Annotated in this window: 40 protein-coding genes and 1 CRISPR repeat array; of the genes, 9 read left to right on the forward strand and 31 right to left on the reverse strand. The window is 30.5% G+C overall.

Annotated elements, in window-relative coordinates:
- Positions 1–47: 47 nt before the first annotated feature.
- Positions 48–1960: direct repeats of the CRISPR family, unit length 30 nt; unit sequence GTTTCAATTCCTTATAGGTAGTCTAGATAT.
- A 193-nt stretch (positions 1961–2153) separates the two neighbouring features.
- From cas2 to cas6, 8 genes are read right to left on the reverse strand one after another with little or no spacing between them, the layout of a single operon-like run.
- On the reverse strand, positions 2154–2417 hold the full coding sequence (gene cas2, locus K8M07_RS11095) for a CRISPR-associated endonuclease Cas2 (protein WP_223378875.1): 264 nt from the start codon (positions 2415–2417) through the stop codon (positions 2154–2156).
- 15 nt (positions 2418–2432) lie between these two features.
- Entirely contained in the window at positions 2433–3425 is a 993-nt protein-coding gene (gene cas1b / locus K8M07_RS11100) for a type I-B CRISPR-associated endonuclease Cas1b (protein WP_223378877.1), read from the reverse strand.
- 12 nt (positions 3426–3437) lie between these two features.
- Positions 3438–3938, reverse strand: coding sequence for a CRISPR-associated protein Cas4 (gene cas4, locus K8M07_RS11105; RefSeq protein WP_223378879.1), 501 nt, complete (start codon positions 3936–3938; stop codon positions 3438–3440).
- Between the two features lie 32 nt (positions 3939–3970).
- Positions 3971–6229 (reverse strand): CRISPR-associated helicase Cas3', encoded by a 2259-nt coding sequence (gene cas3 / locus K8M07_RS11110; RefSeq protein ID WP_223378881.1) that lies wholly within the window; start codon positions 6227–6229, stop codon positions 3971–3973.
- Positions 6216–6920 carry a type I-B CRISPR-associated protein Cas5b gene (cas5b, locus tag K8M07_RS11115; RefSeq protein ID WP_223378883.1) on the reverse strand — a complete coding sequence of 235 codons (705 nt, stop codon included), beginning with the start codon at positions 6918–6920 and terminating at the stop codon, positions 6216–6218. Before cas5b ends, cas3 begins: the two co-directional genes overlap by 14 nt.
- 10 nt (positions 6921–6930) lie before the next feature.
- Positions 6931–7827 (reverse strand): type I-B CRISPR-associated protein Cas7/Csh2, encoded by an 897-nt coding sequence (gene cas7b, locus K8M07_RS11120; RefSeq protein ID WP_223378885.1) that lies wholly within the window; start codon positions 7825–7827, stop codon positions 6931–6933.
- Positions 7820–9598, reverse strand: a complete 1779-nt coding sequence (locus K8M07_RS11125; RefSeq protein WP_223378887.1) for a TIGR02556 family CRISPR-associated protein — start codon at positions 9596–9598, stop codon at positions 7820–7822. Before K8M07_RS11125 ends, cas7b begins: the two co-directional genes overlap by 8 nt.
- A 17-nt stretch (positions 9599–9615) precedes the next feature.
- A complete protein-coding gene (gene cas6, locus K8M07_RS11130) occupies positions 9616–10353 on the reverse strand; it encodes a CRISPR-associated endoribonuclease Cas6 (protein ID WP_223378889.1) in 738 nt (245 codons plus the stop codon).
- A gap of 191 nt (positions 10354–10544) precedes the next feature.
- Between cas6 and K8M07_RS11135 the strand changes: the two genes are divergently transcribed.
- Positions 10545–11780: an aminopeptidase gene (locus K8M07_RS11135; RefSeq protein WP_223378891.1), complete on the forward strand. Its 1236-nt coding sequence runs from the start codon at positions 10545–10547 to the stop codon at positions 11778–11780.
- A gap of 172 nt (positions 11781–11952) precedes the next feature.
- Here the strand turns inward: K8M07_RS11135 and K8M07_RS11140 are convergent, their stop codons facing one another.
- The 3 genes from K8M07_RS11140 to K8M07_RS11150 form a co-directional block, all read right to left on the reverse strand.
- A complete protein-coding gene (locus tag K8M07_RS11140) occupies positions 11953–13308 on the reverse strand; it encodes a peptide MFS transporter (RefSeq protein ID WP_223378893.1) in 1356 nt (451 codons plus the stop codon).
- Between the two features lie 244 nt (positions 13309–13552).
- Positions 13553–14044, reverse strand: coding sequence for an ECF transporter S component (locus K8M07_RS11145; RefSeq protein ID WP_223378895.1), 492 nt, complete (start codon positions 14042–14044; stop codon positions 13553–13555).
- Positions 14045–14223: 179 nt separating this feature from the next.
- Entirely contained in the window at positions 14224–14637 is a 414-nt protein-coding gene (locus tag K8M07_RS11150) for a bacteriohemerythrin (RefSeq protein ID WP_223378897.1), read from the reverse strand.
- Positions 14638–14827: 190 nt separating this feature from the next.
- On the opposite strand from K8M07_RS11150, the gene K8M07_RS11155 reads away from it, so the two are divergent.
- Positions 14828–15502: a hydrolase gene (locus K8M07_RS11155; RefSeq protein WP_223378899.1), complete on the forward strand. Its 675-nt coding sequence runs from the start codon at positions 14828–14830 to the stop codon at positions 15500–15502.
- 21 nt (positions 15503–15523) lie between these two features.
- Here the strand turns inward: K8M07_RS11155 and K8M07_RS11160 are convergent, their stop codons facing one another.
- The 4 genes from K8M07_RS11160 to K8M07_RS11175 all read right to left on the reverse strand — a co-directional run bounded on the left by K8M07_RS11160 (position 15524) and on the right by K8M07_RS11175 (position 20027).
- Entirely contained in the window at positions 15524–16909 is a 1386-nt protein-coding gene (locus K8M07_RS11160) for an alanine/glycine:cation symporter family protein (RefSeq protein WP_223378901.1), read from the reverse strand.
- Between the two features lie 88 nt (positions 16910–16997).
- Positions 16998–17840, reverse strand: coding sequence for a DNA-binding domain-containing protein (locus K8M07_RS11165; protein ID WP_223378903.1), 843 nt, complete (start codon positions 17838–17840; stop codon positions 16998–17000).
- Complete coding sequence (locus K8M07_RS11170; RefSeq protein WP_223378905.1) at positions 17841–19106, reverse strand: sensor histidine kinase; 1266 nt, start codon at positions 19104–19106, stop codon at positions 17841–17843.
- A 21-nt stretch (positions 19107–19127) separates the two neighbouring features.
- Complete coding sequence (locus K8M07_RS11175) at positions 19128–20027, reverse strand: DMT family transporter (protein ID WP_223378907.1); 900 nt, start codon at positions 20025–20027, stop codon at positions 19128–19130.
- A gap of 116 nt (positions 20028–20143) precedes the next feature.
- On the opposite strand from K8M07_RS11175, the gene K8M07_RS11180 reads away from it, so the two are divergent.
- From K8M07_RS11180 to K8M07_RS11190, 3 genes are all read left to right on the forward strand, one after another.
- Positions 20144–21457 (forward strand): aminotransferase class V-fold PLP-dependent enzyme, encoded by a 1314-nt coding sequence (locus K8M07_RS11180; RefSeq protein WP_223378909.1) that lies wholly within the window; start codon positions 20144–20146, stop codon positions 21455–21457.
- 24 nt (positions 21458–21481) lie between these two features.
- Positions 21482–21961: a DsrE/DsrF/DrsH-like family protein gene (locus tag K8M07_RS11185; RefSeq protein ID WP_223378910.1), complete on the forward strand. Its 480-nt coding sequence runs from the start codon at positions 21482–21484 to the stop codon at positions 21959–21961.
- A gap of 99 nt (positions 21962–22060) precedes the next feature.
- Positions 22061–23386 carry a D-serine ammonia-lyase gene (locus tag K8M07_RS11190; protein ID WP_223378913.1) on the forward strand — a complete coding sequence of 442 codons (1326 nt, stop codon included), beginning with the start codon at positions 22061–22063 and terminating at the stop codon, positions 23384–23386.
- On the opposite strand, the gene K8M07_RS11195 is transcribed toward K8M07_RS11190, so the two are convergent.
- Genes K8M07_RS11195 through K8M07_RS11205 form a run of 3 tightly spaced genes read right to left on the reverse strand, consistent with a single transcriptional unit; the run spans position 23383 to position 25325 of the window.
- The gene (locus tag K8M07_RS11195; protein WP_223378915.1) at positions 23383–24042 is read right to left on the reverse strand and encodes an ABC-2 transporter permease; all 660 of its coding nucleotides are present in this window, start codon (positions 24040–24042) and stop codon (positions 23383–23385) included. The genes K8M07_RS11190 and K8M07_RS11195 overlap by 4 nt on opposite strands.
- 10 nt (positions 24043–24052) lie before the next feature.
- A complete protein-coding gene (locus K8M07_RS11200; RefSeq protein ID WP_223378917.1) occupies positions 24053–24685 on the reverse strand; it encodes an ABC-2 transporter permease in 633 nt (210 codons plus the stop codon).
- Between the two features lie 4 nt (positions 24686–24689).
- A complete protein-coding gene (locus K8M07_RS11205; RefSeq protein ID WP_223378948.1) occupies positions 24690–25325 on the reverse strand; it encodes an ATP-binding cassette domain-containing protein in 636 nt (211 codons plus the stop codon).
- Between the two features lie 94 nt (positions 25326–25419).
- Between K8M07_RS11205 and K8M07_RS11210 the strand changes: the two genes are divergently transcribed.
- Together K8M07_RS11210 and K8M07_RS11215 are read left to right on the forward strand one after the other, a co-directional pair.
- Positions 25420–25974: a biotin transporter BioY gene (locus tag K8M07_RS11210; protein WP_223378919.1), complete on the forward strand. Its 555-nt coding sequence runs from the start codon at positions 25420–25422 to the stop codon at positions 25972–25974.
- 15 nt (positions 25975–25989) lie between these two features.
- Positions 25990–26655, forward strand: coding sequence for an NAD(P)H-hydrate epimerase (locus K8M07_RS11215; protein ID WP_223378921.1), 666 nt, complete (start codon positions 25990–25992; stop codon positions 26653–26655).
- Positions 26656–26746: 91 nt separating this feature from the next.
- Here K8M07_RS11215 and K8M07_RS11220 read toward each other — a convergent pair whose 3' ends face one another.
- A complete protein-coding gene (locus K8M07_RS11220) occupies positions 26747–27544 on the reverse strand; it encodes a biotin--[acetyl-CoA-carboxylase] ligase (protein ID WP_223378923.1) in 798 nt (265 codons plus the stop codon).
- Positions 27545–27813: 269 nt separating this feature from the next.
- Here K8M07_RS11220 and K8M07_RS11225 point away from each other — a divergent pair, with 269 nt between their 5' ends.
- Positions 27814–29526, forward strand: coding sequence for a DUF2207 family protein (locus tag K8M07_RS11225; RefSeq protein WP_223378950.1), 1713 nt, complete (start codon positions 27814–27816; stop codon positions 29524–29526).
- A gap of 60 nt (positions 29527–29586) precedes the next feature.
- On the opposite strand, the gene fni is transcribed toward K8M07_RS11225, so the two are convergent.
- The 10 genes from fni to K8M07_RS11275 all read right to left on the reverse strand — a co-directional run bounded on the left by fni (position 29587) and on the right by K8M07_RS11275 (position 41139).
- Positions 29587–30612, reverse strand: a complete 1026-nt coding sequence (gene fni, locus K8M07_RS11230; protein WP_223378925.1) for a type 2 isopentenyl-diphosphate Delta-isomerase — start codon at positions 30610–30612, stop codon at positions 29587–29589.
- A gap of 13 nt (positions 30613–30625) precedes the next feature.
- Positions 30626–31597, reverse strand: a complete 972-nt coding sequence (locus K8M07_RS11235) for an LCP family protein (RefSeq protein ID WP_223378926.1) — start codon at positions 31595–31597, stop codon at positions 30626–30628.
- A 126-nt stretch (positions 31598–31723) separates the two neighbouring features.
- Positions 31724–32902, reverse strand: coding sequence for a cation:proton antiporter (locus K8M07_RS11240; RefSeq protein ID WP_223378928.1), 1179 nt, complete (start codon positions 32900–32902; stop codon positions 31724–31726).
- A gap of 19 nt (positions 32903–32921) precedes the next feature.
- Positions 32922–33260, reverse strand: a complete 339-nt coding sequence (locus K8M07_RS11245) for a hypothetical protein (RefSeq protein WP_223378930.1) — start codon at positions 33258–33260, stop codon at positions 32922–32924.
- A gap of 52 nt (positions 33261–33312) precedes the next feature.
- Positions 33313–33921, reverse strand: coding sequence for a DNA-3-methyladenine glycosylase (locus K8M07_RS11250; RefSeq protein WP_223378932.1), 609 nt, complete (start codon positions 33919–33921; stop codon positions 33313–33315).
- 170 nt (positions 33922–34091) lie between these two features.
- Positions 34092–35063, reverse strand: coding sequence for a hypothetical protein (locus K8M07_RS11255; RefSeq protein WP_223378934.1), 972 nt, complete (start codon positions 35061–35063; stop codon positions 34092–34094).
- 183 nt (positions 35064–35246) lie between these two features.
- Positions 35247–39509 (reverse strand): acyl-CoA dehydratase activase-related protein, encoded by a 4263-nt coding sequence (locus K8M07_RS11260; protein WP_223378952.1) that lies wholly within the window; start codon positions 39507–39509, stop codon positions 35247–35249.
- A gap of 370 nt (positions 39510–39879) precedes the next feature.
- Complete coding sequence (locus K8M07_RS11265) at positions 39880–40410, reverse strand: permease (RefSeq protein WP_223378936.1); 531 nt, start codon at positions 40408–40410, stop codon at positions 39880–39882.
- Positions 40411–40511: 101 nt separating this feature from the next.
- Positions 40512–40751, reverse strand: coding sequence for a hypothetical protein (locus K8M07_RS11270; protein ID WP_223378938.1), 240 nt, complete (start codon positions 40749–40751; stop codon positions 40512–40514).
- A gap of 22 nt (positions 40752–40773) precedes the next feature.
- Positions 40774–41139, reverse strand: a complete 366-nt coding sequence (locus tag K8M07_RS11275; RefSeq protein WP_223378940.1) for a PadR family transcriptional regulator — start codon at positions 41137–41139, stop codon at positions 40774–40776.
- 209 nt (positions 41140–41348) lie between these two features.
- Between K8M07_RS11275 and K8M07_RS11280 the strand changes: the two genes are divergently transcribed.
- Positions 41349–42083, forward strand: coding sequence for a 4Fe-4S binding protein (locus tag K8M07_RS11280; protein ID WP_223378942.1), 735 nt, complete (start codon positions 41349–41351; stop codon positions 42081–42083).
- 34 nt (positions 42084–42117) lie between these two features.
- Here K8M07_RS11280 and K8M07_RS11285 read toward each other — a convergent pair whose 3' ends face one another.
- On the reverse strand, positions 42118–42849 hold the full coding sequence (locus K8M07_RS11285) for a LysM peptidoglycan-binding domain-containing protein (RefSeq protein WP_223378944.1): 732 nt from the start codon (positions 42847–42849) through the stop codon (positions 42118–42120).
- Between the two features lie 94 nt (positions 42850–42943).
- Positions 42944–43218 (reverse strand): LysM peptidoglycan-binding domain-containing protein (locus tag K8M07_RS11290; RefSeq protein ID WP_223378946.1); only part of this gene is annotated, 275 nt, incomplete at its 5' end.

The following is a 43218-nucleotide window of genomic DNA, read 5'->3' on the forward strand; positions in this document are numbered from 1 at the left end:
GTCTAGATATATGTCGGCATGACAGCCTTAGAGGAATTAGGAGACGAGTTTCAATTCCTTATAGGTAGTCTAGATATATGTCGGCATGACAGCCTTAGAGGAATTAGGAGACGAGTTTCAATTCCTTATAGGTAGTCTAGATATCTAGAAGCTGATACGACTGTGTCTACAGTTTATACGATGTTTCAATTCCTTATAGGTAGTCTAGATATTTATAGTTACTCTGCAGTTTCCAGTTTGCCTATGCATAGTTTCAATTCCTTATAGGTAGTCTAGATATTACTAGAATTACAATCAATATCATAGCCTTTTTACAGTTTCAATTCCTTATAGGTAGTCTAGATATTCTGTATAGATAGTGCCTTCTCCATTGGCCCTTATGCGAGTTTCAATTCCTTATAGGTAGTCTAGATATACTTTGACGAAGCAATAGAAAGTGTAGACAATTACAGGTTTCAATTCCTTATAGGTAGTCTAGATATTAAAATCTTGAACATTTTTCTTTATATCCTCTGGACGGTTTCAATTCCTTATAGGTAGTCTAGATATTAAAACCATTCTTTATAACCATCATCTTTTATCCAGCGTTTCAATTCCTTATAGGTAGTCTAGATATCAAATCCTTGCATTTTAGATGGTTGTGAAGGTTGGAGTTTCAATTCCTTATAGGTAGTCTAGATATTTTGTATGACACAAACGACTATGCAACAGACGAAAAAAGTTTCAATTCCTTATAGGTAGTCTAGATATAAAAATATTAGCAACTTTATCTTTTGGTTCTTGTATAGTTTCAATTCCTTATAGGTAGTCTAGATATCAAAGAAGCAGCGAGTGTAACGGAAGGCTTATTTCAAGTTTCAATTCCTTATAGGTAGTCTAGATATACTAAACAAACTGGTACAATGCCTAATAGAGGAGCAAGTTTCAATTCCTTATAGGTAGTCTAGATATAGAAGCGTAATCCCGCCTATCTCAATTTAGAAGAAGCGTTTCAATTCCTTATAGGTAGTCTAGATATTAGATATTAATAATCAAAGATCAATTGAAATGGAATAGTTTCAATTCCTTATAGGTAGTCTAGATATTCTATCATTCTTGCTAATTGTATATCAGCCATATCAATGTTTCAATTCCTTATAGGTAGTCTAGATATTTTTTTTAGAACCTTGAAATTACAACGTTTGGTTGCGTTTCAATTCCTTATAGGTAGTCTAGATATACGATTTTATAAAAGACGATTTAATTAAAGAATTCCCGTTTCAATTCCTTATAGGTAGTCTAGATATAAATATTCTTCTAGGAACCATTCCTTACATTCTTCTTCGTTTCAATTCCTTATAGGTAGTCTAGATATTGGCAATAGATTTTATGTAGTGTGGCTAGATCCTCATCAGTTTCAATTCCTTATAGGTAGTCTAGATATTAGGGCAGGTGATTAAGGTGTTATTCTATAAAATATAGTTTCAATTCCTTATAGGTAGTCTAGATATTTTAATATCGACGCTCGTGTCCAAGCGGATTTTGTAGTGTTTCAATTCCTTATAGGTAGTCTAGATATTAGAAGCATCTAGTTGTAGGCTTAATATTCTGCTTCGTTTCAATTCCTTATAGGTAGTCTAGATATCACCAGCAGGACTAAAGATAAAGCCTACACTAGATTTGTTTCAATTCCTTATAGGTAGTCTAGATATGATGTCCACAAGGAACACATATCGACGTATGTATCGAGTTTCAATTCCTTATAGGTAGTCTAGATATTTGTGATGTTGACGTGGCTGATACTCTTGAAGCTTCACGTTTCAATTCCTTATAGGTAGTCTAGATATTATGTATCGATAAAGACGGCATATGGACTACAGGAAGTTTCAATTCCTTATAGGTAGTCTAGATATGGTTGTTAATTTGTTTAACCTCGATAGTGCCATCTTGAGTTTCAATTCCTTATAGGTAGTCTAGATATCCATTCAATACCTTGATATTACTACACTTCTTATATTCTGTCAAATTTTAAAATCATCTTCAAATAGTACTAAATATTAATATATTTCTACCAAACCCTGTTAATAACAGTATTTTTATAAAAAATAAATTGTCGTCGATCTCCAGTAGTTTTTACACTACTGAAGGTCGACGACAAATTTTCTTACTAATATCTATAGAAAATTATCTTCTCCACCTTTTTTAATACCCATTATTTCAACTGAGGAATACCTCGTTGTTCTAAATTGATATATTATAACTGAATCTTCTTCTAAATTAATTATACTGTTTAATTCAATTTTTAGTTTCTCCAAATTAGCAAGAGATATTTCACCTTCAAAAACAGAATTTTGTATCCAATATAAATATCTTCTACAAGTTTTTAAAACTTTCGCAACTCTTTTTTCTCCAATATCATACACGAGTATTACAAACAAAATATTTCACACCCTTTACCATCTTGAAATATATGGATCATATTCAGTTTCTCCAATAAAATGTTTCTGTAGTTTATAAAGTTCCATCCTTATTAATCTATTGTATGAAACATTTCTTCCAAGATCTCTATGCTTAATAGTCGCCTTCAGCTTTTTATCAAATTCATCAATAAAAACTTTCCTCCCACTTTCTTTTAATAATACTCCACCCATATCATCTTCAAAATGTTTAGTACTTATCATTTTTTTACTTACTATTTTAAATATAATTCTATCAATTATTATTGGTTTAAAAATCTCTGATACATCTAAATTCAACGTAAACCTCCTAAAATTAGTAGCATGAAGATATCCAATTCTAGGATCTAAATGTGTTTTATATATTTCTGATAAGATTAAAACATATATCAAAGAATTACCAAAACTTATAAGAGAATTAAGATGATTTTTTGGTGGTCTTCTAGACCTTTTTTCAAAAACAAAATCTTTATCATTTATTATTTCATCAAAACATTTATAATAAATATCCCTAATGTTTCCCTCTATGCCCATTAATTCATCTATATTTTGACATTTATCTATGTTATAACTAAGAATGGAAATTTGATTTTGTATATCATCTAAATCTTTTCCTCTATTTTTATAATATCTAACTACATTGATAATGTTTTTAGCACTTCCTTGAACAAATTTTCTCGCTAATAATAACCTCTTGCTTTCGTCTAAATAATGCTCAGCTTGTCTCAATATCATATAGCCAGAATTATAATGTTCTCTTGGATAATAACTTCCTACGTAATATCCATAATAATTAAAAAAATGTATAAGTATTTCTTTTTGAGATACATATTCAAGAAATTTTTTACTTACACTTACTTCTCCAAAAACATATATTTCTTTTATGTCCTCTATAGGCAAATATTTCTTCCCCTGAGAAGTTTCAAAATAAAAAGTATTGTCCTTTCTTTTCAATTCTCCATCATTAAAGATATAAATATTTTTCTTCATAACCTCACTCCCTTAAGACCAACAAAATTCTCTATAACCACATTTTGTGCAAAAACTTATTTTTTTTGGTTCTTGCGGACATTCAGCATAGCATATCCTTAATATCTCACTTTCTATCTTCTCTAATTTCCTTATTAATTCATCATTCAAATTTATTTCAATTCTTTTTCTTTCTTTTGGAAACATAAGCACCCCTGTTCCTTCTAAACCATGTCTCTTTAATTCTAATAAATAATATGATAATTGCATTTTAGCACTTTCTGCATATTTAGAAGTCTTCTTAACCTCTCCAACCATTAAATAACCATCTTTTTTGTTTAATACATCTACTTTCACATTTCCTATTGTTATTTCTTTTTTTTCTCTAGAATACGATTTTTCATGTATAAACTTTCCTACTTCTATATTTGAATCATCTTGATCTGGAACTATGTTATGTGACATTAACCAAACTTCCCTCTTGCAAACAAAATAATACCAAACAAGGGTTCCGTTTACATCTAAGTCCTCCATATATTTCACTCCCAAAATATTGTTTATGCCTATTAAAAAAACATTGTTTCATCATTATCTGGTATAAAACCATATTCAGTAGAATAATAATATTCAAGATTTTCTTTTGGAATTCTTCCATAAAATTTATCTCTCATAAAGGGGAATTTTTTTACATTTATATTGATTACATATAATAAAAATTGCTCCTTTATCTCAAGAAATTTATTCATTCGTTCAAATCTATCATCAATATTGAACAACCCTTCATACCTTTCCCATATCCGAACTGCTTTTTCATCTTTTTCAATGAAAACTGGCATAATATAAAGTTCATTGTTGTCAATTAATTTGAATTCATTGTTAATATCATTAAATTTGAATTCTAAAATATCTTCAAATATTTCATCTGAACATGTATCACTTTTGTCTTTATCTATTTCTTCAAAATAATCATTAGAATACTTGAAATAATCCTTCTCTGGTATCATCTCGTGACCTTTAAGTATCTTCTCTGTTTTGCTTATTAAAAATCTACCATAAACAATATTTGCAAATATATATTTTTCTCTTTTTAATTTATATATATATACCTCACCTAATTCTTTTCTATTGTTTCTATTACATCTCCCAGCACATTGAACTATACTATCCCAAGGCCCTATATCCCTTATAACCACATCATTATCAATATCAACTCCTGCTTCAACAACTTGAGTAGACACCAATATATACCTATCAAGTGTTTTTATTTTTTCTATTCTTTCTTTTCTATCTTCAGGAATTATAGATGCAGACAAAAATAAAATTTGTTTATTACTCTTTTCTTTTATTGTCTTATAAACTTCTTGAGCTGATTTTACTGTATTCAACACTATCATTGTTTTATCAGATTTATTAATTATAGGACAAATTTCTTCGACAAATTCATTTATTCCTATTTCATTAAGATTTATGTTCAATCTTGTCCTATCAAAAATATCAAAGTACTCCTTGGTATTTTCAATTAACTCTTTTCTATCTTTAAATATAAGTGGTTGAGTAGCCGTCATTAATATAAAATATATATTTAATGCCTTTGATAAAACATAAAAGCTTTCTCTGATTATCTTCCAATATTTATGTGGAATGTTCTGCACTTCATCAAGTATAATAATGGAATTAGCAAATTTGTTGAATTTCAAAAGTTCGCTATTCTTATTTGAAAAAATACATTGCAACACCTTCACAAATGTTGTAACTATAATCTTTGAATCCCATGTTTCAATTAAAAACTTGCTTTTTTCTATTTCAAAATAATTTTCTTCATTTTTATATTCAACTTTGGCCAAATAGTGATGCTTCAAGACTTCTGAAGTTTTATCTCCAAAAATATCCTTAAATATTTGATAAGTCTGATCTATTATACTAGTAAACGGAAAAGAATAAATTAAATTATAATATATACCTTCTTCCTTATATAATTTATCTCTCAATTTTAATGCAAAATTTAAGCTATTTAATGTTTTTCCCATACCTGTAGGTAAAGTTAAAGTATAAATCTTATCATCAAGATTTTCTATTTTATTCTCTATTCCTATTCTTGCTTCATTTCTTTTGTCATTTATAATACTTTTATGTTTAGGAAGATTATCCATATAAATATTGAATTTATTTATGCCTATACTTTTGTCTTTATCTATTCCATTGTCCATAATAAGAGAAAATTTATCACTATATATAAGTATTGAATATAAATATTTTATTTTAAAATACTCTTCCATATTTTTATTTAATTCATCTTCATAATAAAATACAGCTTCCATATCCTGAAATAAATTTATAAATACTTTTTTTATTTCTGTACAATTTATATTTGGTAATTTAAATCTATCAAGTATTACATTTACCTCTTGAAAATCTATAGATTTAAGTTGCTTATCTAAAACATCAATTGTATTTAGTACTTCAATTTGGTTCAATGATACTTCATCAAAAAAGTTATACAGGTTCCCATGATGCCTTTTTACTATTATAAACGCTTTTAAAGCTTTATCCATACCATATTTGTTTGCCAAAATACAATATGTCATAATCGCTGATAAAAAGCCATGATTTTTTATAAAACCATGGCTTTTTTCTTTTGTTATATATTGTTGAAAATATAGAGTAGATTTTCCTAAATCATGGCCAACCAATATGGAACTTAAAATTTCTTTATCCTCCAAAAATAATTTGTTCTGTTCAAATATCTCCATACCCCACTTATAAACTTTTTGTAGATGTTCAATCAAATAAATTTTAGGATGCGATAACAATTTATAGGAATACAATCTTCTCCCCACTTTCCAATTCATAGTATACAGAAATATCACATTTTATAGGCTTACCTGTTCTTTCATATAATACTGTAACAAATTCTGCTACTTCTCTTTTTGAATCCATTTCATTATAAACTGTATCCTTCAAATATTGTCTATTCCCCTGAATTTTTATCATAACGTCTTCATCAAAAGGAATAAATGTATCTATATCAACAATTTTACTGTTATTATTTATTCTCGTTACTTTAAATTCACCAACAAATCTATAATTTGCTAAAAACTCCGATAATCCTAAACAAATACTATATACATTTTTCTTTTCAAATAACATTTTTTTTAGCTTATCATATATAGATTTATCTTTATAAGTGACATATACTCTGAATTTACAATCTTTTAATACTTCAAGATTTACTTGAGTTCTATTCTTTATCTTGCTCATATCTATTGCTACCTTTGTATCTATATAATTGATTGGTATCCTAGTCTTCTTAATTGGATTAATAATCTTTACTGCTACTTTACATACCCTATCTTGAAAATATTTTAAATAATCATTTTTATCAAAACCTAAAATTGCTCCTAATAACCCATATATTGCTGTCTTTGGAGGAAAAGAATATGTTAAAGGTGAAGATGTGGTGAAATATTTTTTAAAATGTCCATAATCTCCCCATATATCAAAAACTAGTATTTTCATATCTCATCACCTAAATTAATATTTCTTCTGTTTTTATTTCAATTTCCCCTAATTTATCTATTATGTTAGTCTTCATATTCAATCTTCTATCCAGTTTAATCTCCAAATTATCTATTTTCTCTTTATTTATCTCTAAAATTTCTATTAATTCATCTACATTTAAAATAAAATCCTCAACATCTCTAATCTGTTCATCTTCTTTTTCTGATTCTATCTTAATAGATTTCAATAAATCTCCAATATGATAAAATTCTTCTTTGTAATTTACTTTGATTAATAATCTAGGAACTTGTCCCACTTTTGACCTTGAAATTAAATTTTGGGTTCCATTCCACATGGCATCAATAAGAAGATTTATATCATCTTCTGTAAGCTTAGTTTGTTCTGCAGCTTTTTCATTGATTATTCCATAAAACCCTATCAATGAATACGGTAGTATAAACTCTTCCCTAAAAGTCTTATTATCCTTATTTTCTCCAGATGCAAATGCTCCTGTTCCTTTTATTCTCTTTACTTCTACTTTATGCAAACTTCTACCCATATTGAACTGAACTGGTCCTGTAAAAGTTGCAGAATCTTTAGCTAATGGAATGGTAGCTCCAAATAATCTAACATCTATACATTCTTTCAATATGTTTTCTATTATCTCATTTTTCTTTTTCCCAAAATCTTTTGCACGTGTTTTTCCATCTTGAACTTTCCCTTTATCATCTCTAATTTCCCTTACAAAAATTTCTTTGCTTTTATATTCCTTTAGATAGTCCCTTATAGTCCTTTTAAGCCTTACATCTGTCACTATATTTATACCAGTTTCCTCATCAATCCTTGGTTTGTTTTGATCTATGGGGTCTCCATTAGGATTGTTGTCCTTAATATCATATAAAAATATCAATTCACTTCTATTCATTTACTTTTTCCTCCTTTTCAGTTTTCAATATAATATGTCTTTCTAAATTCATTCCTATTGCAAAATAAAAAGGTATATCAAGTTCAGAAATACTCCAATTTTCTCCTACTTCTATTAAATATCTAGAAGCTAAACCTTGTATATCCCTATAATAATCTCCATCATATTCTATAAACTTATTTTGTATTTCTGGCAACAATCTTCTTATATCTTTTTTGTTTAGCTTTAATCCTCTCAATCTACTAATAAATGGTTTTCTTTTCTCTTTAATATATTGTAGATTTAATAATTTCTGAGATAAAAATCCAATTAAAAATACTGCTTTTTTATCTGGAGTAGTGAAAAAATCCATATTCTCTTCAAATATACTATCAAACATTTCTTCCTTAGAATCATAGTCTTTTATATCCCATTTTAGCTTTTCCATTAAATCTATTTTCCCCCTTTCTTTAAATAAAACTCTTAATGTTCTTAAGTACATCAAAAACCCATAGGACTTTATAGTTTCAAAATAATAGTATTTCCCTTCATCTTCGTTGAACTTTTCAATAATATGATTACAAATATGTTGAATTAAAAATTTATAATCTATTTCTTTATTAGAAAGAATAATATCTACAGTTTCTAAAAAATATCTATTATACGTCTTCCTTGGAAATAACCTATTTAAATATGAAAAATCAACTTTAATTTTCTCGCTTTTTTCGTTAGTTTTTAATACTAAATTTACCTTTTCCATATCAGCATATATTTTCTTAAATCTAGAAGGTAAAATTTCTTGTACATCAAGTTTTATATTCAAAGCTGCATTATTAACTTCATAAAATAACATATCAAAAGTTGCATAATCCTCAATCTTTGAAAGTCTTTTGATAATCATTTCTTCGACATTTTGATATTTGCTGTCAATATTATCTACATTTATATTTGACAATGTCTTTAATATTTTCTCCAATTTCTTTCTATAAAGTAGTTTAGGAATCAAATAGAAATCTCTTCCTTGAAATTTAAAACTCAACTTTTCATCAAGATATCTCTTACCTAATTCAAGTTCGACTGCACATTCTTGACATACTGGGAAATTCCTCCATGAATCTAATTTATTAAATCCTCCAGATACATATCCGCGTTTATCTACAGTATAGAACTTGAAAATATTCGCATTTCCAAATACCTCATCTTTCATTTCTTTACATATAGAACAATGTTTATTTTTGCCTTTAGATATCTTTTTATCTATCAAATAATAATTTCTAATAGCTCCTTTTTTAACTTTGTCTTTAAATATTTCTAGATCCCCAACATATTTGTCATCATAAACTACGGTTAATATATAACCCTTCTTGCTATTCTCTATATTGGCATTAATATCATTTAGTATATATTCAGAATTAATTATAAGACAATTATATATTTTCTTAATATCATCTACTCCTTCATACTCTTCAAATCTAATAATTGTTTCTTTAAAACATTTTAGTATTTTTTTATTAAAAGTTTTTTTAGAAGTTGTTATTTTAGAAGTAGGAGTATAATCTGCCCCATTACTAGAACCTTTTTTATAAAGATATCTTGATACAAATTCTTTCTTGAATTCAGTCACATTTATGCCTGTGTACTTAAAATCTTTATCTACAGTAATTTCTAAAACTGTACTGTATACACCTGTCTTATTAGGATTTTCAACAAAAATATCTAACATATCACCTCCATTTTTCATAATAGTTTCTTTTTTCATTTTACCAAGTTCACAAACTGCACTTAATTCCATACATTCACCCCCCAACTTTATATAACTTCGACACAGCCAAATCCTTGACTGTTCTTGCTGCCTAATCCTGTTCCTATTCCCATTTGTAGCAAAGGAACTGGACCCTTCATGATAAATTTTCCTGAATATCCTTTTATAACGAAATCTTTATATTTCACTACAGAAAGTTTTGTTTTACTTATAGGCTCTATTTCAACGTCTTCTTCAGGAGCATCTTTCAAATAATAAGCCTTGTATTTATTCTTTAAATTACTACTTACTATTTCCGAAAATTTCCCTTCCTGAGGATTAAAATAATAAGTGAACTTCTTCCCATCTTTTCTATATAATGTGCTATATGTCACTATTGGAGATAAAGTCTTGATCTTTATTTGATTGTTTTCAATGTTTTCTTGTTTAACTGCTAATTCCTTTACTCTTAAGGTATTGTTCCCTAATTTGATTGTTTGACTTGATAATAAATTGTTTCCTATGGAATTACTAAATTCATTATAATAAGAAGATATTGTAAGTTTAATAGGCCCATAAAATATAATTTTTCCTTCTTCTTTATCTAAATAAAACTTGCCCATCAGTCTAGAAAATGTAAACATTTTATATGTTCTGTTCTCTTTTTGGAATCCTTCCTCGTGCAGAAAAGTGGATATTTCTTCTTCTAATTGATTATATAGCATAGCTTGAATAATATGGTTATATTGAATTGATAGTATGGTTTCATTTCCTTTTACCGGTTCTAAAATCAAAGTTTCCTTCATTATTTTACACCTCTTAACCTATCATTTGTTTTTTCCTATACTACTTCTACATATTTCTTTAAATCCCTCTTTTTTTCTAATATTTTCTCAATATTTTAAATTTCTCTTCTAGTTGGCAGAATATTATTTACATTCCTTTCCATATAATATAAACTATTCTTAAGTACATAATAAACATGCGAGGTGATATTTTGGATAAATTCAACGATACTTTAGACAAATATGCTAATCTTTGTGTCAAGGTAGGTATCAACATACAGAAGGGTCAACCTTTAGTTGTTAATGCTCCTGTTGAAGGGGCTGATTTTGTAAGACTTGTGGCAAAACATGCTTATGCTGCAGGCGCGAAGGAAGTTCATGTTAATTGGAATGATGGAGATTTAACCAAGATGAAATACGAAAATGCTCCTATGGAGGTTTTTGAGAACTTTCCAAAATGGTATGCAGATGGGCTAGAGGAATATGCTGAAGATGGAGCAGGTTTTCTTTCTATTTCAGCTCAGGACCCACAATTGTTAAAGGATGCGGATCCTAAGAAGATTGCTGCAAACAACAAGGCTTCTTCAATGGCTTTAAAAGAATTCAGGAGATACACCATGAATGATTTAAATGCATGGTGTATTATGTCTATTCCTACCAAGGATTGGGCAAAAAGAGTATTCCCAGATGTTTCAGAAGATGAAGCAATGAAGAAGCTATGGGATGCCATATTTAAGGCTACACGTATGTATGAAAATAATCCAGTTAAGGCTTGGAAAGATCATCTAACCAATTTAGAAGAAAAAGTAAACTACCTAAATGAAAAAAATTTTAAAAAGTTGTATTATAAGTCGTCAAATGGTACTGATTTAGAAATAGAATTACCAGAAGGACATATCTGGGCTGGTGGTGGAGGCAAAAATGAGAAAGATGTATATTTTGTTGCCAACATGCCAACAGAGGAAGTCTTTACTATGCCTCATAAGACTGGAGTTAATGGAGTTGTCTATAGTACAAAACCATTGAATTACGGTGGCAATCTAATTGATAACTTTAAATTAACTTTTAAAGATGGAAAAGTTGTAGATTTTGAAGCAAAAAAAGGTTACGAAGTATTAAAAGATCTATTAGCCTTAGATGAAGGTGCAAAAAGATTAGGAGAAGTCGCATTGGTTCCTTATGATTCTCCAATTTCCAAAGCTAATATAGTATTCTATAACACATTGTTTGACGAAAATGCATCATGTCACTTTGCTCTTGGTAAGGCTTATCCTACCAATATAAAAGGTGGCGCAGATATGAATGAAGAACAATTGGATAAAGCAGGAGTCAATGATTCTCTGACTCATGTGGATTTCATGGTAGGATCCAAGGATTTAAACATAATTGGAAAAACCAAAGATGGCAAAAAAGTTCAAATATTTAAAGATGGCAACTGGGCATTTTAATCAAAATAGAAACAACTTTAACTAACTAATAAAAAACCCTTTTCATTGTTTTGAACTAAGAAACAACAAAAGGGTTTTTTTATTATATGAGATTTTATATACAAATACATAATTATTTTTTATACAATACTAATATCTCTTATTATTTATGTGTGATTTTCTCTAGTTCAGTTTAAGCAATAACTTCTTCAGCTATGCCATTTTTCTCTTCGTCTTCTATGACTAAGCTGTTTAACTTTCTATCTAATGACCAAAGAATAACACTTGCTGCAATAGAAATAGCTGCGATTACAAAATATACACTTGCGAAATCAAACTTTAATGTGAATTCATATACCCATCCATAAGATTTTCCTGCAAAGAAAACAACAAGTACCCAAACACTCATCATTGTTGATAATAATCTAGGAGGAGCAAATTTACTGATAAACGAATTTCCAAGTGGTGAGAATACCATTTCACCAAGAGATAAAACAACACCAAATGCAAAGATCCAAACAAGTGATGCAAGGTTTTCACCTCTTATGATATCCGCCATTGCAAAAATTACGTAAGATACTCCTAATAGCGACATACCTAAAGCAGTTTTCTTAAACATACTTAAGTCTCCCTGAGGTCTACTAGCTAGTTTTGTCCACAATTTACCAAGGATTGGTCCTAATGTGATACATGATAATGCATTTAATGAATCGAACCAAGCTGTTGGAACTTCAAAGTTGCCTATTGTCCAATCAGCAAATCCATTTACTCCACCCCAGTAATAGTATACAGGCATATATGCCAAATACCAAAATACCCAGAAAATTATGGAAAAGAAAGATACTAATATAATAGCAGCAACTCTTTTCTTTTCTATAGTTGTTAAAGGTTTCTTTTCCTCTTGTTTACTCTCTGCTATTTCTTTCTTTTCATCAATTTTGAATGGCTTCTTACCTGCTTCGCCTAAGAATCTCCATCCGAAAATAAACCAAATAGCATCAATGAACATCATAATTGCGCAAATTAAGAAACAAAAAGCATATCCTTGAGTTCCTACAAGTAAACCAATAATTGTTGTACCGATGAAAGAACCAATGTTGACGAAAGAATACTGAATTGAGAATGAACTATCTAATTCTCTTGGATCATCAAAAAGTCTACCTGTAATAGCGTTTGTCTGACATTTAAATAAACCTGTTCCAATAGAAACTAATATAATCATTAAATTAACCATAGTAGCACTTGTAGCCTGCCATCCTACTAGATAACCAGCTCCCATAAAAACCATTCCGATTGGGACAAGATATCTAGCACCTACAATACGATCAGAAATATATCCCCCAATTAATGGTGCAAGATAAGTAAACGCAACTAAGTTTGCAGACATCTTTGCTCCATCTGCAGCTGAAAGGCCAAGTCCTCCATTCACTACACTATCAACTACAAATACTGCAAGTAACCATTTTGCTGAGTAAAATGCAAATCTTTCCAATGTAAAAGCAAGTGAGCATACATAAAACCCAAATGGTCTTCTTCCTGTGTTTTCCATTTTCATTCCTCCTTTGAAAAATTTAGATACGCAAGTGTGTATTTTGTGTATTTTAAAAACCATATACATTCATATTAGTTAATAAAGAATGCAATGGTTTCAAATACCGCAAGTAATAGTTATTAATATAATTCCTTCTCCAGCTTATTTGTTAAAAAAATAACTTATCATCTTCCTACACTCGTTCCAGCCTTAATATAATAGCACAAAATTATCATTTATACAAGATAAAATAGAAAAGTTTTTAATTGAAATCTTTTGTTCTTTTAAGTGCTGCATACAGTATTACAGAAGAAACTGCTCCCAATAAACCTTGAGCTATATTGCCCGGTATAGATGCTATTGCTCCTTGACCATACATAAACATTTCTGGTATAAAATACCCAAAGGCCATAAATATTCCACCTATTGTTGTAGCTATTATTGGCTTTTGTTTCCCTATTTTTGTTTCCAATATACTCCCCGCTATAAATCCTTCTAATCCTTTAACTACAAGTGTAATAGGTACATAATGAGTATACCCTAATAATAAATCTGCCATCGCAGAACCAACTCCACCTACTATTAATCCGCCTTTTCTACCCATAATAAGGGCAGCTATAAATACAACCATATCACCTAAGTTTAAATACCCATTAGTCCCAATTGTTGGTATATGAATTACCATGGTCATTACCGTTGTTAATGCTATAAGTACTGCATATCTTATCAATGTTGTTAAGTTTGAATTCTTCATTTAAAATGCCTCCTTTATTAATCAATATATGTATGGATACAATTATAAGTTCTATATTAATTGTATCCATTTATAGAGTAACACTTCCATGACGCTTTTTCAATATTTATTATTTTTTTTTAAAAAAATAATCCAGGCTAAAATCTCTAAGAGACCTTAATCTGGATTATTTTTTCCATTTAAAATATTCCCTTTTTATTTAAGAATTCTTTATAATCCATATCCACTTTCAATATATGGTTCTCTATCCAATTTGCGATAAATACGATTAAATCCATCCCAACTTTTTGCTGCTTCTCATCTGCACTTTCTTCATCTATAGATTCAACCTTAGATATAAATGAATCATGATGTCTTTTATGTTGATCAAATTTAGGATATCCATTTTCTCTTATAAGCTTTTCCTCATATTCAAAATGATATACTGCGTAATCTCTCATCTTATGTAAAGCTAAAATCAATTCATCATATCTATCTATGCCATCTTTTATGGATACAATATCATAAAGGGAATTACCAATTCTAAATAATTCTTTATGTTGTTCATCAATGCTTTTGACATTTACACTAAAATCTTCTTTCCATTTGAACATATCCAATCTCCTCTTTATTTAGTTATTTTATCCTCTATTTAATATTATTTTATACTATAGTTATACTATTTGAAAGGATAAATAAATTATATTGATATTAAATAATAGTTTATTTATAATTATTATAGGGTAGATATATGTAAAAATTTTAATCTTTAGTCCAATATTCTAAATGTTAGGAGGGGTTGTAATGGAAGAAAGGTATGTTCCTGAAATAAAATCACAATTACGATCTAGAATAATAGAAGTTCCGAAAGTTATATACAAAGCGACTGGAATAAAAATATTAGGTACCAGAATTAAATCCCTGTTATTTTCAACTGATGTAGCAATTATTAAAAATACAAACGCTAATTCCATTATTGCTGTATATCCCTTTACTCCTCAATTATCAATTACCCAAGCTATATTAGAGGTAGCTCCTATCCCTGTATTTGCAGGAGTAGGCGGAGGACTAACCACGGGAACAAGGTCTGTAAATATTGCACTCCAAGCTGAATTAATGGGCGCCTATGGTGTAGTAGTAAATGCTCCGACCTCTAATGATGTAATTAATGAAATATATAATACAATCGATATACCTATAATTGCCACAGTAGCAACTGATAAAGATGATTATAAAGGGAAATTAGATGCAGGTGCTAGGATTTTGAATATATCTGGAGGTTCCAAGACTGCAGATATAGTAAAAAAAATTAGACATGAATACGGAAAAGAACTGCCTATAATCGCTACTGGCGGTCCAACGGATGAAAGCATCCTTAAAACCATTGAGTCGGGAGCTAATGCTATTACTTATACGCCACCTTGTACTGCTGATATATTTGCCAATGTTATGGATAAATATAGGGAAAAAAAGGATTAAAAAAGCCCATTACGGGCTTTTTTAATCTTCATATACATGTTTTCCGCGTTTCAACTTCCTTTCCTCTATATATTTTGTTTGAAAAAATTCTTTAGTAAGTTTAATAACAACTCCACCTAATCCTAATAATCCTATTAAGTTTGGTATCGCCATTAAACCATTTAATGTATCTGCTAAAGCCCATAAAAATTCAAGCCCACCAATTGCTCCAACAAATACGAATGGTATAAAGATAATTCTATAGATTTTTATAGATTTAGGTCCAGCTATATATTCAATACATCTTTCACCGTAATATTCCCAACCAAGAATAGTTGAAAATGCAAATAATGTTAACCCTATAGTAACTATATATCTACCACCAGAAACTGCTGAATCAAACGCTGAAGTAGTAAGTTCTGCTCCCGACACACCGGTGTTCCATAAACCAGACATTACAATTGTAAGAGCAGTCAATGTACAAATGCATATTGTATCCACGAAAACTTCAAATACTCCCCATAGACCTTGACGAACTGGGTGGTCTGTAGTTGCTGCAGCATGAGCTATAGGTGCACTACCTAGACCAGCTTCATTTGTAAATACTCCACGAGCAACTCCATATCTTATAGCCATTGTTACTGTAGCTCCAGTAAATCCTCCTGCTGCTGCTGTACCTGTAAAGGCATTTTCGAAGATTAGCTTAAATGCAGCAGGTATTGCAGTAGCATTTGAAAGTATTATATATAAAGCACCAAGAATATAAAAAGCTGCCATAAAAGGTACCATTTTTTCAGTTATAGCTCCTATTCTTTTAATTCCTCCTATAGTAACCAACCCTGCTAATATTGCTAATACTATTCCAGTAATTATTGGATTTATATTAAAAGTCGTATTTAATGATTCCGCTACTGAATTTGATTGAACCATATTTCCTATACCAAAAGCTGCTAATGCTCCAAATATTGCAAAAATTGTCGCTAACCAATTCCAGCCTAAACCATTCTTAATATAATACATTGGACCTCCATTAAAACGTCCATCTTCCGTCTTTTCTCTGTATTTGATTGATAGTACAACTTCTGAAAATTTAGTGGTCATTCCAAATAGTGCCGCTATCCACATCCAAAATACTGCTCCAGGTCCTCCTGTCGCAATGGCAGTTGCAACACCTGCTATATTACCAGTACCTACTGTAGCTGCAAGAGCAGTAGATACAGCCTGAAAAGCACTTATCTCTCCTTCTCCATCATTATCTTTGGAAAACATTTTCATCAATGTGCTATTTAATATATAGCCTAGTTTTCGGATTGAAAAGAAACCTGTTCTTACTGTAAAATAAACCCCTACGCCTACAAGTAAAATCAGCATAGGTGGTCCCCATACAAAATCATTAACAATAGAATTAATTTCCATTAAAAAGTCCATATTATACCTCCCTTTTATTTATCGTTTACAAGTATATAATATAGACTTCAATAAACTACAAAAACCTAACTCAATTTTCTGAATTATTTTAATCGTTAATGTTTTCACAATAATATATCAACCCTGCTAAAAATCCTTTGCTGTTTACAGATCCTCCTTTTTTTTCTTTACCGCGTATAAATTCCATTTCCTTCCGTACTTGCTCAAAGTTAAATAGAGTATTGGAATACTTAGTAAAAACATCATTCATATAGTCTTCAAGCCCTAAATTTGCAATATTAGACATAGCTATACTAATAGCCCTCCTAATCCTTTGTTCCATTGATTTAGGACTATCTGTAAAGTTCTCGCATAATTCTCGAATAGTAACATTGTTTAAATTTATGTTATTTCTTATAGCATATTTAGCTAGATCTATAATATTTTCGCTCCCTCTTTCACCTATAATTCCCAGTTCCGTCAATACATTGTTGATACACTTTTCACAAGTATTTTCGAATCTTATTGTTTCCTTTTCCGAGTAATTATTGAATATTTTCTGCATCTTTGAGATACTTCTGTTTATTTCAATGCGATCTATTACCTTCTTAATTATTGTTTCGACTTCTATTGCATTTATTGGTTTATATATATAATATTCAACACCATATTTATAAGCTTTTTCTACCATTTTCTTTGAAGATACTTGAGATATCATTATAAACTCGATAGTAGGTAATTGTTTCTTTAATTCCTTTATAACCTTCAACCCATCCATTTCTGGCATCAACAAATCAATTAGAACTATATCTGGAATATTAGCTTTAATTTTCTCCATTCCCCTTTTCCCATCAAGTGCTTCTCCTACCACTGTCCCTAACATCTTATCTTCAATTATCTTCTTCAGTATACGTACCACATTTAGATCATCGTCTACAATAAAAAATCTCATTTAATCATCACTTTCCAATTCTTTAACTGGTATACATATCGTAAAAGTACTTCCAAATCCCAATTGTGATTCAACTTCTATTCCTCCTTTTAGGCTTTCTTCAAGAATATTTTTTACAATGCTAAGTCCTAATCCTCTATTTATCTGTCCTATGCTATAATCAATTTTAGTGGAATATCCATGAGAAAATATATGGGGTAAATCTTTCTTACTGATTCCGCACCCATCATCTGAAATAATAAATATATGCTGATGAGTTTTTACAAAATGAGATATGTTAATATTCCCGTCAGATTCGATTGAATCTATTGCATTCATTATGATATTTCTTAATATTGATATAATATAATAGTGTTTTTTCGTATAAAAATTTTCGCCAATATCAAATTTTATAGAAATATTTTTATTTTGATTTTTTATTTCTCTTTGTAAGCTTTTATTTAATATGGTTATCATCTCGTCAAGGTACATACCTACATGATCCAGTCTATCCTCCATTATCTCTTCTATACCTGCTACAACTAATCCATACTCTTTTTTTATCTCATGAATATCTTTAGCAATCTCTAATGCTTGTTTAGCCCAAGCATCCCTATTTTTGTATTCTTCAATATCGTTAAAGAGTTTATAAGCATTAGACATTACTATTTCAATATAGCTCATGTTTTTCTCCATTAAATATGTTTCTGATTTCAACTGTGAAATCAATTGTAAAAGGTTTCTATATCTTTTATCGTGCTCTTCTCTTACTATCAACAACTTATTATATCTATAAGCAAAAATTATCAGCCACACCAATCCAGCTCTTATAATCGCTACTAAAGCAAAGGTATTGATTATATCGAAGCCTGTTGCAAATAAATCATTTCCTACTCTAATATACATTTCCACTATATTTGATAATAAATCCCCTATAAAGCAGATGAAAATCATACTATTTTGAGTAATTGGCTCAAAATTTTTCTTTACTATATATAGTATAAACCCATAAATCATATAAAAACCGTATTCTGGTAAGGAATATAAAAAAGTCTCTACCAATATTCCCTGAAAAGCTTGGGATAATATTCCCCTAATCAATACCAAGGAAATTCCAGAAGTTATCCCAAATGTTATAGGATTAAACTCATCATTCATAAATACTAATATAGGAAATACAACTGCGGCAAAAGAAAACTTAAAGTTTTCTACATAAAAATCAATATATAAAATAGAAAATAACCCTACTATTAAAGAAGCAATTAAAAGCTCCTTTTGTTTTTTCATCTAATCACCTAATTTCACGATTTAAACCACATTATCAGTATCCTCACTGATATCTTTTCTTAAGAATTTCCATTTCGTCTCAGTAGTTAAAACTGCTATTAATATTGAAATACATCCTACTAAAAATCTAATTGTAAGTACTTCTTTTAAAAATATTATTGAAAACAATCCCCCAAATACTGACTCAAAGCTTAGTATTATTGCAGCATGAGTGGATGTAGTGTATTTCTGAGCTACATTTTGAATTAAAAATGCTGTTAAAGTACTAAATACTGCAAGGTATAACACAGAAAATAAAGATTGGTTGTTTAGTCCTGCACCTCCAGGCTCAAATAATAGTGCAAACATAGTCGAAAGAATTCCTGCAACTAAAATTTGAATAACTGAAAGTATTATTGGATCGTGTTCATTTGAAAAATATCCAATGGAGGCAATGTGAAGTGCAAAAAAAATGGCACAAATGAAAGTCAAAAATTCACCATATCCAAAATCTAAATTATCGTCCAAGCTCAAGATTCCAACACCTATAATACATAAAAAAACAGCAACTATTTCATACATATCTGGTTTTTTTTTGCTAATTGCCCAATATATAAATGGTACCATAACTACGTTTGTAGCAGTAATGAAGGCTTGTTTCCCTGCAGTTGTGTAATTTAATCCTACAGTTTGTGTTGCAAATGCAATAAATAAAAAAGTACCTATTATTGCTCCTGCCTTCCAATCTTCTCTTGTTGATTTTTTCAATTTTTTAAAAAATACTATTCCCATCAATATAAAGGCAATCATAAATCTATAAGTCATAAGAAAATAAGGAGTTATATGGTCTAATGAATTCTTTGTAACTACAAATCCACTTCCCCATATCATTGCAACTAATAATAATGATACATCAGCATATAAACTTCCCTTAACCTTCATATGGCCACCTCAATTCTAAATATATTTTATCAATTTTCAAATATTAACGCAATAAACTGTAACCTTTTTACAATTGGAGAATACAATAATATTACGACTACAACTAGGGTGATAGTATGTATAAAAAATTAATTCATGGTGTAAACACTTTAGTCCCCATAGAAAATAATACCAAAGTCCCATATATTAATTTTGACAATGCCGCCACTACTCCACCTTTATCTTCTGTAATCAATGGGATCAACAATTTTGCTCCTTTCTATTCTTCTATACATAGAGGTACAGGCTATAAATCCATTATATCTTCTTTATTCTATGACCAATCTAGAGATAAAGTATTAAATTTTGTAAAGGCTAATCCAGATTTTCATACAGTAATCTTTGTGAAAAATACTACTGAAGCTATTAACAAGCTTTCATATAGACTTAAAGATCAAATAAAGGATGGGATTGTTCTATCAACCTATATGGAACACCATTCTAATGACTTGCCCTGGAGATATAAATACAACGTAGACTATGTTGATGTGGATGAAAATGGCAGGCTATCTCTAGATCATCTAGAGTATCTTTTCAAAAAATATAAGGGAAAAGTAAAATTATTAGCTATAACTGGTGCTTCTAATGTAACAGGTTATATCAATCCAATACATAAGATCGCCAAAATGGCTCATAAACATGGTAGTAAAATATTAGTCGATGGTGCCCAATTAGTTCCACACCATCCAGTCGATATGAAAACATTAGAAGACCCTGCCCATATTGACTTCCTTGCGTTTTCGTCTCATAAGATGTATGCACCTTTTGGAATAGGAATATTAATAGCTCCTAAAGATATATTTAAAAATGGCTTCTCCGAACATATAGGTGGAGGTACAGTAGATTTAGTAACCCACAAGGAAGTTATTTGGGCTCCCCCTCCCGAAAAAGAAGAGGCAGGGACTCCTAATCTTTTTGGAGTAGTGGCTTTAATTGAAAGCATTAAAACTTTAAAAAAATTAGATATGGGAAAAATTGCAGATTACGAAAGAAGTTTAACTAAATACACTCTCGAAAAACTGAAGACTGTTCCTAATATAATAATTTATGATGATGAAGATGTGAAGAACAAGGTATCTATTATATCCTTTAATATTGATGGACTATATCATGGAACTGTTGCAACTGCTCTTTCACTAGAAGGAGGTATTGGTGTAAGAAACGGTTGCTTCTGTGCACAGCCATACATTCAAAAATTGCTTAATGTACCAAGTGAACATATAGAAGAATATAAGAAAGATAAAAACATACCACGACCAGGTACTGTTAGATTAAGCTATGGAATGTATAATGATTATAAGGAAATAAATATACTAATTGAATTACTAAAGCAAATTAGTAACAATATTGATTATTACCATAGTAAGTATAAAAATCCTCCTTCCTACTAAGAATAGTAAGAAGGAGGATTACTTATGAATAATAAAAAGATGAATATACTTATATTTAGTGGAGAATATGATAAGGCATTGGCTGCTTTAATACTAGCCAATTCTGCAAAAGAAATAAATATTGATGTAACTATATTTTTCGCATTTTGGGGACTTCTTCTAATTAGAAATCCAAACAAGATGTCCGAAGAGGATAAAAGTACATACGAAAAGATGTTTGCAAATATGACGCCAAAAAGTATAGAAGAATTGCCATTATCCAAAATGAATTTTGCAGGTATGGGTAAAAAGATGTTAACAGAAATGATGGAGGAAAATGATACTCCTACGTTAACTGATTTTCTAAACGGAGTTATCAATAAAGGCATAACTATGCAAGCCTGTAAACTATCCTGTGAAGTAATGGGATTTAAAAAAGAAGAGCTGATTGATGAAGTAACTATAGTTACAGCAGAAGAATATTTAAAAGATGCAATTGATTCTGACATACAGTTGTTCATTTAATAGAGTCAAAAGAAATTTTGACTCTATTTCTTTATCTTTAATTATATACTAGTATAATATATACTAATATTATATAAGGTCATGTGAGGAGGTATATATGTGGACAAGTGTTCTATATTAAATAAAAATTTACCTCTTTTAGATGAAATAAAAGCTTTGAAAGAGGTATTTTGGTTAAACAATAATTACCATCGTTTTGATGATGTAGCAGAAAGCCTACCTTTATCGCACGAAGATGTATTAGATGCAGAGGAAAGGTTAAAAAGATTTGCTCCTTTTATAAAAAGAATTTTCCCCGAAACTAAGGATGGAATTATAGAATCATCTATATCATCTGTTGAAAATATGAAAATAAGAATGGAAAAAGATTTTAATAAAAAAATCTATGGAAGACTAATACTCAAAAGAGATGATTCTCTTCCAATTGCAGGTTCAATCAAGGCTAGAGGTGGCATATATGAGGTTCTAAAGCATGCAGAAACTTTGGCTATGGATAATGGGAAATTATCCATTAATGATGATTACTCTGTTTTAGCAGAAGATAAATTTAAAGATTTCTTCTCACAATATACAATTCAGGTAGGTAGCACAGGGAATCTAGGGTTAAGTATAGGTATTATGAGTGCTAAGATAGGTTTCAATGTCAAAGTACATATGTCAAAGGATGCTAAACAGTGGAAAAAAGATCTTCTAAGGAGCAAAGGCGTTGAAGTAGTGGAATACTCTTCTGATTATTCTAAGGCTGTTGAAGAAGGAAGGAAACTCTCAATGGATAATCCCACAAGTTATTTTATTGATGATGAAAACTCTAAAGATCTATTTCTTGGGTATTCTGTTGCTGGCAGCAGGGTCAAGAAACAATTAAATGATATGAATATAGTAATAGATGAAAATCATCCTCTGTTTGTATATCTTCCATGTGGCGTTGGAGGAGGCCCAGGTGGAGTAGCTTATGGATTGAAACTTGTATTCAAGGACAATGTCCACTGTTTCTTTGCAGAACCCACCCATTCACCAGCTATGCTATTAGGGTTAATGACTGGATTACACGACAAGATATCTGTAGGAGATATTGGTCTAGATAACAAAACTGAAGCTGACGGATTAGCCGTAGGACGCCCTTCTTCATTTGTAGGTTTTATGATGGATAAACTATTAAGCGGAGAGTTTACTATAGATGATAATAGATTATATAAATTCTTAGTAAACCTTGTAGGCGAGGAAGATATATACCTAGAACCTTCAGCATTAGCAGGATTCTTAGGCCCAATCCTTATATCCAACGAAAAAGGAGAAGAATACTTAAAGAAACAAAATCTATTGGATAAGAAAGATAACATAACCCATATGTGCTGGGCAACAGGCGGAAGCCTAGTTCCTGAAGATATAATGGAGGAATACTACAGAAAAGGGAGATACTTTTAGAACTTCCTTTTCATATATATCCTTTCAGAAACTCGCATTGATAAATAGTATATTATTACTGATATCGGTAAAAAGTACATGTTTATTGTATTGATATCCATACTCATTATTTTTTCCAGATATCCTGTACCTTCTAAAACTTTCATAAGCTTACTTACAATTCCTGGTCCCGTCATTACCAATACCCATATTATAGCATTAAAGCTTCTTATTCCTTCCCCCATCCTAAAATAAATAGGATAATATATGGAATAAAATAATAATACTATGTTGGTTACAAATATAATGCTCCATATATCTGCACTTTTACCACCTTCTATAATTCCTAATAGAGATATGATATTTGTCCATAGGACTATAACACCACATCCTACTATTATGAATATTATAAGAGCTATATATTTACCTCTAACAATATTTTTTCTATCGATTGGCAAGCTATTGAGTATTATTTCAGTCTTATACTTGTCATCATATCCATTGGTATAAATCACTGAAACAAATATCAATATATTCATACCTAGTATATAAAACAAACTAGCAGCTAGATAATTAGAAACTGAAAGCCCCATACCAGCAATAAATAATGCATAGATTACTATGAAAATATTCATTTTTTGAGCTAGCTTTATATCTTTTAATATTAAATTAATCATAATATCACTCCTATAAATCCCTATTCTTATATAGTCTTATGGATAATAATAGAGAAAGTATATACATTACTACAGCGACCAGCGGGATATTAATATATTTCAAAAATCCTATCTGATTTAGAAGCGCCTTCTCACCTACTGAGGATATATTAGCTACTGTGATGAAAAAGGATATAAATATAATCATCTGAACTATCTGTGCTATCTTAGGTTCAAATCTGAAATATGCTGGAAAAACTATAGATGTAAATATCATTATTATAGGGATAGCTTGAAGAATCATTTCCAAATTGAAATAATCCACAGTTGCTAAATTTAAAACATTAATTATCCACAAATAGACCCCAACATACACAATAGATATAGCAAAGTAAATAAATGTAGTTATATATTTATATAAAACCACTTCTAATCTACTAATAGGCAAGGAATTCATAATATATTTATACTTTCCGGTAATATCATAAGCAAAAGGCGTTATTGACATTAAATAGGTATATGCTACCAGTATTACAAAGTACATGAATCCATCATTATAGGAATCTACGATAAATAACAGCAGAGGTATATAAAATAACAATAAAAATATCTCCTCCCTACTTGACAACATTAGAGTCAGATCTCTTTTCAATATTCCTAACACTTTTCTACCTCCTCACACTATAAACCATTATGTCTTCTAAAGTAGCTCTTTCTATCAGTATTTCGTTCCCGAACATTTTCCTTATCTTTCCCATATTATCAGTTAGCCCTTCAAATCCAACTTTAGTCTCCCTTAATCCTATGAACTCCTTTCTTGTATTTGTATCTAAAAGGTCTAATCCACCTTTTACTATTCCGTAACTTTGAAGAATTTCATCCTTAGATTCTGAAAATACTATCTTGCCTCTATCTATAAAGGTAATATAGTCAGCAATCTTTTCCAAATCTGTTGTTATATGAGTTGAAAAGAATATACTCTTATTATCATCTTGGATTACACTGTATAGAATATCCAATATCTCTCTTCTAAAGACCGGATCCAATCCTGAAGTTGGCTCATCCATTATTATAAGGTCTGCATGATGGGATAGTGCAACTGCTAATGAAAACTTCATCTTCATGCCTTTGGATAAGGTCTTTATCTTGGCTTTAGAGTTTAAATCAAATTCCTTAATATAGTAGTTAAACTGATTATCATCCCATTTAGAATAAAAAGATGCTACAATATTCTTCATCTGTTTGATAGTTAAATGTTCGTAATAGTGATTCTCATCATATACAAAACCTATCCTATTTTTTATTTCCTTCTATTTTGTCAATACTTTTATTATTTTATTTGACAATTGTTGTTTTGCTAATTATAATTCAATTATTAAAACCATCGAGGTGAGACTTATGAAAATATCTACTAGGGAAATGATACTAGTATCTTTGTTTACAGCATTAACTGCAATTGGAGCGTTCCTAAGTATACCAATTGGTGATGTCCCCATTACACTTCAAAGTATGTTTAGCTTATTAGCAGGCATTTTACTTGGTCCTAAACTAGGAAGTCTGTCTCAAATTTTATATGTGCTTTTAGGACTTTTTGGAGTTAGGATTTTTGCGAATTTTACTGGAGGCCCTCAATCTATTTTTAAACCAAGCTTTGGATTTTTAATTGGATTGATCTTTGCTTCATATATAGTAGGCAAGATTGTTCATAAGAACAAATCTGATAATATTAAAAGTATATTTTCTGCCAGCTTACTGGGAACTTTTATCATATATTTATTTGGAATTCCCTATATGTATTTGATGTTGAACTCTGTATTGGGAAAAGGACTTGATTTTTTTACGGTTTTGAAAACTGCATGTCTAATCTTCATCCCAGGCGATCTGTTTAAAGCTATATTATCATCCTTTGTTGCATCCAAGCTTGTTAAAAGAATATGGTATAATAGCAATTAAAGGAGGGGATTTTTTATGATTTGTGTTACTGGCAAGCAAATGAAAGCAGTTGATAATTACTGTATAAAAAAGCTAGGAATTCCTGGAATAGTTCTTATGGAAAATGCAGCTCTAAAAGTACTGAAGAATATAGATTTGGATAAATTCAACTCGTTTACAATTGTATGTGGAGTTGGAAACAATGGAGGAGACGGACTAGCTATTGGAAGACATCTGATTGCAAATGATAAGAATGTAGAAATATTTCTTTTAGGAAATATCAATAAAGGAAGCAATGACTTTAATACAAACTACAATATACTTAAAAACATGGGATTAGAAATAAAAGACATTGATACGAAAAAGGACATAAATATACTTATAAGTTCATTAAAGAATTCGAATATGACTATTGACTCTATATTCGGAACAGGCCTTACAAGAAGTGTAGAAGGGCTATATAAAGATGTGATTTCAGCTATAAATAGTAACAGCAAATACGTACTATCCATAGATATACCTTCCGGCATGGATTCTGACACTGGAAATATTCTTGGGATTTCCGTGACAGCTAATATGACAGTAACTATGCAGCTTATGAAGAAAGGATTGGTTAATAATTCTGATTACACTGGAAAAGTAATTGTAGAACCAATTGGAATGCCTAAAATTGCAATTGAAAATGTAATAGGTCAAATATAAACTGGATGTAGTTTAATGACGTATTCGTTCCGATCGATGACAATGCCATCGATCGGAACGAATGAATCTCCTAGATACTTTATCTCTTATTCTATACATATCCTTTAATTCCCCGAATCGATATTTCCCCCGAAAATACTTTCTCAATTTTGTCATCTTCGTATCTAATAACTAACTTACCTTCATTATCTATATCTAGAACTTTCCCTGTCTTTTCTTCATTGCCCTTAATAATACGAACTTCCCTATTTATTAAAATCGATTGTTCCCTTGATATCTTAATAGTTTCTGATAAATCATCCTTTTCCTCAAATGGAATATATAAATTTTCAAAATAGTTTAGTATGGAAGCCAGTAGCTTACTTCTATCTATCTCTGTTCCTGTTGTAATCTTTAAAGATGTAGCCTTATCTTTTAACTCATCATTAAAATCATCTTCATCTAAATTTACATTCATGCCTATTCCCATGATTACATAGCTGATCATATCCCTTTTATAGTTCATTTCAGTAAGTATGCCACAGACCTTTTTGCCACCTATTATAATATCATTTGGCCATTTTATATAGGATTTAATCCCCATATTCTTAAGAGCCTTGCTTATAGCAGCAGCTCCAATTAGAGTCATCTTAGGTACTTTATCAGGATTCATATTTGGCTTTAATATGATACTGACCCATATTCCTTTGCCTTTTGGAGAAGCCCAATTTCTACCAATCCTGCCTTTACCTTGAGTTTGTTCTTCAGCTATTACTATTGTTCCCTCTTCTTTTGAATATGCAATCTCCTTTGCCTTTATATTAGTAGACGGAATACTATGGAAATATTCTATATTTTTACCTATGAAATTAGTTTTTAGATATTCCTCTATATCGATTTTATCTGTCATTGAATCACATCCTTATGGTTTTTTATACGGTAAAAAAGACCATCCTTACATATATTTTATTATATATTTTATTATATATTTTCATTAGTATAAATAATAGAGTATAATATTAGTATAATATAAATTGAAATGATACTGGGATTGTTTTCTACACAAATTAATGGTGCATTGCACATTAAAACTCGGAGGTGAATATTATTAATAAATTATTAAAGTCTACAACAACTTTTTTACTTATAATATCGGTTTTTCTAATCTTCCCCATTATTGTGAATGCAGAAGAGGATTTATCTATTTCAAGATGGATAATTAACTCGGAAGTTATGGAAAACGGCGACTTGAAAATTGTTGAGGATATTTCATTCAACTTCAACAATGATTTTAACGGAGTTTTTAGAGATGTTGTGTTGAATGATACTAATGGAATAGATGGTATTCAGGTATCAGAGCTTGTTCAGGGCAATGAGGTGAATTATACTAGAGTTGACGATGCTAAAAAAGGGGCCAAAAATGTATATATGCTAATCGACGATGAAAAAAACGTCAATATCCAAATATTCTCCCCTTCTGAAGATGAGCAAAAGACATTCCGCATTAGATATACTGTAAAAAATGTATCTGTAAAGTACAACGATACAGGTGAATTATATTATAAATTTCTAGGAGAAGAAAATGATACTCCTATAGACTTCTTCGGAGTAAATATCAAATTACCTCAAAATATTACTGATAATGTGAAAATCTTTGCTCATGGGCCATCCAATGGAACTATTAATTTTGGTCAAAATAATACTGTTAGAGCAGAAGCAAGCGATATATCAAAAGATACGTTTGTCGAAGTCAGAATACTATTTCCAGCAAACTTCATTCCTGGTTCTACTAATGTAGTGAATAGGGATGCATATGACGAAATTATAGATGAAGAGCTATCCTATGCAAGGAAGATTGAACAAAGGGAAATCAAAAGAGAAGAAAGAAAGGATTTATTTAACAATATATCTATTATTCTTTCTGGATTGTTGGCTGTTATTATAGGTTTTATATTTAATAAATTCAGAAGAAATAAAAATATATATGAAACTATCGATACAAATCTCTATCAAGAGTATTCATCACCAGCTATAGCAGCTTTATTATTAAATGGTACTATATCATCAACTTCATTAATAGCTACTATTTTTAATCTAGCACGAAAGGGTTTTATTCATATTGATGACAAAGGCGAATACAAGAAAAGGACCAATAATTTTAAATTGACTCGTTTGGATAAGTCAACAGCTTCTCTATTAAAACATGAAAAATACCTATTGGAATGGTTGTTTGATGAAATTGGTGATGGAAAATTTATAGAGACAAAAGATATAGAATTCTACAGCAAGCACAACTCCACTGATTTCCATAAAGAATATAATAGATGGACTAAAATTATAAATGAAGAAGCCAAGGAGAAAGGATACTATGATAATAGCAGTAAACCTTTTGGTATATTTCTGCTGATTATCTCTATAATCACATTCGTAATTTCCATAGTTTCAATAGTATTTGAAGCTTTTTATGGAGCCTTGCTAATCTTTATATCTCTATTTGCTTTTATATATTCAATGATATTGCTTACAAGAAAATCTGACTACGGATATATTGAAACAATAAAGTGGAAAGACTTTAAAAAGGATTTAAAACAAAGGAGCAAATCATTAAATATAGATGATTTATCATTCTCATTAGACGAAGCATTGATATATGGTTTAGCTTTAGGTGTAGGTTTTGATTCATTGAAGAAGTTTCAACCTCTCACTGCTCAAAGTTATATGCCAAACTATTGGATGTATTGGTTCTTCTTTACAAACTCAAATGGGAAAAATACTTTTGAAAATAGCATAAATAAGTCCTTTACAAATACTGGTGCATCCACCGGATCTGGTGGAGGATTTTCCGCTGGAGGTGGAGGTGGAGCCGGAGGCGGCGGTGCTGGAGGGTTTTAATAAATGACAGAAAATAAAGGATGCAGAGGTCTCCTTGCTGAGACCTCTGCACCCTTTAGACTACAGTAAATCTTTTAATTCTCCCTTTGTTCTATATGAAACTTTTTGCAACTCTCCTATATTTTTGCTTCCTGTTAATAACATTATAGCTTTTAGTTTGTACGTTAAATCGTCTATATATTTATTGGCTTTTTCATATCCACCTTCTATTAGTATTCTCAGTATTTCGCCACTAATACCTACCATATCAGCCCCTATGATTAAAGATTTAGCTATATCCATGCTCTGTCTTATGCCTCCACTTGCTATTAAAGTCAGATCCTTAGCAACACTTCTACACTGGATCAGACTAAGAGCTGTTGGGATTCCCCATGAGTATATGTCCTTAAAATCCATTTCTTTATTTCTTTTATCTTCTATTTCAATAAAATTAGTACCACCTTTGCCTGAGATATCTATATACCTTACCCCTTCATCATACAATCTTTGGGCTACATCCTTTGATATTCCAAATCCTACTTCCTTTACTATTACAGGTTTTTCTATACTCTTCACTATCTTTTCAATATTATTCAATATCCCCTTAAAATGTCTGTCTCCTTCTTTCATTACCAATTCTTGAGCAGGATTTAGATGAAGTTGAATAGCATCTGCATCTAATAAATCCATAGATAGCCTTACATCTTCTAAAGATGCAGAAGCATTTAAATTTGATAAAACCACACCATCTCTTCCGACTATCTTTCTGACTATCTTAAATGATTCATAGCTTTCCACATCCTTCAGTGCTATAGTTTGAGATCCTACTGCTATTGGAACATTGTAATTTGCGGCTATTTTTGACAAATTCCTATTTATTTCCTGGGAAAATTCAGTTCCTCCTGTAATAGCGTTTATCATTATAGGATATTTAACATTTTTCCCTAAGAATTCTATTTTAGTATTGATTTCATCAAAGTTTAACTCAGGTAAAGAATTATGTTGTATATATACATCCTCAAGTAAAGTAGCATTTTCATAAATGGACTTTAAATATTGTTCAATATGTTGTTTTTTTCTATCTTTTCTTATTAAGTCTTCTGTCATATTATCCTCTTCTCTATCTACCTAGTACAAAATTGCCAAACATCTCTTCTATCATCTGTTTTGTTTCCTCTTCATAAGGTATGAAATAGGAAAGCCCATTTATAGTTGGAGTTTCACCTTGCAATCTAGCCATCTCCACATTATCTATACTTATGTCATTAATAGTTGGTATACCTTTTAATGCTGCAGTTATTGGTATATTAGTATCCACATAATTAAAATAGGTATTTATCATTTTAGGTAGTTTAGTAATATTTTTAGGTCTTAATGTTTGTTTTATAAATTCTTTCAAAAATAGTTGCTGAGCTTCTACTCTGCCTAAATCACCTTCTGGATAGGATCTAAATCTTAAATATTCCAAGGACTTATCTCCATCAAGAGTTTGCTGTCCTGGTTGTATATCTATTAATAATGGAGGATTGTCTGCTGGATCTCTATAGTACATTCTCCTTGGTACATCAATGTCTACTCCACCAATAGCATCTACTATTTCCTTTACTGCTCTATAGTCTATTGTTACATAGTATTCTAAATCTATACCTAAAAAATCTTTAACAGTTTTTACTGCTAAATTAGGCCCTCCATAGGAATGTGCATGGTTTATTCTTTCCTCTGAACCTCTACCTCTTATATTAACTCGTGAATCTCTTGGTATGGATAACATTGTAATTTCTCCAGTTTCATAGCTGAATTTACAGAGAATCATAGTATCTGTTCTCAGATTTGTTTTTTTATATCCATTTTCATCTTCTTCCATCTCCTTTATCTTTTCTACGCCACCTACACCATATTGGTCATCTACACCCATTAGCAAAAACAGTATTTCACCCTTTTTTTCTATTTCCTCTGCTTTTTCTTTATCAGATTCGTCTCCTCCTGTAGATATTACAGTATCTTGATTTAGTACATAATGACCTATTATACCAAATATAGCTGAAAATGCTATTAAAGATATTAAAAATGCACTCCAAAATTTATTTCTCATCTTATTACCTCCTAAACGTGGTAACCTATATCTTAAATAATACTAAATATTTACACACTTTTCAATTAAAATAAAGTTACAATTTAGTTAGCTTTAAAAAAGAGCAGGTTTATGAAATCTACTCTTTTAATCAGTTTTTATCTCTCCCGCTTTTATCAATGACCTTTTAGTAATCAAGGGCCCAAAAAGTTCAAATACTATTGTTCCTGCAAGTACTATGGTCCTAACTTGTACTCCATATGGAGCTGGTAAAATATTCTGAGCAATCATTGATAATCCAATAGCTACCCCTGCTTGGGGTATTAACGTGAAACCTAAATATCTTCTTACTGTCATTGGAGCATTACATATTCTTGCTCCTAAATATGAACCAGAAATTTTACCTAATACTCTAAATATTACATAGACAACTCCTATCATGCCAACAGTTCCTAATACCGATAGATCAAGTTCTAACCCTGAAATGGTAAAGAAAGCAGCATATAAAGGTGGAGTGAATCTATCTACTATCGTAAAAGCGTTCTTAAAGTTTGGAATTACATTAATCAATGTAGCTCCTACCATCATGCAAGCAAGAAGTGACGAAAGATTAAATCTTATAGAAATTGCTGCTGTAGCGAAAATAATAGCAATAATTATAGATAATAATTCTGTTTCTCCTTCTACTCTCTTAATAAGTAGAATAAGAAGAATTCCCATCAAAAGTCCTAATAGTAATGCACCAATAACCTCGATTAATGGCATTACAAGCATATTTACTATTGAAATTGTATTAGTATTACTGATTAGTGCCCTTGCTATAGAAGCGGATATTCCAAAAGCTATTACACACACAGCATCGTCCATAGCTACAACTGGTAATAATGTATCAACTACATCTCCCTTTGCCTTATATTGTCTTATTACCATGATTGTAGCTGCTGGAGCAGTTGCTGTACCTATTGCCCCTAATACAAGTCCAAAAGAAACTGGTTGCCCAGCTATAATAGTTATTGCTAATATTACAAATACCATGGCTAATAGCGACTGTAATACAGTTATTAAAATAATACCTTTGCTCATCTTCTTTAGGTGTGCTAAATTAAATTCGCTACCTATGTTATAGGCTATAAAAGCTAAAGCCACTTCAGATATTATACTGAATTGGCTCACTACATCCTTAGGTATTATATTGAAAAGGGATGGTCCTATTATTAATCCTGCTACAAGATACCCTGTTACATTTGGTAACTTCAATTTAGAAACTATTTTAGACATTATAATTGCTACTAATAGTACAATAGCTAAATAAAATAATATGTTCATTTTATGTTAATTCATCTCCTTATTTTGTCAAACCTTCTACATTATTTACTGGTACTGTAAACATAATACCTGTGTTTTCTTCACTTATGTTTGGTACCGCTCTTCTTACACATTCCATTGCAATAGGTATTTTATCATCAGATAATACCATTAACAATGTCTTATTAATAGGTCTATTTTCATTTAATATATTTTTTAGCGACCCAAACAGCGGTATTTCAGAATGCTCATCTACTAATGCTCTAACCATACCCATACTATCAAGGATGGTTCCACCTCTGATACCGTGGTTGCTTAATTCTAATAATAGGTCATCTAGCTTTTGTACTCTGTTTAAAACTACTACTAGCATTTGCATCAATATTCACCCCCTACATAATAATACTCCTGTAGATGAAATTTTTCAAATCTTATTTTACAGAAACGTAAGGATTATCCTTTATATAAAATCTATAGAGATAATCCTTTGCCTCTTCGGCATAGTCTATTCCAATTCTTGTGGTTTCAACTATACTGAAGTCTTCTTCTATTCCTTCCTCCAAATACAATATATTCCCACAGAGGTCTATACCATTTAGCTCTTTGTCTATATTAAATGCCATGGTAAGTTTTCCTGGGCCATTGGTCAAATTTCTCTTTTTATATCTATTTAATTCCTTGTAAGGCTTTCTAAACCTATATAATGACATTTGCTCTATGCTCTCCATAGGCTCTATCCCTCTTATAAGAACTGCTTCTGGTATTCCCTTTCTTTGAGTAACTATGTTAAAACAATAGTACATTCCATAAATCAAATAGACATAAGCAGCACCTGAAGAACCATACATGGTTTCAACTCTTTTTGTTTTTTTCCCACCATAGGAGTGAGCCGCCTTATCTTTAAGTCCTAAATAAGCCTCTGTTTCTACAATTTTTCCCTTTAATACATTTTCTCCTGTATTATGAACCAATATTTTACCTAATAACTCCTTTGCTACTATAATTGTATCTCTACTATAAAAATCTCTGTTTAGTTTCATGCCTTCACTCCTTATTCTATTCTTATCTGTAGTATACACTAAAAATAGTAACATAATAAGAAGATCTTGTGACAAAACGTTAAAGGTAGCTCTTTTTGAAACTCATTTACGGAAAGTTCTAAGATTAAAAAAAGGTATAGTTCTGAAATTAGAACTATACCAAGATTAGTTTATTTTGTATCTTCCTTTGTATTTTCCAAAGTTGCGATGGCTTCGCTATGAAGTTCCGGTGTTTTAGAGAACACATTTTCATCTATAATATTTTGATTTTGTACTATAATATCAATATATTTTGAAACTATAGTAGATGTTATGGTATCCTCCATTTTACTTACTTCTTTGTAACTAGATAAAACTTCATTCTTTATTGTTTTAGTTCCATAATCATATATTGGAGTATTAGGTGCTCCTTCTAAATAAATTCTTAAATATTCTCCATAAATTCTCAATACTTCTTCATTTTTTACGCTCTTCGGATATTGTTTAATATAATTTTCTGTATCAATAAGCCTTTCTGTTAATTCATCAAAAGAAATTGACATTTCAGCATCCAACATTTTAGGTTTATTGGAGTCCATTGATTTAATATTGATGTATTCATCTATTTCATCTGGTAAATAATCGCTATATACTTTTAATGCTTCATAATCAATTATTGGATAAAAAGCACCTTCCATATTAACTAACTTATATTTACCTTTTATTATCCTATCTACTAGTTCTTTTAATTTTACATTTTTTATATTTTCAGCTTTCTTTTCTTTGAAAAACAATTCACTTTGTGAAAGTCCTAATAATTCCATTTGATTATCTTCCACAAACAATTGATCTGTATACTCTTGTATATATTTTTCTTGAACTTCTTCTAATATTAATACTATCGCTACAGCTTCTTCCTCTGTTGCATTCTTTATGTTTTTATCTATAAACTGTACCAATGTATAAGGTTCATTATCACTTTCTACTATATTCTTGAAGTCTTTAACCAACCCCTCCTTCTCTTTCTTATTGAAATCTGATTGTGAGCTTTCCAATGCATTATATATTATGTCATCGTTTTGTTTCAGAGCTTCATTTTCACAACCTATAGCAAAAATACCTAGTAGCAAACCTATAATCGAAACAATAATTTTCTTATTCATATAATTACCTCTTTCATTTTGATATATTTTCCACTATTATTATACCTATAGGATTAATTATATATCCTTTTGTAATAATATATCAATTATCCCACCGAAAGTCGTTACAAATGAGTTACAAAATCAAACTGACAAGCTATAATTAGCTTGTCAGTTCTACAACTTATTATTATTATATTTTATTTAACTTTTAGTGTCAAAAGCTTTTAATGAAAATTCCTTTTTTTCCTCTATATTATCATATGCGGTTGAAAGCATTAACTTTATTCTATTTAGTTGATTTACCTCACTAGCTCCTGGGTCAAAATCAATAGGTACTATATTAGCTTTTGGATATTTATCTCTGATAGCCTTTATCATACCCTTACCGGTAATATGATTTGGCAAACATCCAAAAGGTTGAACACAGATCACATTTTCTGCTCCTCTACTAATAAGCTCTATCATTTCAGCTGTTAACAGCCAACCTTCTCCATATTGATGCCCTAATGATATTAATTCCTGTGCCTTTCCAGCCAATTGTTGTATAGTCATAGGCTCCTCAAATCTATTACTTCTTCTCAATGCTTCTCTGGCATATTTTCTATAATATTCTATATATTTTACTGCAATATCTCCACCTATTTTGGGAAGTACACCTTTTGATAGATATTTATGCTTAAATTCACCATTATAAGAGGAATATAGTAAGAAATCAGTTAAATCAGTAACCACAGCCTCAGCACCTTCTTCTTCTAATAATTTAACTATTTGATTGTTAGCTTCCGGATGATATTTAACCAATATCTCACCAACCACTCCTACCTTTGGTTTTACTAAATCTTCATCTATTTCTAATTCGTCAAAATCCTTAACCATTGCATTTATATTTTTTATATATTCTTTCTTATTCCCAATTTCACTTGCCTTGGCACATTTATCTATCCAATGTTGTGCTAACAAATTTGCTGAACCTTTAATTTTCTCATATGGTCTTACTCTATAGAGCATTCTCATGATAAGATCTCCATAATGAATTGCCATTACAGACTTCTTTAAAAGATCTAAAGAAAGCTTAAATCCTGGGTTTGTTTCGATACCTTGAGCTGACACCGCAATGATTGGAACACGCCCATATCCTGCATCCTTAAATGCCTTTCTCATAAATGCAACATAATTGGATGCCCTACATACTCCACCTGTCTGCGATATCATCACTGATACATTATCTAAATCATATCTACCTGATTTTAATGCAGCCATAAACTGTCCAACTACCATAATTGATGGATAACACGCATCGTTATTTACATATTTTAAACCTTCATCAATGGATTTAGTGTCCACTGAAGGTAACACTTCTAGATTATATCCACAAGATTTAAAAACTGTTTCCAACATTTTAAAATGTATAGGAGCCATTTGAGGCATCAAGATAGTATGTCTTTCCCTCATCTCTTTAGTAAACTGAATTCTTTCTGATGCTTTAAATTTTTTATCCAGTCTAAAGCCTTTTTTATCCCTTTCCTTTAAAGCAGCCTTCAGTGATCTTAGTCTTATCTTTGCAGCTCCTAGATTACTAACTTCATCTATCTTAAGAACTGTATAAATCTTTCCATACTGACTGAGAATTTCTTCTACTTGATCTGTTGTTACTGCATCTAACCCACAACCAAATGAATTCAATTGTACTAATTCTAAATTTGCTTGCTGAGCTACAAAATTTGCTGCTCTATACAATCTAGCATGATATACCCATTGGTCTAAAACTCTCAAGGGTCTCTCGGTTTTACCTAAATGAGCTATTGAATCCTCGGTTAAAACAGCCATACCTAAGGAAGTAACCAATCCAGGTATTCCATGATTAATTGCCTTATCAATATGGTAAGGCCTACCTGCTAATACAATCCCCTTTATCCCTTCTTTTTCAATATATTCTAAAGTTTCTTCTCCTTTTCTCTGTATATCTTTTGTATATCTAATTCTTTCTTCCCAAGCTTTATCAGCAGCTGATTTGATTTCTTTTGCAGAAATGTCAAATCTCTTAAATTCCTCAACTAATCTTTTTCTTAGTCTTTCCTTATCATCAAAACTTAAGAAGGGATTCATGAATAATATATCTTCGTTCTTTAATTCTTCTACATTATGTTTTATTACATCAGGATAACCTATTACCACAGGGCAATTAACATTATTATCAGCTTCTAAATCCTCTTTTCTATCATAGAAGATTGAAGGATAAAATATAAATTTAATACCTTTCTCAATTAACTCCATAATATGTCCATGAGTTATTTTAGCCGGATAACATGCTGTTTCGCTTGATATAGAGCTAATCCCTCTTTCATAAGTCCCTCTAGTAGACTCTGCAGATAATTCTACTCTATAACCTAATTCTGTGAAGAATGTATGCCAAAATGGATAATGCTCATACATGTTTAATACCCTTGGTATTCCAACTACACCTCGTTTAGCTTCTTCCGCTGCTAAAGGTTCATAATCAAATATTCTGCCATACTTATATTCAAATAAATTTGGAATCCTCTCTTTACCCTTGTCTATTCCGGCACCTTTTTCACATTTGTTTCCAGTTATATATTTTTTGCCATCTTCAAATATATTTATAGTTAACAAACAGTTATTGCCACAACGGCCACATCTAGCTTTTTTAGCCCTATATGAAAAGTTATCCAAATCTTCCTTTGAAAGTATAGTAGATTTTTCCCCTTCTACACATCTTTCTTTGGCTATTATAGCTGCCCCCAAGGCACCCATTAATCCCGGAATATCCGGTCTTACAACCTTTCTTTCAGATAATAGTTCAAAACTTCTAACAATAGCATCACCGTAGAAAGTTCCTCCTTGGACCACAATGTTCTTTCCTAATTCTTTAGGATCTCTTATCTTTATTACTTTTTGCAATGCATTTCTAATTACAGAAATAGAAAGTCCGGCTGCTATATCTCCAATTGTAGCCCCTTCCTTCTGGGCCTGTTTTACCTTTGAATTCATGAATACAGTACATCTAGAACCTAAATCAACAGGGTTTTCTGCTAAAAGTCCTGCATTTAAAAAATTCTCTACAGACATATTTAATGAATGAGCAAATGTTTCCAAAAATGAACCACATCCAGAAGAACATGCTTCATTTAAAAGTACGCTATCTATTACACCATCTTTTATCTTCATACATTTCATATCTTGTCCGCCAATATCTAATATAAAATCTACCTCTGGTTGAAAAAAACAAGCTGCTTTGTAGTGAGCTATAGTTTCAACTTCTCCTATATCGATATTCAATGCAGCCTTTATAAATTCTTCACCATATCCAGTAATGGCTGAGTATGTTATCATCTCTCCTTCTGGTAATTTTTCATATATATCTTTTACTATTTTAATTGTTAAATCCAAAGGTCTACCTTTATTATTTCCATAATAACTATAGAGGATATTACTGTCTTCATCTATTAGAATGGCCTTAGTTGTGGTAGATCCTGCATCTATCCCTAAAAAAGCTTTCCCTTTTAAAGCAGTAATATCCTTATATTTCATCTTATGATTTTCGTGCTCTAATCTGAATTGTTCTAACTCATCCTTGCCCATAAATAATGGACTTATATTTTTAATCTCTGACTCTATAGGTTTATCAAAATCTCTTAATCTATTCCTTAATTCTTCAAAGCTCAATGGTTTTTCATCTATTGAAGCAATTGCTGCACCTATAGCAACAAATAATTGAGAATCCTTAGGAAATATTATCTCGCTATCCTTTAACTCTAAAGTCTCTATGAATCTATCTCGTAATCCTGACAAGAAATATAACGGTCCGCCTAAAAAACCTACTCTGCCTTTTATAGGTCTACCACAAGCAAGATTTGAAATAGTTTGATTTACTACAGATTGAAATACGGAAGCCGCAATATCCTCCTTTGAAACCCCTTGATTAATCAAAGACTGAACATCAGTCTTTGCAAATACTCCACATCTTGAAGCTATAGAATATATGGATTCATGATTCAAAGCAAGCTTATTTAATCCTTCAGCATCCGTTTCAAGCAAAGATGCCATTTGATCTATAAATGCACCAGTTCCTCCAGCACAAATGCTATTCATTCGTTGCTCCACATTTCCATCTAAATAGGTTATCTTTGCATCTTCCCCTCCTAATTCAATTGCTACATCAGTTTCTGGTATGAATTTTCTAATTGCTGTTGTAGATGCTACTACTTCTTGTATAAAAGGAATTTCTAACCATTTATGTACAGAAAGTCCTCCTGAACCTGTAACCATAATGGATATAGCTTCGTTTTTAAATCTTCTATATGCATCCATTAATACTTCCTTAATACTGTTTCTAACATCTGAATAATGTCTTTTGTAAGTACTATATATGGTATCATAAGAAGAATTCAAAGCTACGAGTTTAACAGTAGTAGAACCAACATCTAAACCTAAATGTATATTTATCATATCTTTTGCAGTATACCTGCTATACCTCCTTAACTTGTTCTATATATAAAATAAAAATTGATTTCTATCATAAAATAGTTTTGAGAATTATATCACAGTTAATATTTAAATACAAATGTCGTTAATATCTTGATTATCTTTCTTTAATTATATTATCATGTATCTATATTATACTATAAATTTTGTTTGTTAGAGTATATATCTTTTCATAATAAACATATTAATACCAATATTAATAAACCATCACAATAGATATGCAAACACGTCTAATATTATAAGCATTATTACATATCTATTGCAATAATTTTATCTGCTCTTTAATATAATACTTATGATCCTATTACAAAAAATTTTATCAAAATATTCTTTATAAATCAGATGCTGTTTTATATATATTTATTCGTTCTTCTTCATTAATCATTCCAGATATTATATGTACTATTAATAAAATACCCGGAATATTTATAGCTAATCTAGTTAATGCAAACTCAAACCCTAAAAATGTTGACTCGAATAAGAATAAAGGTATTTTTGTGGTAGACCAAGCACCAATAAATATTAATACATTTGAAAACTTAACTCCTTTTTTCATAAATACAGCTGCAACTGGAAAGGCTCCATATAATGGACCAGCTGCTGCAGAACCTAAGAGAAAAGATAATAATATTCCTATTAGCCCAGAATCTTCCCCCATATATTTTGTCATAGTTTTCTTTGGAACCCATACATCCAATAATCCAAGTAAAATAAAAATAGGAGGTATTATAACTAACATTTCCTTAAAACTATATGCAATAGTATCAACAGCCTTCATCCCCACTTCTCTATTAATGAGTATTATTAACAATGTTAGTATTAAAGTACCAATAAAAAATGAGTATCTTTTTATTAATTTCATCTATCCTACCACCTTTCCAATTATAAAAGCAACTATAAAAGAAAATATAAATGCTAATCCATTTCTTAAAATAGATACTTTCTTGCCAAAATACTTAATTTCTACAGGCATAGTAAATATTCCCACCATCCTGATGAACTACCTATTAAAGAACTTATGGTCTCAGGATCAAGGTAAGCTATCATTATTCCAATTAAAGTAATTACTCCTAAAAATTGCGGCAAAATGTTTTCGAAAGCTTTCCAAGCCTTTTCAAGAGATTTCTTTGTTTTATCTCTATCCTTATAAAAAGATAATAAAATCAAACCAATAGTTGCTAAATATAAAATTTTGCTTTGCATTTCTAACCTCCTAGACTTTTATTTATTCTTTTGTTTTTTCATAATAATTTAAAACATGTTCTATAACCGATCTTCTATTTTCAAGAAAACCAATTAAATTTTCCAATTCTTGTTCCCCTTGAGATGTAATATTATAAACTCTCTTTTTGGGTCCTTGATCGCTATCCATCCAACTAGATTCAACTATCTTCTGGCTTTCTAATTTCCTCAAGCAACGATATAAGGTACCTATATTGATGTTTTCCTCATTAAACCCGAAAGTGGATAACTTTGTCATAAGACCATAACCATAATCCATTCCTTTTTCTTTTAATAAGCATAATAAACAAGCTTCTAAAATTTTACCTCCACCATTATTTCTTCCGTTATGACATACCTTCCTATTCAAATAATCACATCCTTCAAAGCTATAATGAATTATCTATATGCATAATGTATATAGTGAATATGTATATAGTAGCATAATTAATCTTTGATGTCAATAAATATAAAATCTTTTTAAATATTTTACCTATCTCCCTTTACAAATCAGGTTTCAGTAGCTATAATGTTAGTATACCCCTGTATAGTATATTGTAAATATAGAGGAGATTTTTTATGAAAGATTATTACATTAAAACTAATCGTACTTTTACAAATATTAGAAAATATGCATGGATATTTACGATATTGGTAGCAATTGGTGGTTTATGGGAACCAAAGCTAGGTTTATTTGTTGTATTTATTATGATTGGATTAATAATTACTGCATTTTTTACAGGTAGATACTGGTGTGGAAACTTTTGTCCACACGGTTCTTTGTTTGATAAAGTTCTTATGCCTATAAGTTTAAACAAAAAAATTCCTAATTTCCTAAAATCTAAGCCTTTGTCTATAAGCTTTTTTATATTTTTCACATATAATTTCTCTAAAAAGGTAATAAACGTTTTTAGCCTATGGGGTTCTTTGGATTTTTTTGATAAATTAGGAGCCATATTTTCTAATACCTATTTAATAGTTTTAGTTATAGGAGGCTTTTTTGCTGTATTCATAAATCCGAGAACATGGTGTCAATTCTGTCCTATGGGTACGATGCAGAAATTATCGTATATCTTAGGAAAAATAACAGGAGTTAACAAAAATACTGAAAAAAAGATTACTATTTCAAATAAAGATATGTGTTATACTTGTGGAAAATGTTCAAAAGTTTGTCCTTTTCAATTGGCACCCTATCTGAAATTTTCAGAAGATAACCAGTTTGATAACATTGACTGCATAAAATGTGCTACCTGCGTTGAAAATTGTCCAGCAGATATACTATCTTTAAAAACAAAAAAAGAAACTAATATATAATATAAAAAAGCCCATAATTATGGGCTTTTTTATATTAAAAGCAAAATACAACACATTTTCTAGGTATACATATCACTTGACCTATTTGTAAGTTCTCTGGATCTATTCCTGGGTTTGCATTTATTATGGACTGTATGCTTACATTAAAACGTTGTGCTAACATAAAAAGTGTATCTCCAGCTCTTATGGTATAGTAAAATCCGTTTGGACAAGGTGGCATTGGATGCATTCCTCTTGGTATACAAATCACTTGCCCTATTTGCAAGTTCTCTGGATCTATCCCTGGGTTTGCATTTATTATGGACTGTACGCTTACATTAAAACGTTGTGCTAACATAAAAAGTGTATCTCCAGCTCTTATAGTATAGTAAAATCCGTTTGGACAAGGTGGCATTGGATGCTTTTTCCTTGGTATACATATTACTTGCCCTATTTGCAAGTTCTCTGGATCTACCCCTGGGTTTGCATTTATTATGGACTGTACGCTTACATTAAAACGTTGTGCTAACATAAAAAATGTATCTCCAGCTCTTATAGTATAGTAAAATCCGTTTGGACAAGGTGGCATTGGGTGCTCTTTCCTTGGTATACATATTACTTGCCCTATTTGCAAGTTCTCTGGATCTATCCCTGGGTTTATTCTCTCAATTGCTTCCACAGTTGTATTATATCTTTTAGCTAAAAAATATAGGGTGTCTCCCGATTTGATTGTATACGGAAAGCTTTTAGGTGGGCATTTTTTCCTATCATCATCCTTTCCAGTCATATTAATCACCTTTCTTTCTTATTATTATTTGCATTATATACTATGCGTGAAAGATAAAGAATGTTAATAAAAGGAGCCTAAGGCTCCTTTTATTTTAAGAAGTTGGTATACATATTAGTTGCCCTATTTGAAGTCTATTTGGATCTACTCCTGGGTTCGCTCTTATTATAGCATCTACACTTACTCCAAATCTTTGTGCTAATAGAAAGAATGTGTCTCCAGCTCTTATACTATAGAGAAATCCATTTGGACAAGGTGGAGTTGGAGTACCAGGTCTTGGTATACAAATCCTTTGCCCTATTTGAAGTCTATTTGGATCTACTCCTGGGTTCGCTCTTATTATAGCATCTACACTTACTCCGAATCTTT

The organism is Schnuerera sp. xch1 (assembly GCF_019931165.1).
In the GTDB taxonomy this organism is placed as follows: domain Bacteria; phylum Bacillota; class Clostridia; order Tissierellales; family Tepidimicrobiaceae; genus JAIOUP01.

Excerpts from the sequence above, each read along its gene's own strand:
- K8M07_RS11235 (WP_223378926.1), bottom strand. The coding sequence starts at position 31,597 with ATGAGAAATAAATTTTGGAGTGCATTTTTAATATCTTTAATAGCATTT.
- K8M07_RS11150 (WP_223378897.1), bottom strand. The coding sequence starts at position 14,637 with ATGTTCAAATGGAAAGAAGATTTTAGTGTAAATGTCAAAAGCATTGAT.
- K8M07_RS11255 (WP_223378934.1), bottom strand. The coding sequence starts at position 35,063 with ATGAATAAGAAAATTATTGTTTCGATTATAGGTTTGCTACTAGGTATT.
- K8M07_RS11175 (WP_223378907.1), bottom strand. The coding sequence starts at position 20,027 with ATGAAGGTTAAGGGAAGTTTATATGCTGATGTATCATTATTATTAGTT.
- K8M07_RS11210 (WP_223378919.1), top strand. The coding sequence starts at position 25,420 with ATGAAAATATCTACTAGGGAAATGATACTAGTATCTTTGTTTACAGCA.
- K8M07_RS11240 (WP_223378928.1), bottom strand. The coding sequence starts at position 32,902 with ATGAACATATTATTTTATTTAGCTATTGTACTATTAGTAGCAATTATA.
- K8M07_RS11280 (WP_223378942.1), top strand. The coding sequence starts at position 41,349 with ATGAAAGATTATTACATTAAAACTAATCGTACTTTTACAAATATTAGA.
- K8M07_RS11245 (WP_223378930.1), bottom strand. The coding sequence starts at position 33,260 with ATGCAAATGCTAGTAGTAGTTTTAAACAGAGTACAAAAGCTAGATGAC.
- K8M07_RS11140 (WP_223378893.1), bottom strand. The coding sequence starts at position 13,308 with ATGGAAAACACAGGAAGAAGACCATTTGGGTTTTATGTATGCTCACTT.
- K8M07_RS11185 (WP_223378910.1), top strand. The coding sequence starts at position 21,482 with ATGAATAATAAAAAGATGAATATACTTATATTTAGTGGAGAATATGAT.
- cas5b (WP_223378883.1), bottom strand. The coding sequence starts at position 6,920 with ATGAAAATACTAGTTTTTGATATATGGGGAGATTATGGACATTTTAAA.
- cas7b (WP_223378885.1), bottom strand. The coding sequence starts at position 7,827 with ATGAATAGAAGTGAATTGATATTTTTATATGATATTAAGGACAACAAT.
- K8M07_RS11195 (WP_223378915.1), bottom strand. The coding sequence starts at position 24,042 with ATGATTAATTTAATATTAAAAGATATAAAGCTAGCTCAAAAAATGAAT.
- cas4 (WP_223378879.1), bottom strand. The coding sequence starts at position 3,938 with ATGGAGGACTTAGATGTAAACGGAACCCTTGTTTGGTATTATTTTGTT.
- cas1b (WP_223378877.1), bottom strand. The coding sequence starts at position 3,425 with ATGAAGAAAAATATTTATATCTTTAATGATGGAGAATTGAAAAGAAAG.
- K8M07_RS11155 (WP_223378899.1), top strand. The coding sequence starts at position 14,828 with ATGGAAGAAAGGTATGTTCCTGAAATAAAATCACAATTACGATCTAGA.
- K8M07_RS11265 (WP_223378936.1), bottom strand. The coding sequence starts at position 40,410 with ATGAAATTAATAAAAAGATACTCATTTTTTATTGGTACTTTAATACTA.
- K8M07_RS11215 (WP_223378921.1), top strand. The coding sequence starts at position 25,990 with ATGATTTGTGTTACTGGCAAGCAAATGAAAGCAGTTGATAATTACTGT.
- K8M07_RS11180 (WP_223378909.1), top strand. The coding sequence starts at position 20,144 with ATGTATAAAAAATTAATTCATGGTGTAAACACTTTAGTCCCCATAGAA.
- K8M07_RS11160 (WP_223378901.1), bottom strand. The coding sequence starts at position 16,909 with ATGGACTTTTTAATGGAAATTAATTCTATTGTTAATGATTTTGTATGG.
- K8M07_RS11250 (WP_223378932.1), bottom strand. The coding sequence starts at position 33,921 with ATGAAACTAAACAGAGATTTTTATAGTAGAGATACAATTATAGTAGCA.
- K8M07_RS11170 (WP_223378905.1), bottom strand. The coding sequence starts at position 19,106 with ATGAAAAAACAAAAGGAGCTTTTAATTGCTTCTTTAATAGTAGGGTTA.
- K8M07_RS11145 (WP_223378895.1), bottom strand. The coding sequence starts at position 14,044 with ATGAAGAATTCAAACTTAACAACATTGATAAGATATGCAGTACTTATA.
- fni (WP_223378925.1), bottom strand. The coding sequence starts at position 30,612 with ATGACAGAAGACTTAATAAGAAAAGATAGAAAAAAACAACATATTGAA.
- K8M07_RS11285 (WP_223378944.1), bottom strand. The coding sequence starts at position 42,849 with ATGACTGGAAAGGATGATGATAGGAAAAAATGCCCACCTAAAAGCTTT.
- K8M07_RS11270 (WP_223378938.1), bottom strand. The coding sequence starts at position 40,751 with ATGCAAAGCAAAATTTTATATTTAGCAACTATTGGTTTGATTTTATTA.
- cas6 (WP_223378889.1), bottom strand. The coding sequence starts at position 10,353 with ATGAAGGAAACTTTGATTTTAGAACCGGTAAAAGGAAATGAAACCATA.
- K8M07_RS11220 (WP_223378923.1), bottom strand. The coding sequence starts at position 27,544 with ATGACAGATAAAATCGATATAGAGGAATATCTAAAAACTAATTTCATA.
- K8M07_RS11125 (WP_223378887.1), bottom strand. The coding sequence starts at position 9,598 with ATGGAATTAAGTGCAGTTTGTGAACTTGGTAAAATGAAAAAAGAAACT.
- K8M07_RS11165 (WP_223378903.1), bottom strand. The coding sequence starts at position 17,840 with ATGAGATTTTTTATTGTAGACGATGATCTAAATGTGGTACGTATACTG.